At 64.9% G+C, this 56,570-nt stretch carries 49 protein-coding genes, 3 pseudogenes and 1 riboswitch; of the genes and pseudogenes, 24 read left to right on the forward strand and 28 right to left on the reverse strand.

Going from position 1 to position 56,570, the window contains the following annotated elements; translation table 11 throughout:
- The 9 genes and pseudogenes from B3H47_RS10540 to fliN form a co-directional block, all read left to right on the forward strand.
- Positions 1-225 (forward strand): annotated as a pseudogene (locus B3H47_RS10540) (flagellar basal body M-ring protein FliF); the annotation flags it as partial.
- Positions 215-1,231: a flagellar motor switch protein FliG gene (fliG, locus tag B3H47_RS10545; protein WP_286986966.1), complete on the forward strand. Its 1,017-nt coding sequence runs from the start codon at positions 215-217 to the stop codon at positions 1,229-1,231. The pseudogene B3H47_RS10540 and the gene fliG, both read left to right, overlap by 11 nt.
- A 35-nt stretch (positions 1,232-1,266) precedes the next feature.
- A complete protein-coding gene (locus tag B3H47_RS10550) occupies positions 1,267-2,001 on the forward strand; it encodes a flagellar assembly protein FliH (protein ID WP_286986967.1) in 735 nt (244 codons plus the stop codon).
- A 26-nt stretch (positions 2,002-2,027) separates the two neighbouring features.
- The gene (locus tag B3H47_RS10555) at positions 2,028-3,374 is read left to right on the forward strand and encodes a FliI/YscN family ATPase (RefSeq protein ID WP_286986968.1); all 1,347 of its coding nucleotides are present in this window, start codon (positions 2,028-2,030) and stop codon (positions 3,372-3,374) included.
- Positions 3,375-3,466: 92 nt separating this feature from the next.
- On the forward strand, positions 3,467-3,958 hold the full coding sequence (locus B3H47_RS10560; RefSeq protein WP_013105560.1) for a flagellar export protein FliJ: 492 nt from the start codon (positions 3,467-3,469) through the stop codon (positions 3,956-3,958).
- A gap of 88 nt (positions 3,959-4,046) precedes the next feature.
- Complete coding sequence (locus tag B3H47_RS10565; RefSeq protein WP_286986969.1) at positions 4,047-5,354, forward strand: flagellar hook-length control protein FliK; 1,308 nt, start codon at positions 4,047-4,049, stop codon at positions 5,352-5,354.
- A 167-nt stretch (positions 5,355-5,521) separates the two neighbouring features.
- Positions 5,522-6,091 carry a flagellar basal body-associated FliL family protein gene (locus tag B3H47_RS10570; protein ID WP_286986970.1) on the forward strand — a complete coding sequence of 190 codons (570 nt, stop codon included), beginning with the start codon at positions 5,522-5,524 and terminating at the stop codon, positions 6,089-6,091.
- A gap of 83 nt (positions 6,092-6,174) precedes the next feature.
- Positions 6,175-7,185, forward strand: a complete 1,011-nt coding sequence (gene fliM / locus B3H47_RS10575) for a flagellar motor switch protein FliM (protein ID WP_013105563.1) — start codon at positions 6,175-6,177, stop codon at positions 7,183-7,185.
- A 29-nt stretch (positions 7,186-7,214) separates the two neighbouring features.
- Positions 7,215-7,649, forward strand: coding sequence for a flagellar motor switch protein FliN (fliN, locus tag B3H47_RS10580; protein WP_276708567.1), 435 nt, complete (start codon positions 7,215-7,217; stop codon positions 7,647-7,649).
- A gap of 21 nt (positions 7,650-7,670) precedes the next feature.
- Here the strand turns inward: fliN and B3H47_RS10585 are convergent, their stop codons facing one another.
- From B3H47_RS10585 to mutL, 18 genes and pseudogenes are all read right to left on the reverse strand, one after another.
- Positions 7,671-9,170: a methyl-accepting chemotaxis protein gene (locus B3H47_RS10585; protein WP_286986971.1), complete on the reverse strand. Its 1,500-nt coding sequence runs from the start codon at positions 9,168-9,170 to the stop codon at positions 7,671-7,673.
- Between the two features lie 97 nt (positions 9,171-9,267).
- Positions 9,268-10,350, reverse strand: coding sequence for a protein-glutamate methylesterase/protein-glutamine glutaminase (locus B3H47_RS10590; protein ID WP_286986972.1), 1,083 nt, complete (start codon positions 10,348-10,350; stop codon positions 9,268-9,270).
- 35 nt (positions 10,351-10,385) lie between these two features.
- Entirely contained in the window at positions 10,386-10,937 is a 552-nt protein-coding gene (locus B3H47_RS10595) for a chemotaxis protein CheD (RefSeq protein ID WP_286986973.1), read from the reverse strand.
- Positions 10,934-11,731, reverse strand: a complete 798-nt coding sequence (locus B3H47_RS10600; RefSeq protein WP_156052797.1) for a CheR family methyltransferase — start codon at positions 11,729-11,731, stop codon at positions 10,934-10,936. The genes B3H47_RS10595 and B3H47_RS10600 overlap by 4 nt, the downstream gene beginning before the upstream one ends.
- A gap of 7 nt (positions 11,732-11,738) precedes the next feature.
- A complete protein-coding gene (locus B3H47_RS10605; protein WP_286986974.1) occupies positions 11,739-14,987 on the reverse strand; it encodes a sensor domain-containing protein in 3,249 nt (1,082 codons plus the stop codon).
- 28 nt (positions 14,988-15,015) lie between these two features.
- Positions 15,016-16,929 (reverse strand): methyl-accepting chemotaxis protein, encoded by a 1,914-nt coding sequence (locus B3H47_RS10610; RefSeq protein WP_286986975.1) that lies wholly within the window; start codon positions 16,927-16,929, stop codon positions 15,016-15,018.
- A gap of 51 nt (positions 16,930-16,980) precedes the next feature.
- Entirely contained in the window at positions 16,981-17,520 is a 540-nt protein-coding gene (locus B3H47_RS10615; RefSeq protein WP_286986976.1) for a chemotaxis protein CheW, read from the reverse strand.
- A 26-nt stretch (positions 17,521-17,546) separates the two neighbouring features.
- Positions 17,547-19,256, reverse strand: coding sequence for a methyl-accepting chemotaxis protein (locus B3H47_RS10620; RefSeq protein ID WP_286986977.1), 1,710 nt, complete (start codon positions 19,254-19,256; stop codon positions 17,547-17,549).
- 50 nt (positions 19,257-19,306) lie between these two features.
- Positions 19,307-20,920, reverse strand: coding sequence for a methyl-accepting chemotaxis protein (locus B3H47_RS10625; RefSeq protein ID WP_286986978.1), 1,614 nt, complete (start codon positions 20,918-20,920; stop codon positions 19,307-19,309).
- 34 nt (positions 20,921-20,954) lie between these two features.
- On the reverse strand, positions 20,955-23,195 hold the full coding sequence (locus B3H47_RS10630) for a chemotaxis protein CheA (RefSeq protein WP_286986979.1): 2,241 nt from the start codon (positions 23,193-23,195) through the stop codon (positions 20,955-20,957).
- Positions 23,192-23,533, reverse strand: a complete 342-nt coding sequence (locus B3H47_RS10635) for an STAS domain-containing protein (RefSeq protein ID WP_286986980.1) — start codon at positions 23,531-23,533, stop codon at positions 23,192-23,194. Before B3H47_RS10635 ends, B3H47_RS10630 begins: the two co-directional genes overlap by 4 nt.
- A 20-nt stretch (positions 23,534-23,553) precedes the next feature.
- Positions 23,554-23,922 (reverse strand): response regulator, encoded by a 369-nt coding sequence (locus B3H47_RS10640; RefSeq protein ID WP_013105568.1) that lies wholly within the window; start codon positions 23,920-23,922, stop codon positions 23,554-23,556.
- 47 nt (positions 23,923-23,969) lie between these two features.
- Positions 23,970-24,569: pseudogene (locus B3H47_RS15335) on the reverse strand (methyl-accepting chemotaxis protein); the annotation flags it as partial.
- A gap of 444 nt (positions 24,570-25,013) precedes the next feature.
- Positions 25,014-25,391, reverse strand: a complete 378-nt coding sequence (locus B3H47_RS10650; RefSeq protein WP_286986982.1) for a response regulator — start codon at positions 25,389-25,391, stop codon at positions 25,014-25,016.
- A 140-nt stretch (positions 25,392-25,531) separates the two neighbouring features.
- A complete protein-coding gene (locus tag B3H47_RS10655; protein ID WP_013122909.1) occupies positions 25,532-26,167 on the reverse strand; it encodes a response regulator in 636 nt (211 codons plus the stop codon).
- Positions 26,168-26,180: 13 nt separating this feature from the next.
- Positions 26,181-27,281 carry a histidine kinase gene (locus tag B3H47_RS10660; RefSeq protein WP_232054155.1) on the reverse strand — a complete coding sequence of 367 codons (1,101 nt, stop codon included), beginning with the start codon at positions 27,279-27,281 and terminating at the stop codon, positions 26,181-26,183.
- A gap of 47 nt (positions 27,282-27,328) precedes the next feature.
- Positions 27,329-28,258: a tRNA (adenosine(37)-N6)-dimethylallyltransferase MiaA gene (miaA, locus tag B3H47_RS10665; protein WP_286986983.1), complete on the reverse strand. Its 930-nt coding sequence runs from the start codon at positions 28,256-28,258 to the stop codon at positions 27,329-27,331.
- A gap of 16 nt (positions 28,259-28,274) precedes the next feature.
- Positions 28,275-30,113, reverse strand: a complete 1,839-nt coding sequence (gene mutL / locus B3H47_RS10670) for a DNA mismatch repair endonuclease MutL (protein WP_286987055.1) — start codon at positions 30,111-30,113, stop codon at positions 28,275-28,277.
- 237 nt (positions 30,114-30,350) lie between these two features.
- Between mutL and B3H47_RS10675 the strand changes: the two genes are divergently transcribed.
- Entirely contained in the window at positions 30,351-30,995 is a 645-nt protein-coding gene (locus B3H47_RS10675) for a DedA family protein (protein WP_013105575.1), read from the forward strand.
- 50 nt (positions 30,996-31,045) lie between these two features.
- Here the strand turns inward: B3H47_RS10675 and lexA are convergent, their stop codons facing one another.
- Positions 31,046-31,765 (reverse strand): transcriptional repressor LexA, encoded by a 720-nt coding sequence (gene lexA / locus B3H47_RS10680; protein ID WP_286730191.1) that lies wholly within the window; start codon positions 31,763-31,765, stop codon positions 31,046-31,048.
- Between the two features lie 199 nt (positions 31,766-31,964).
- Between lexA and B3H47_RS10685 the strand changes: the two genes are divergently transcribed.
- Entirely contained in the window at positions 31,965-32,927 is a 963-nt protein-coding gene (locus tag B3H47_RS10685) for an asparaginase (protein ID WP_286986984.1), read from the forward strand.
- Positions 32,928-33,198: 271 nt separating this feature from the next.
- Here the strand turns inward: B3H47_RS10685 and B3H47_RS10690 are convergent, their stop codons facing one another.
- The 3 genes from B3H47_RS10690 to B3H47_RS10700 all read right to left on the reverse strand — a co-directional run bounded on the left by B3H47_RS10690 (position 33,199) and on the right by B3H47_RS10700 (position 35,429).
- Complete coding sequence (locus B3H47_RS10690) at positions 33,199-33,987, reverse strand: BPSS1780 family membrane protein (protein WP_286986985.1); 789 nt, start codon at positions 33,985-33,987, stop codon at positions 33,199-33,201.
- Between the two features lie 78 nt (positions 33,988-34,065).
- Complete coding sequence (locus tag B3H47_RS10695; RefSeq protein ID WP_286986986.1) at positions 34,066-35,007, reverse strand: homoserine kinase; 942 nt, start codon at positions 35,005-35,007, stop codon at positions 34,066-34,068.
- Positions 35,008-35,081: 74 nt separating this feature from the next.
- Positions 35,082-35,429, reverse strand: coding sequence for a hypothetical protein (locus B3H47_RS10700; protein ID WP_286986987.1), 348 nt, complete (start codon positions 35,427-35,429; stop codon positions 35,082-35,084).
- A 34-nt stretch (positions 35,430-35,463) separates the two neighbouring features.
- Here B3H47_RS10700 and polA point away from each other — a divergent pair, with 34 nt between their 5' ends.
- Entirely contained in the window at positions 35,464-38,232 is a 2,769-nt protein-coding gene (gene polA / locus B3H47_RS10705; protein ID WP_286986988.1) for a DNA polymerase I, read from the forward strand.
- A 46-nt stretch (positions 38,233-38,278) separates the two neighbouring features.
- On the opposite strand, the gene B3H47_RS10710 is transcribed toward polA, so the two are convergent.
- A complete protein-coding gene (locus B3H47_RS10710) occupies positions 38,279-38,983 on the reverse strand; it encodes a fumarylacetoacetate hydrolase family protein (RefSeq protein ID WP_286986989.1) in 705 nt (234 codons plus the stop codon).
- 221 nt (positions 38,984-39,204) lie between these two features.
- On the opposite strand from B3H47_RS10710, the gene B3H47_RS10715 reads away from it, so the two are divergent.
- The 4 genes from B3H47_RS10715 to B3H47_RS10730 all read left to right on the forward strand — a co-directional run bounded on the left by B3H47_RS10715 (position 39,205) and on the right by B3H47_RS10730 (position 43,221).
- On the forward strand, positions 39,205-39,495 hold the full coding sequence (locus B3H47_RS10715) for a FeoA family protein (RefSeq protein ID WP_156052779.1): 291 nt from the start codon (positions 39,205-39,207) through the stop codon (positions 39,493-39,495).
- Positions 39,492-41,843, forward strand: coding sequence for a Fe(2+) transporter permease subunit FeoB (gene feoB, locus B3H47_RS10720; RefSeq protein WP_286986990.1), 2,352 nt, complete (start codon positions 39,492-39,494; stop codon positions 41,841-41,843). The genes B3H47_RS10715 and feoB overlap by 4 nt, the downstream gene beginning before the upstream one ends.
- A complete protein-coding gene (locus tag B3H47_RS10725) occupies positions 41,840-42,142 on the forward strand; it encodes a FeoC-like transcriptional regulator (protein ID WP_286986991.1) in 303 nt (100 codons plus the stop codon). Before feoB ends, B3H47_RS10725 begins: the two co-directional genes overlap by 4 nt.
- Positions 42,143-42,231: 89 nt before the next feature.
- Positions 42,232-43,221, forward strand: coding sequence for a potassium channel beta subunit family protein (locus tag B3H47_RS10730; RefSeq protein ID WP_286987056.1), 990 nt, complete (start codon positions 42,232-42,234; stop codon positions 43,219-43,221).
- A 26-nt stretch (positions 43,222-43,247) separates the two neighbouring features.
- Here B3H47_RS10730 and B3H47_RS10735 read toward each other — a convergent pair whose 3' ends face one another.
- Together B3H47_RS10735 and wrbA are read right to left on the reverse strand one after the other, a co-directional pair.
- Entirely contained in the window at positions 43,248-43,526 is a 279-nt protein-coding gene (locus B3H47_RS10735) for a YkgJ family cysteine cluster protein (RefSeq protein ID WP_286986992.1), read from the reverse strand.
- On the reverse strand, positions 43,526-44,128 hold the full coding sequence (gene wrbA / locus B3H47_RS10740) for an NAD(P)H:quinone oxidoreductase (RefSeq protein ID WP_286986993.1): 603 nt from the start codon (positions 44,126-44,128) through the stop codon (positions 43,526-43,528). The genes B3H47_RS10735 and wrbA overlap by 1 nt, the downstream gene beginning before the upstream one ends.
- A 200-nt stretch (positions 44,129-44,328) precedes the next feature.
- On the opposite strand from wrbA, the gene B3H47_RS10745 reads away from it, so the two are divergent.
- Together B3H47_RS10745 and B3H47_RS10750 are read left to right on the forward strand one after the other, a co-directional pair.
- Positions 44,329-46,152, forward strand: coding sequence for a bifunctional diguanylate cyclase/phosphodiesterase (locus B3H47_RS10745; protein ID WP_286986994.1), 1,824 nt, complete (start codon positions 44,329-44,331; stop codon positions 46,150-46,152).
- 2 nt (positions 46,153-46,154) lie between these two features.
- Positions 46,155-47,117, forward strand: a complete 963-nt coding sequence (locus tag B3H47_RS10750) for a fatty acid desaturase (RefSeq protein ID WP_286986995.1) — start codon at positions 46,155-46,157, stop codon at positions 47,115-47,117.
- A gap of 141 nt (positions 47,118-47,258) precedes the next feature.
- Here B3H47_RS10750 and B3H47_RS10755 read toward each other — a convergent pair whose 3' ends face one another.
- The gene (locus tag B3H47_RS10755; RefSeq protein WP_286986996.1) at positions 47,259-48,176 is read right to left on the reverse strand and encodes a LysR family transcriptional regulator; all 918 of its coding nucleotides are present in this window, start codon (positions 48,174-48,176) and stop codon (positions 47,259-47,261) included.
- A gap of 118 nt (positions 48,177-48,294) precedes the next feature.
- On the opposite strand from B3H47_RS10755, the gene B3H47_RS10760 reads away from it, so the two are divergent.
- The 6 genes and pseudogenes from B3H47_RS10760 to B3H47_RS10785 all read left to right on the forward strand — a co-directional run bounded on the left by B3H47_RS10760 (position 48,295) and on the right by B3H47_RS10785 (position 54,136).
- Positions 48,295-49,161, forward strand: a complete 867-nt coding sequence (locus B3H47_RS10760) for a pirin family protein (protein WP_286986997.1) — start codon at positions 48,295-48,297, stop codon at positions 49,159-49,161.
- A 35-nt stretch (positions 49,162-49,196) separates the two neighbouring features.
- Positions 49,197-49,329: riboswitch (TPP riboswitch) on the forward strand.
- Between the two features lie 31 nt (positions 49,330-49,360).
- Complete coding sequence (gene thiC, locus B3H47_RS10765) at positions 49,361-51,370, forward strand: phosphomethylpyrimidine synthase ThiC (protein WP_286986998.1); 2,010 nt, start codon at positions 49,361-49,363, stop codon at positions 51,368-51,370.
- 4 nt (positions 51,371-51,374) lie between these two features.
- Positions 51,375-52,472, forward strand: a complete 1,098-nt coding sequence (gene thiO / locus B3H47_RS10770) for a glycine oxidase ThiO (RefSeq protein WP_286986999.1) — start codon at positions 51,375-51,377, stop codon at positions 52,470-52,472.
- Positions 52,469-52,702: a sulfur carrier protein ThiS gene (thiS, locus tag B3H47_RS10775; RefSeq protein WP_286987000.1), complete on the forward strand. Its 234-nt coding sequence runs from the start codon at positions 52,469-52,471 to the stop codon at positions 52,700-52,702. The genes thiO and thiS overlap by 4 nt, the downstream gene beginning before the upstream one ends.
- Before the next feature lies 1 nt (position 52,703).
- Entirely contained in the window at positions 52,704-53,558 is an 855-nt protein-coding gene (locus B3H47_RS10780; protein ID WP_286987001.1) for a thiazole synthase, read from the forward strand.
- 4 nt (positions 53,559-53,562) lie between these two features.
- Positions 53,563-54,136, forward strand: a pseudogene (locus B3H47_RS10785) (TMEM175 family protein).
- Positions 54,137-54,139: 3 nt separating this feature from the next.
- Here B3H47_RS10785 and B3H47_RS10790 read toward each other — a convergent pair.
- On the reverse strand, positions 54,140-55,810 hold the full coding sequence (locus tag B3H47_RS10790) for an ArnT family glycosyltransferase (RefSeq protein WP_286987002.1): 1,671 nt from the start codon (positions 55,808-55,810) through the stop codon (positions 54,140-54,142).
- Between the two features lie 345 nt (positions 55,811-56,155).
- Entirely contained in the window at positions 56,156-56,500 is a 345-nt protein-coding gene (locus B3H47_RS10795; RefSeq protein WP_013122936.1) for a hypothetical protein, read from the reverse strand.
- Between the last annotated feature and the right edge of the window lie 70 nt (positions 56,501-56,570).

Genomic DNA, 56,570 nt, shown 5'->3' on the forward strand with positions numbered 1-56,570 from the left:
GAGGCCGCGCGAGCCGCTACGGCGACTGGCGGCACGCAGGCGTCATCCGCCCCGGGTGCGGGCGCCGACCAGTTGGCGGGCGGTATGCCCGGCGCGCTGGCGCCGGATACCGTGCATTTGAGCAATACCCTGGAGTCGGATGCGGCGATCTCGCGCGAACTGGTCAAGCAAGACCCGCGGCGGGCGGCGCAAGTGGTGAAGGAGTGGCTGTCCGATGGCCAGTGAACAAGCCGAATTCAGCGGACTCGACCGTGCGGCCGTGCTGCTGCTGAGTCTGGGAGAAGACCAGGCCGCGGAGATCATGCGCCATCTCGGGCCGCGCGAAGTGCAGCGTCTGGGCGTGGCCATGTCCAAACTCAGCCGGGTGAGTGCCGATCAGGCGCATGCGGTCATGCGCGAATTCCGCGAAAAAATCGAGCAGCAGACGGCACTCGGCCTGGGGGCCAACGAATTTCTGCGCGGTGCGCTGACCAAGGCGCTGGGCGGCGAGCGCGCCAATTCGCTGATCGAGCGCATTCTGCACGGCGGCGAATCGAACGGGCTGGAGAACCTCAAGTGGCTGGAGCCGCGCGCCATTGCCGAGCTGATCAAGCTGGAGCATCCGCAGGTGGTGGCGCTGGTGCTGGCCAATATCGAGCCCGAGCAGGCCGGCGAGGTCTTGCACTTTCTCACCGAGCGCCAGGCCGGCGAAGCCATGCTGCGGCTGGCCGCGCTCGACGGCCTGCAGCCCAGCGCGCTGCGCGAGCTCAACGAAGTGCTCGAAGAACAGCTCTCGGGTGATTCGCAAAGCGTGCAGGTCAGCGCCGTGGGCGGGCCGAAGGTCACCGCCGAGATTCTCAACCGGGTGGAAACCGCGCTGTCGTCGAGCATCATGGAGCATCTGCGCTCGCAGGACGAAGAACTGGCGACCAAGGTGCAGGACCAGATGTTCGTTTTCGACGACCTGATCAATGTGGACGACCGCAGTCTGCAAACCATGATGCGCGAAATTTCGTCGGAAACGCTTATTCTGGCGCTCAAGGGCACGAACAACGCGCTCAAAGAGAAATTTCTCAGCAACATGTCCAAGCGCGCCTCTGAAATGCTGCGCGACGACATGGAGGCCAAGGGGCCGGTCAAGCTCTCCGAGGTGGAGGGGGCGCAGAAGGAAATTCTGCAAATCGCCTCGCGCCTGGAAGCGGCGGGCCAGATTCAGCTGGGCAGCGGCGGCGGCGAACAACTCGTCGGCTGATGCCTGGCGACCCGTAACCGGTTCTCACCGAAGCCATGAGCGGCATCATTCCCAAGGAAGACGCGCAGGCCGCACGGCGCTGGCAGCCGCCGGAAATGGACCCTGCGGCGCGCACCGCCGTGCAGACTCCGCGCCAAACCGCTGGCGGCCCGCCGACCGCGCAGCAGTTCGAGGCGGTGTACGCGCAGGCTGAGGCGCAGGGCCGCGAAGACGGCCGAGAGGCGGGCCTGGAACAAGGCCATCGCGAAGGCTACGCCGCCGGGCACGCCGAGGGCTTGGCCGCCGGGCGGGCGCAGGCGCAGCAGGAACGTGAGACGCTGCAGGCGCTGCTCTCCCGCGTCACCCAACCCGTGGCCGCGCTCGACGCCGAGGCCGAGACGGCGCTGGTCGCGCTGGCGCTGGAACTGGCGCGGCAGGTCATCCTGCATGAGCTGCGCACTCAGCCCGAAGCGCTGCTGCCCATTGTGCGCAAGGCCCTGGCGGCTTTTCCGGCGCAGGCGGGGGCGCCTTCGGTGCGGCTTCATCCCCTTGATCTGGACGTGTTGCGCAACGCCGCGCCCGATCTCGAAACCAGTGGCGTGACCCTGCTGGCGGACGACACTTTGCAGCGCGGCGATCTGATCGTGGCCGCTGCCGCGCCGGGGCAGACCGCCACGCCCGACCGCCGCTGGCGCACGCGCTCGCGCGAGGCAGTGAGCGAACTCGATCTGCGCGTTGAAGAGCGCTGGCGGCAGATCATGACCCGGCTGTTCGAGGAGGGTCTGCAATGATGGGTCTCTGCAATGAGGAGGCTGCAATGAGTCTGGCCCGGGTATCGCGCCATCTGCAGACTTTGCAACTTCGTCTGCAATCGGGCGGGCCTTTGCCCCTGGTCTATAGCGGCAGCCTGGTGCGGGTGCGGGGGCTGATTCTTGAAGCGCAGGGGCTGGAGGCGAGTCTGGGCGAGCGTTGCCGCATCAGCACCGAGCAGAACCGTGTCATCGACGCCGAAGTGGTGGGTTTCAACGGCGATCATGTGCAGCTTATGGCGTTGGGCGAAGTGCAGGGCCTCACACCGGGGGCGCGGGTGCATCCCGTGCCGGGCGATATTCGCATTCCCGTCGGGCCCGAACTGCTCGGGCGCGTGCTCGACGGCAACGGGCGCCCGCTCGACGGCGACGGCGCGCTGCTGGCCTCACACTACACCACCTTATCCACCCAGCAGATCAACCCGCTGGCCCGGGCGCTGGTGCGCCAGCCACTCGACGTGGGCGTGCGCGCGATCAATGCGCTGTTCACCGTGGGCCGTGGCGCGCGCATGGGGCTGTTCGCGGGCAGCGGCGTGGGCAAGAGCGTGCTGCTGGGCATGATGGCGCGCAACACCAATGCCGACGTCATCGTGGTGGGTCTCATCGGCGAGCGGGGCCGCGAGGTCAAAGAGTTCATCGAAGACATTCTGGGCGAGCAAGGGCGCAGCAGGGCCGTCGTGGTGGCCGCCCCGGCCGACGCCCCGGCGCTGACCCGCATTCGCGGCGCGCGTCTGGCCACCGCGATGGCCGAGTATTACCGCGACCAGGGGCTGAACGTGCTGCTGCTGATGGATTCGGTCACCCGCTACGCCCTGGCGCTGCGCGAAGTGGCGCTGGCCGCAGGAGAGCCCCCGGCGGCGCGCGGTTTTCCGCCCTCGGTGTTCGCCAAGCTGCCGGCGCTGGTGGAGCGCGCGGGCAACGGGCCGGAGGGCGGCGGCAGCATCACCGCGTTCTACACCGTGCTGATGGAAGGCGACGACCAGCAAGACCCGGTCGCCGACAACGTGCGCGCCATTCTCGACGGCCATATCGTGCTCAGTCGCCGTCTGGCCGAGCAGGGGCACTTTCCGGCCATCGACCTGCAGGCGTCGATCAGCCGCGTGATGCCGGCCATCGCAACCCCGCTGGAACTTCGGCGCATGCAGAAGCTCAAGGAAATGCAATCGCGCTACGCCAGCCAGCAAGACCTCATTGCCGTGGGCGCCTACACCCCGGGCGCCGACCTGCAACTCGACCAGGCGGTGCAGGCGCACGCCGGCATCCGCGAGTTTTTGATTCAGGACATGCACGCCGCTGTCGGCCTGACACGGAGCCGACAAGAACTGGCCGATCTGATGACGCCCTACCTTGTTTGAAATGTCGGGTTTTTGACGATTTCGACAGGGAAGTTTGGGCCTGCCGGGTGCAAGGTTTACACTTTGCCTGAATCAAATTCGGCCCCCAACGCATGACCTACAACAATACCCTCAGCCCGCAACGGCTGGAGACCCTTCAGGCTTTGCATGCGCAAGCCGTAGAGGCCAGTCAGAATGCGGGTCAACTCGTGGGTAAACAGCAGGACATTCTTCGAACCGCGCAGGCGAAGCTTGCACAGCTTGAAAGTTATGCCGCGCAATATCGTGAACAGATCCAGACTCTGGGCACTGCCGGCACCGCCTGGAGTCAGGTGCGCGACCTGCGCGGTTTTGTCGATCGTATCGAATCGGCCATCACCGCGCAGAAAGTCGAACTCAACCGCCAGCAGCTCATCCTGACCGAACTCATGGGGCAATGGACGGCAGCGCGCCAGCGCGAAAAGGCGTTCGAGGTGCTGATCGACCAGCATCAGGCGCAAAAACGCCAGGGACAAAAGGCCAGCGCGCTGAAAAACCTGCAGGAATGGGCGGTACGGCGAGCGTCGCAATTCCTGCCCAGCTCGCAGCAGCGGTCTGATTTCTGAAGTCGCAAGATCAGTCAGGCTGCAGTCAGTCAGTCAGGCTGGCGCAGGTTTTGCTTAGAACGGGTATCTACTCGTTTGAGCCGCCATCATGCCGCTGATCGTTCCTGTCGTGTCCACTCCTGCTGCGCCACCTGCCGAATCGTCGTCGGCCGGGGCTGCAACGTCTCAGAACGAGACCGGGCCAAGCTTTTCCGACGCGCTTTCGCGTGCGGGCAAGGCGGCGCCTTCGTCGTCGGCGTCCTCAGATTCGGCAAAAGCGCAGAAACCGAGCGAGGCTTCATCTTCAGACGCCAAAGCGACAGCGCAGGTGCGGGGCAAGGCCGATTCGCCGCAGATGCAGTCATCCGCGCCATCACAAGATTCTGCAGCGGCGAATGCGAGCGCATCGGCGCTGGCCCCGCAGACCAGCGGGGCGCTCGAAGCGGCAATGGCGGCAGCGCAAAGCGGCAAAACCTTGCCGCTGGACGACCGCAAGACTGCGCCGAAGGATGCCAGCCCAGCAGCAGGACCTGGCCCCGTGCTCGCCGCCATGCTGCAGGCGCCGGTTGTCACCTCGGTTGCCGCGCCCATTGCCACCCCGACGGCTGAGGCCCAAGACGTCAAAACTCTGCCGACCTCTGCACTGCTGGCCGGACCGCAGAATGACCCGCTGACAGACCGGCAGGCGAACTTCGGGCGCGCGGGAGCGCCAGCAGGCGTCACGACGGGCGGCACAACCAAAGCCGCCGAGAGCCTGCCCGCGTGGATGCAGAACCTGGCGGGCAGCGCTGCAGACGCCGCACAGCCCAGCCGATTCGCGGCCCTGCATCAGTCCCTCACCACGGCTTTAGACCTTTCGGCCCTGCAGACCGCATCGAGCCATGCCGACTCAACTCCGTCTGTTGTCTCGCCAAACCAGATCGGGCAGGCTTTGACTCTGGGTATGCCACAGGCCAACCAAGTATCGCAGACGGTCTGGGCGGCTACCGTGCCCGCCCATATGGGGTCGCCCGACTGGGGGCAGGCGATGAATCAGCAGGTCTTGCTGGCGGCACAGGGGCAGCAGCAATTCGCCACGCTGCATCTCAATCCGCCGCAACTCGGGCCGCTCGAAGTCCATCTGCAGATGCACGATGGCCAGATTCAGGCGCAGTTTGTCTCTGCGCATGCCGTGGTGCGGCAGGCGGTCGAGGCGGCGCTGCCGCAACTGCGCGATGTGTTTGCCGGGGCCGGGCTGTCGCTCGGCCAGACTTCCGTCGGCACCCAAGGCGGGCAGGGCGATCGCCAGCAGGCACGCTCGCAACGCGGCGCGTCGGGATCGAACGCGATTGCCGACATCGCCGCAGGCGGCGCACCGGGCGCTTCTGCCGCGCAGGTCTTGCGCTGGCAGCAGGGACTGGTGAACACCTATGTGTGAGAACCTGGGAGTCTTTCATGCTGCAGTCGGTGTGCTGCACGAAGCCACGCCCCTTCAAAAACCCCGCCCTTGTGTCGTTAAACCCTGCAGTGAAAACGCATTGATCGTCCTTCACGCGCAAAGGGTGCGCAGCGTGCGCGCCCCAATCAGCACATCGGGAGTGGGGTATGGCGGAACAAGAGGCCAAGGCCAAGGAAAAGGGCGGCGGCAAGACCAAGTTGATCATCATCATTCTGGTGGCGGTGATCGTGCTCATGGCCGGGGGCGGCGCGGCGGCATTTTTTCTGATGAAGCCCAAGGCGGCGCCCACCGCGGCCGAGCTGGCTGCGGAGGCTGCGGCCGAGAAGGTGAAGAACATGCGTTTCATCAGCATGGAGCCGTTTGTCACCAATCTGCAGAGTACCGACGGCACGGTGCATTACCTGCAGGTCAAGATCGATCTCAAGACTTACGATCCTTCGGTTGAAGGCAAGGTCAAGCTCATGACGCCCGAACTCCGCAACAACATTCTGCGCATCCTCGCGGCCCAGTCGATCGACAAGGTCGATTCGGTGGAAGGGCGCGATCACCTGCGCGAAGACATCCTGCATTCGGTGAACAAGGTGCTCGAAGGCGCGCCTGCGGTGGCCGCTGCAGGTGGGGAACATGGCGGCGGGGGCGGCGCGGCTGCCGCTGCGCATGGGCATGACGGGGCGCCGATCGACGGCGTGTTTTTTACCGCTTTCGTGGTGCAGTGAAATGAAACAGCCCCGACGCTCGATTTGCTCGCTGCTCCGCGAGGGCAGTGCCTTCTTCCTCGTAACGTCTGTGCGGAACTGACATGGTTCAAGACGTCCTCTCCCAAGACGAAGTCGACGCGCTGTTCGGCGGCATTTCAGGCGAAGAGCCGGTGGCCGAACCGGAGGCGGCGGATGAAGGGGGCGTGCGTCCTTACGACCTGGCCAGTCAGGACCGCATCGTGCGCGGGCGCATGCCCACGCTGGAAGTCATCAACGAGCGCTTCGCCCGGCTGTGGCGGGTGAGTCTGTTCAACTTTCTGCGGCGCGCCTCTGAAATCTCGGTGTCGTCGGTGAAGCTGACCAAGTACAACGAGTTCATTCGCGGCCTGGTCGTGCCCAGCAATCTCAATCTGGTGCAGATGAAACCTTTGCGCGGAACCGCGCTGTTCATCTTCGACCCGCGGCTGATTTTCAGCGTGATCGACAACTTTTTCGGGGGAGATGGCCGCTTTCACGCCCGCATCGAGGGCCGCGACTTTACCCCGCTGGAGCAGCGCATCATCAAGCGCATGCTCGACATGGTGTTCAAGGAATACAAAACCGCCTGGGCGCCCGTGCTGCCGCTGGAGCCCGAGCTCACGCGCTCCGAAGTCAACCCGCAGTTCGTCAACATCGCCACCCCGACCGAGGTGGTCATCGTCTCCACCTTCGATGTCGAGATCGAGGGCGGCGGCGGTAGCCTGCACGTGTGCATCCCGTACAGCATGGTCGAACCCATCCGCGACCAGCTCACCACCGGCATGACCACCGACCGCAGCGAGGTCGACCACCGCTGGGTCAAGGCCTTGCAGACTGAAATGCGCGAGGCCGAAGTGGAAATGCGCGTCGAACTGCTGCAACGGCAAATTCTGGTGCGCGAACTGCTGAATCTGCGGGTCGGCGATGTCCTGCCGGTGGACATGCCCGAAACCGTGATTGCCCGCGTGGACGGCATTCCCGTGCTGCTTGGCGAGTATGGGCGGCACGAAGACAAGATGGCGCTCAAGATTCGCCAGCAGCTTTTCCCGGAGGTGCCCGAGAAGGCGCAACTCCTGGCGCACGGCGCGCACTGATTCCGATCCCTTATTCCGCAGGACATTCCATGGCAGAAGACACCCCCACCGACACCGCAGCCGCCGACGATCTGGCAGCCTGGGGCGAAGCCATGGCGGAGCAGGGCGTTGCCGCCGAGCCAGTGGCCGCTGCGGCAGAGCCGCCCAAGGTGCAACCCGCTCCCTTCGCCGAACTTCGTGCCGATCAGGGCGGCGGCGCGCCCAACAACCAGCTCGATCTGGTGATGGACATCCCCGTCACGCTCTCGGTGGAGCTGGGCCGCACCAAAATCCAGATTCGCGAACTGCTGCAACTGGCGCAAGGCTCAGTGGTCGATCTCGACCGGCTCGCCGGCGAACCGATGGATGTGCTGGTCAACGGCTTTCTCATCGCGCGCGGCGAAGTCGTGCTGGTGAATGACAAGTTCGGCATTCGCCTGACCGACATCGTCAGTCCGACCGAGCGCGCCCGGCGTCTGGCTTGAGGTGCTAGAAAAGCCGACGGCTCAAGCCAATTTGAACTGCAGCATGCTTTCCTGCAAAGCCTGCGCCTGCGCATTCATCTCTTCTGCAGTGGCCGCGAGTTGTTCCGAAGCCGAGGCGTTCTGTTGAGTGACGGCTGAGAGCTGCGCCACCGCCTGATTGATCTGCTGCATGCCCGTGGACTGCTCCTCCGACGCTGCTGTGATCTCCTGCACCAGATCCGAAGTCTTCGAGATATGGGGTGCCATCTGTGCAATCAGGCTGCCCGCCGCATCCGCCTGCTTCACCGTCGAAGTCGCCAGATCGCCAATCTCCTTGGCCGCCACCTGAGAGCGCTCAGCCAGCTTGCGCACCTCCGCGGCCACCACCGCAAAGCCCTTGCCATGCTCCCCAGCCCGGGCCGCTTCAATCGCCGCATTCAAAGCCAGCATATTGGTCTGATACGCAATGTCATCGATGATCGAGATGCGTTCGGCAATACTCTGCATCGCCGAGACCGTGCCCTGAACCGCCGCACCCCCTTCACGCGCTTGGCCTGCCGCCTGCTGCGCCATCGAATCCGTCAGACGCGCGTTATCCGCGTTCTGGCGAATGGAGGCGGTCGCCTGCTCCAGCGTGGCCGAGGTTTCCTCCACCGACGCCGCCTGCTCTGAGGACGACTGCGACAGACTTTGCGAAGTGGCCGACACCTGCGTGGACGCTGAGAGCAACTGCTCGGCGGAAGATCGCACCGAGCCGATGACCGAAGTCAGCCGCCCGACCATCTCGCCCAAAGCAGCGAGCAACTGCCCGGTTTCATCCTTCGAGGTGGAAGCCACCCGCACCGACAGATCGCCTTCGGCCACGCGCTGGGCGACAGAAACGGCTTCGGCCAGGGGGCGGGTGATGGAGCGGGTGATCCAGAAGCCGCCCACCATTGCTGCGAGGATGAAGCCGATGGTGATCCACAGCGCCTGGCGAACCGCACTTGCATAGGCGGCCTGGCTTTGCGTATACGCCGCCTGCATCTGCGCTTTCTGATGGGCGATCAACGCACTGATGTGCTGGTGCATGGCGAGCACGATGGGCGAGGCTAGCTGGGTGTAGATGGTGCTGGCCTGCGGATAGAGCCCTTGCTGCATCAGAGCGATGACTTGCTGCTGCACGCCCCGGTTCTTCGCCATCAAGCTGTGAATTTCAGCGAGCTGCGAGTTGACCTCGGCATCCGGCGGCAAGGCTTGCAAGTCTTTGAACACTTGGGCCGTGCTTTCGCGGTTTTCGGCGAGCTGTTTTTTCAGGGCTTGCTGCGCCTCGTCATGCGCCGGGTTCAGCAGGGTTTGATACAGCGCGGCCGTGGTGCCCTGGAAGTTGGTGAAAAAAGTGTTGAGCAGGGTAATGCGCTGGCTTTGCACATGCACGATGGCGTCGAGCCGGGCGTTTGACTGTGCCAATTGCTGCTGTGCCAACGCGGCATTGAGCACGATGACGGCCAGCATCCCGAGCAGACCCAGGGTCATGCGGGTGCGAATGCGAAGGTTGTTCATCAGGATAGTGAGAGAGGTTTTGTTTGATGCCTATGCAACGACACACGGCCAGTGCCGCTGCATAGGGGAAGACCCCGTGTGAAGCGCGACTTTCGGGTCAACCGCGGCCGTATTCCACCATCGCCGCGCCGATGTCGCCCAGGGCCAGGCTGCGGTCGGCGGCGCCAAGTTTCACCGCCTCCTTGGGCATGCCGTAGACCACGCTGGTGGCCTCGTCCTGCGCCACGGTGCGGGCGCCGGCGTCGTGCATCTCCTTGAGGCCGCGCGCGCCGTCGTCACCCATGCCGGTGAGGATGATGCCCAACGCGTTGCGCCCGGCGCATTGCGCCACTGAGCGGAACAGCACATCGACCGAAGGCCGGTGGCGGTTGATCGGCGGGCCATCGCGTACTTCGACGTGGTACTGCGCGCCGCTGCGCCGCACCTGCATGTGGCGGCCGCCCGGCGCGATGAGCACCAGCCCGGGAATCAGCCGGTCGCCGTCACGCGCCTCGCGCACTTCGAGGGCGCAGACGGAATTCAGGCGCTCGGCAAAAGTCGCGGTGAACTTCTCCGGCATGTGCTGCACCACGGCGATGCCCGGCAGGGTGCGGGGCAGGGTGGTGAGCACGCGCTCGAGCGCCACGGTGCCGCCGGTGGACATGCCCATGGCGATGATCTTCTCGGTGGTGTCGGTCAGCACATGCGCGCTGGGGGTGAACGTGGGCGGCGCGGGGGCCTTGGCCACGCTGACCACGGGCCGCGACAAGGCGCGCAGACTACCGGTGTTGGCGCGGGCTGCGGCCTTGATGGTCTGCGTCAGCTCGGTGGTTTGCTCCACCAGAAAGTCCTTCAGGCCCACGCGCGGTTTGGTCACCACGCTGACGGCCCCGGCCGCCAGAGCATCGAGCGTGATCTGCGCGCCTTTTTCGGTGAGTGTGGAACAGATCACCACCGGCAGCGGATGCTCGACCATGAGCTTCTTGAGGAAGGTGATGCCGTCCATGCGGGGCATCTCGACGTCGAGCACCAGCACGTCGGGCCACTGGCCTAGCTGCATGCGCTGCAGGGCAAACAGCGGGTCGGGTGCGACACCGATGACCTCGATGCCCGGATCGCGCAGCAGCACGGCCTGCAGCACCTGCCGCACCACGGCGGAATCGTCGACGATGAACACCTTGACCTTGTCGGTCCGAATCATGAAAGCGTCTCCAGTAGGAAGGGTTTTGATGGGACTCAGCCCATGCTTTGCTGCGCGTTCTGGCCCCAGAATTTCAGATAGGCGTCGCCGCTCCAGATCTCGAACAGCACATTGCGGTGGCCTTCGCCGCCCAGATGTTCGGCCTTGAGGCGCAGGCCATGTTGACGCACGAGTTCGCGTCCGCGCAGTACGTTTTTGCACGGCACGTCCACGCAGCCGTGCTGCACATGCGGGGGCTTTTCTTGCGTGAACATGCGCCCGCCGCCGAACAGCTTGGCCTCGTATTCATCGGGGCGGGTGCCCGCCGCCCGCATATCGCGCAGGAATAGCAGCATGGCTTCGTCGGCATAGCGGCCGTCGAGCGCACGGTGAGCACCATGATGCGCGCCGCGGCCCGGCAGCATGTAATGGCATAGCCCGCCGATCTTCAGTTGCGGGTGCCACACCGCAATGGCCACGCACGAGCCCAGCAGGGTGCGCACGCGCGTGCGTCCTTCGCCGAAATACAGCTCGCCGGGCTGCAGAAAAATTTCCAGCGGTTCTTCCTGCGCCGCTTCGGCAGGTGCTGGGTACGGCGCGGTTTTCATTGCGGCTTGAGATAGACGGCGGGCTGAAGGCTGCGCAGCGGCAGATCCAGACCGTTCAGGCTTTCGGAATGACCGATGAACAGATGCCCGCCGGGCCGCAGCACATCCAGCAGCCGACGGCACACCGCGCGCTTGGTTTCGGCGTCGAAATAGATCATCACATTGCGCAGCACCACTAGGTCGAACTGGCCGATGTCGGGCAGGGCGGTGTTGAGATTGATGACCTGAAAGCGCACCCGCTCGCGGATGCTGGGCTGCAGCGCAAAACTACCCTCATGCGCCCCCGTTCCCTTCAGACAAAAGGCCTTGAGGTAGGGCTGGGGAATTTTTTCGGCGCGCTCCATCGGGTAGATGGCGCGACGCGCCTGCTCGATCACCCGGGTGGAAATGTCGGAGGCCACGATCTCCCACGGCCGTTGTCCCATGCGCTCGGCCAGCACCATGGCGATGCTGTAGGGCTCTTCGCCGCTGGAGCAGGCCGCACTCCACACCCGGAATGGGCGCGAGGTATCCGCATGCGGAATGATTTGCTCCGACAGATAGGCGAAGTGCCGCGGCTCGCGAAAGAAATAGGTTTCGTTGGTGGTGAGCAGGTCGATGGCCTGCTGGCGCTCGGCGGCGTCTTGCCGCAGATGGTGCAGGTAATCGGTGAAAGTCGCCAGCCCGAGCGCGTGCAGCCGTTTGGAAAGACGCCCTTCGACCAGCGCTTTTTTCGACGGCGCCAGGGTGATGCCAGCGGCTTCGAACATGAGGCGGGAAAAGCCGCTGAGTTCGGTATCGGTGAGCGTTTGCATGGTTTTTTCAGCCAGGTGTGTGGGTCTTGGCATCGGCCAGATATTGAGCAAAGCGCTTGGGCGCGACCGCCTGGCTGAACAGCCAGCCCTGGTAGGCCTCGCACCCGAGTTGCTGCAGAAAATCAGCTTGCTCCTGCGTTTCGACGCCTTCGGCGATGACGATCAGGTGCAGGGCCTTAGCCATCGAAATCACCGCACGCGTAATGGCCGCGTCGTCGGCATCGTTGGGCAGGTCTTTGACAAAAGCGCGGTCGAGTTTGATTGTGGTGACGGGCAGGCGCTTGAGCGAGGCCAGCGAGGAGTAGCCCGTGCCGAAATCGTCGATGGAGGTGTTCACGCCAAGTTCGCGCAATTGCACGATCAGCCCGCTGACATGCTCGGGATCGCGCAGCATCATGCTTTCGGTGATTTCCAGCTCCAGCAGGTTGGGCGCGATGCCCGAGTGCTCCAGGGCCGAAGAGACCTGGCGCAAAATCAGATCGCCCTGCAATTGCCGCATCGAGCAGTTCACGGCGATGGGCAACGGCGTCTTGCCCTGCTGCTCCCATTCTTGAAGCTGCTTGCACACGGCGTTCAGCACCCATTGCCCCACGGGCACGATCAGGCCGGTTTCTTCGAGCAGCGGAATGAACGTGGCCGGAGAAACCAGGCCATGTTGCGGGTGCTGCCAGCGCAGCAAGGCCTCCGCCCCAATCACCTGACGGGTCTGCAGGCAGACCTTGGGTTGGTAGAGCACAAAAAACTGCTCCAAGGCGAGAGCGTGGCGCAGGTCGGTCTCCATCTCGATGAGTTCGCGCCCGCGCTGGCTCATGTCGGCGGTGTAGAGCAGCGCCCGGCCCGGGGTGTTGGCCTTGCAGCGGTACATGGCCACATCGGCACGGCTGAACAGTTGCGTGGCTGAACGCCCATCGCGCGGCGCACGCGCAATGCCCAGGCTGGCGGTGATGAAAATGGTCTGGCCGTCGAGAACGAAAGGCTCGGTCAGGCTGTTGAGCAGTTGCTCGGCGTGATCGAGCAGGGCCTGCTGGTCGGCGGTGCAAGGATGCAGCACCGCGAAGGCATTGCCGCCCCAGCGTGCCAGAAAATCGTCTGGAGCAAGCGCGACCTTCAGCCGCGCCGCGGTTTCGATCAACAGGTCATCGCCCAGGGCGTGACCAAAGCTGTCGTTGATCTGGCGGAAGCGGTCGATGTCGAGCAAGTAAACGGCCAGTTGGCGGCTCTCGTCCCGGCTGGTCTCGGCTTCGAGCCAGCGCTCTAGCGATTCGATGACCAGGGTCTGATTGGGCAGTTCGGTCAGCTCGTCGTGATCGATCAGCCACTTGAGGCGCCGGTCTACGGCACGGATTTCCGTGACGTCGTGCGCGACCGCTGCGGCGCCGAGAGGCGTGCCGGTGGAATCCAGCAGTCGGCGGGCCGTGATTTCATAGTGCCGCCACTGGCCTTCCAGGCTCTCTATCAGAAAGTTCTCTGCCTCCTTGGGTTCACCGCGCAAGGCCGATCCCAGCGGCAGTTGCTCCAGTGGAACCGGCTTGTGGTCAGTGGTGTGAACAGGCGTGACCAACTCCAATTCACGCAACGACACCCCCATTTTTGTCGGCAAACCCGCCCGAATGGCTGCCGCGTTCACATAGCTCAGCAAGCCGTTTTCGTCGCAGGCGTAGACCACGTCGCGCATATTGTCGAGCACCGCATTCAGAAACGCGGTCTGCCGGATCGCAGCGTCCCTGCGGGCGAGTTCGTCAGTCACGTCGAGGGCGTAACACACGATGGAGGTCACAGCGCCGTCCTCGTTCTTCACCGGGGAGACATGCCACTGCAGCATGCGGTACTGACCATTCTTGTGACGATAGCGCCGGTGCGCGCAATAGGCGCCCACCTCTGTGTCTGCCATGCCACCGAGTTGGGCGGCCACGGCGCCCTGGTCGTCCGGATGCAGAAAATCGTCGACGACATGGGGCTGGCGCAGCTCTGCCGGCGTGTAGCCCAGCATCTCGCTGAAGGCCGGATTGAAGTCGAGAATGTCGCCTTGCCCGTTCACCATCAAAATGCCGATACCAGAATAGTCAAAAGCGTTCTGTACCCGCGCGTTCGCCTGATGCAGCCTCTGGGTCAGTGGGCGCAGTTGCCAGCCCAGCACGAGCAGCCCCAGCAGCACCAGACCCGGCACGAACAGCAGCCCGGTTTCGAGCGTATCGACGACCGGGGCATAGAGTTCGGCCGTGGGCACCTCCACCGCCAGGGCCAGCCCGGTCGTGCCGAGCGGCGTGGAGCTGATCAGCCATCGCTGGCCGTCGATTTCCTCAATCGTCGTAGCCGCTTTGCCCTGTGCCCAGCGCACCTCTGCGGGCAGACGCTTGGATGTAAGTAGCGTCGTCTGTTCGCTTTCGCCGGTCTGGCTGGGCAGACAGGTCCAGAGGTCATTGGAGAGGCTGCAGATCTTGATGACGGTGTGTTTCGCGCGACGCGTCAGCTCATGCGCGATGCGGCTTGACGCGGGCAGGGGCAGCGAGGCGCTGAAGTGGCCGATGGTCTGCTCGCCCTTGCGAATCGGGAGTTGCGCGTGCAGAAAAAAATTGAGCGTTTCCGGATCGCGCTGCAGCATGAACTGGCTGGCTGGTGGCATGGCCGGCGCCAGGCTGGGCAGCCCCGGGTGGTGCGCTGTGGAGGCTGCGCTCGACAGCACGGTTTCGCCCCAGAGATTGGTGATGCTGTATTCGTGAGGGGCCAACAGCGCCATCATGGTGCGCAAGTCGGCGAGTTGGCTTTGCAGTTCGGCAGATGGATGCGCGGGACTGCCTTCTTTGCCGGTTTGAAGCGTTTGCAGGGTGCGTAAGAGCAATGGGTTGTGGGAAAACCGCGCCAGCTCCTTGCCGCGAACCTCCATCGCCATGAGCAGACCGCGGCTGAGTGCGTCGCGGTCGTTCTCCATGCTGAGCGTCAGCCGATTCCGTTCGTGGTCGGCCATCACCAGGGCGGTGAACAGCGCGGTGAGCGAGCTGGCCAGCAACAGAATCACCGCCGCCGTCAGCATGAGTTTGCGGTCTGGCCGCTGCCGGTACGCCGCGCGCATCCAGGGAAAGCGATTGCGCACGGCCGTGGCGATGCCAGCGGAAAACAGCAGCGCCGCAGGCTGGTAGGCGCTGCTCGTCCCGGTTCCCCACAGTTGCTGGAGCAGCTTCCAGGCGAGCATCAGCACGCCGGCCATCGCAAGGGCGACGATGCCGAGATCGATGAGTAGTGGGGTGATCAGGTGCATCAGCGTGTTGAGGAGTTAGTCAGTCCCTTCAGAACCGCACGAACTCCGGCTGTGATTGCGTGAGCACCGGCAGACTGTCCTCGGTAGCCGCCCGGGCCTTGCTTGCGGCAGGCCGTGTTGCCGGTTTAGCCGCCGTGACCTGCGCTTCCTGGCTGAGCCGGAAGCCCGCCATGCTTTCCTGCAAAGCCTGCGCCTGCGCGTTCATCTCTTCGGCAGTCGCCGCGAGTTGTTCCGAAGCCGAGGCGTTCTGTTGAGTGACGGCTGAGAGCTGCGCCACCGCCTGATTGATCTGCTGCATCCCCGTGGACTGTTCTTCCGACGCCGCCGTGATCTCCTGCACCAGATCCGAGGTCTTGGAGATATTGGGTGCCATCTGCGCAATCAAGCTACCCGCCGCATCCGCCTGCTTCACCGTCGAAGTCGCCAGATCGCCAATCTCCTTGGCCGCCACCTGAGAACGCTCCGCCAGCTTGCGCACCTCCGCGGCCACCACCGCAAAGCCCTTGCCATGCTCCCCAGCCCGGGCCGCTTCAATCGCCGCATTCAAAGCCAGCATATTGGTCTGATACGCAATGTCATCGATGATCGAGATGCGCTCCGCGATGGCTTGCATCGCCGAGACCGTGCCCTGCACCGCCGCACCCCCTTCACGCGCTTGGCCTGCCGCCTGCTGCGCCATCGAATCCGTCAGACGCGCGTTATCCGCATTCTGGCGAATCGAAGCGGTTGCCTGCTCCAGCGTGGCCGAGGTTTCCTCCACCGACGCCGCCTGCTCCGAAGACGACTGCGACAGACTCTGCGAAGTGGCCGACACCTGCGTGGACGCCGAGAGCAACTGCTCGGCCGACGAGCGCACTGAGCCGATGACCGAAGTCAGCCGCCCGACCATCTCCCCCAAAGCCGAGAGCAACTGGCCGGTTTCATCCTTAGACGTGGAAGCCACCCGCACCGACAGATCGCCTTCGGCGACGCGCTGGGCGACGGAAACGGCTTCGGCCAGAGGGCGAATCACCAGGCGGCGAAGAAGAAAGGCGGTGACGCCGAGTATCAGCAGAACCATGATCGACCCACCCATCAGAATGGGTAGAACCCGCTCCCAGGTGTGGCTGGCAACGACGGATTTCGCGTAACGGGTGGTGACGGTGAAGCCCCAACCGGGTATGGCTTTCGATGACGTGATCCAGTCGTCCGGGTTGATCTGGGCTGGCATATTGGACGTGGCGAAAATCACTTTGCCGGACTTGTCGGTCACGTCCAGATTGCCGCCATACAGCAGTTGCAGCTTGCTGACTTCGTTTTTGATGGCGTCGATCTGCGCCTTGTAGCCGACGTACCAGATGCCGATGATTTTGCCGCTGGCGTCGCGCATGGGCTCATAGCCGGTGATGTAGGGATTGCCCAGAATCTGCACCACGCCATAAAACGCTTTGCCATCGCGGATGTCGGCAATCACCTTGCCTTTGGGGTCGAGCAGGGTGCCGATGGCGCGGGTGCCGTCCGGCTTTTTGACATTGGTGCTTACGCGCACAAAGTCGTCACCGCTGCGCACGAACAGGGTGGCGGTGCCGCCAAACAGCTTGGTTACGCCGTCCACCAGGCCGAACTGGTTGACCTCGCTGGTCTTGCCAAACTGCAGATCGGGCAGCATTTTTCCGCCCAGCTCCACTGGCGCGCCCAGCGAAGGCGCGCCGAGCTGCGCGCCACGCTCGGTCAGCAGGCGCATGGAGCCATGCACCTGCTCGTTGAGCAGGTTCTTGGTGATGTCGAGCGTGCGCACGATTTCGCCCATCTGCTGCTGCGATTCACGTTGAATCTCCACGCCGACGTTGTGTTGCGCGTTGCGCACCATCAGAAACGAGCCGGTGGCGACCACGACGATCACCAGCAAGGCGATCGGCGCAAGGATGCGGAACTGAAGACGTTGATGCAAAGCGAGGGTCATGGCGTGCTCTGGTCGATGAAAAGAGGAGAGAAAAATCGGTTAAAAAAGAAATCAGGCGGCCATATGCGAGGCGCTGGCCAGACCGGCCATGTCTTCGACCGACAGCACACGGCCCACATCGAGCAGGATGATGAAACCGGCTTCGGTGCGGGCCATGCCGCGGATGAACTCTTGCCGCAGGCCGGTGCCGAAGCTCGGCGCTGGTTCGATCTGGCCGGCTTCCATGTCGAGCACGGCGTTGACCGCATCGACCAGCACGCCGATGGCCAGCGGTCCGTCTTCGCCCTCGATTTCAACGATGACGATGCAGGTGCGGGCCTGCAAGGCGGTGGGCGCGCGGCCGAAGCGCTGCGCCAGATCGATCACCGGCACCACGTTGCCGCGCAGGTTGATCACACCGTGCACAAAAGCCGGCATCATCGGCACTGTGGTCGGGCGGGTGTATTCCAGAATTTCCCGTACCCGCAGAATGTCCAGACCATAGATCTCGTCCTGCAAGGTGAAGGTCAGGTACTGGCCGCTGGTGGGCTGGGCGTTGCCCGCCAGTTGCAGGGCAGGGGTGGAAGACGGATGCGCGATGGCGGTCGTCATATGGGGCTCCTTGGAAAATAGGGTGATCAGAATTTGACGAAGTCGCCCGCACCGGCCGCAGCCAGGGTGGGGCGCGGCGTGGCAGCGGGTCGGCGCGCGGGGGCGCTCGGCGTGCGCGACTGGGCTACGGCTGGCGTCGCTTGGGCGTCGGTTTTGAACTGGCTGATGAGGTCTTGCAGACCGCTGGCCTGCGCGTTCATCTCTTCGGCCGTCGCCGCGAGTTCTTCCGAAGCCGAAGCGTTCTGCTGAGTGACCGCTGAGAGCTGCGCCACCGCCTGATTGATCTGCTGCATGCCGGTGGCCTGCTCCGTGGACGCCGCAGCGATCTCCTGGACGAGACCGTAGTTCTTCGTCTTCAGAGTGACCAATTCAGAAATCAGGTGAGTGGCGTGATCGGCGTGCTTGACCGTTGTGGAGGCCAGATCGCCGATTTCCTTGGCTGCGGATTGACTTTTCTCGGCCAGCTTGCGCACCTCGGCGGCTACCACCGCAAAGCCCTTGCCATGTTCTCCGGCGCGGGCCGCTTCGATCGCCGCATTCAAAGCCAGCATATTGGTCTGATAGGCGATGTCATCGATCAGCGAAATGCGATCCGCGATGGTTTGCATGGCGGTGGAAGCTTGCCCAACGGCGGATTTACTGCTGTCGGCATGTTGCAGCACCTGTTGGGCGAGCGCATCGGCCGCAGAGGCGTTGTCCGCGTTCTGGCGTATCGAGGCAGCGGCCTGCTCGACGGTCGCCGAGGTTTGTTCCACCGAAGCGGCCTGTTCCGAAGACGACTGCGACAGGCTTTGCGAAGTGGCCGACACCTGCGTGGACGCCGATAGCAGTTGCTCGGCCGACGAACGCACCGAGCCGATGGTCTGGGTAAAACGGTCGATCATCTTTTGTGCGGAGGCCATGACCTGACCGATTTCGTCGTTGCTGCGGCGGTCCATGCGCACCGTCAAGTCACCCTGCTCAAGCCGTGCAAACACAGCGAAGGCGTTGCGCATCGAAGCGTTGGTGCGGCGGGTGATGAACAGCGCCAGCGCCAGCAGCAGGGCAATCCCGATGACCGAGATCATGAGGCCTTGCGTGCTGTAAGCCCAGGCGGCTGCGCTCACGTCATCGACATACACCCCGGTGCCGATCACCCAGTGCCAAGGCGCGAAATTGATCGCGTAGGCCACTTTCGGGAAGGCCTCTTGGGTGGCGCCGCCGCCCGCAACGGGCTTGGGAAAGCGGTACTCGAAAATGCCGCCATCGGGATTTTTTGCCGCGAGGTTCTGCGCGGTGTAGAGGTTCATCTTGCCGTCGGTATCAACCGGCTTGGCCTCCAGCCCGGGGCGGTAGCCGGTGGCGTTGTCGAACTTGGGCAGATCGAGCACCTTGCCGATGAGCGCGGGCACCGTGGGGTGCATCAGCATGGTTGGCACCGGGGTGGTGTCGGTGGTGATCCAGAAGTAGCCGTCTTTCTTCGCGCCGTAGCGCATGTCCTTGACGGCGGCCATCGCCTGGGTTTGGGCCTGCTGCGTGGTCAGCTTGCCGGCCTGCGCCTGCTGGTAGTAATACTGAATCACGCCCTCAGCGGTTTGCGTGGCGTTGCGCAGCATGAATTCGCGCTCGGTCAGAATGGACGACTGCAAGCGGCTCACATTGAGCAGGGTGATGCCGATCATTCCGAGAATGAACAGCGCGGAAAGCAGCAACAGGCTGCGGCGAATGTCGAGCTTGAAGCCCTGTCTGGATCGCATGAGAGTTCCTTGTGAACGGAAGGTGAGTGGGTGAATGGGTGTGTTGAGGTTCAGAACCGCACGAACTCCGGTTGCAGTTGCGTGAGCACCGGCAGACTGTCCTCGGTAGCCGCCCGGGCCTTGCTTGCGGCAGGCCGTGCGGCCGGTTTAGCCGCCGTGACCCGCGCTTCTTGGCTAAGCCGGAAACCCGCCATGCTTTCCTGCAAAGCCTGCGCCTGCGCGTTCATCTCTTCGGCAGTCGCCGCGAGTTGTTCCGAAGCCGAAGCGTTCTGCTGAGTGACGGCAGAGAGCTGCGCCACCGCCTGATTGATCTGCTGCATGCCCGTGGACTGTTCTTCCGATGCCGCTGTGATCTCCTGCACCAGATCGGAGGTCTTCGAGATATTGGGTGCCATCTGCGCAATCAAGCTACCCGCCGCATCCGCCTGCTTCACCGTGGTGGCGGCCAGATCGCCGATCTCCTTGGCCGCCACCTGAGAGCGCTCGGCCAGCTTGCGCACCTCCGCGGCCACCACCGCAAAGCCCTTGCCATGTTCTCCGGCGCGGGCCGCTTCGATCGCCGCATTCAAAGCCAGCATATTGGTCTGATACGCAATGTCATCGATGATCGAGATGCGCTCCGCTATTGCTTGCATCGCCGAGACCGTGCCCTGCACCGCAGCCCCGCCTTCGCGCGCTTGGCCTGCCGCCTGCTGCGCCATCGAATCCGTCAGACGCGCGTTATCTGCATTCTGGCGAATGGAGGCGGTCGCCTGCTCCAGCGTGGCCGAGGTTTCTTCGACTGACGCCGCCTGCTCCGAAGACGACTGCGACAAGCTTTGTGAAGTCGCCGACACCTGCGTGGATGCCGAGAGCAGTTGCTCGGCAGAAGACCGCACCGAGCCGATGACCGAAGTCAGCCGCCCGACCATCTCGCCCAAAGCAGCGAGCAGCTGCCCGGTTTCATCCTTCGACGTGGAAAGCACCCGCACCGATAGATCGCCTTCGGCCACGCGCTGCGCGACAGAAACGGCTTCGGCCAGAGGACGGGTGATGGAGCGGGTGATGAGCCAGGCAGCGGCGATGGCCAGCAGCAGAGCGAGCACCGCCAGGCCGATGCTGGCATTGCGGGCAGCGGCGAAATCGACCTCGCTCTGTGCGTAAAGCGCATCGGTCTGACCCCGCAACATCGTCTCGATCGCCGCGGTTTCCTGGCGAACCTCGCGTGACACGATCAAGCCGGATTTGAGGTAATCGGCCGCGGCGGTGCCGAAGTTGCTTCGCTGCATTTCAGGAATCGCGGTCTGTTGCGCCGCACGTCCTTTGGCGATGATGGCGCGCAGGTTGTCGAGCCGGGTCTGCAGCTGCGGGGAGGGTTGCAGAGATTCCAAAGTCTTGAACGCAGCTTCGGTGGCTGTGCGCTGTTCAGTGATGACAGCAAGATCCGCATCGCTGAACTGCTGCGACAGCAGGCTGCGCAGCATGGTGCGTGTGGTGTTCTGGCTGCTGTTGGCAATGATGGTGACGGCTCGCTCCTTGGCGAGACGGTTTTGCACCACGAGTTGCATGTGATCCTGAATGCGAGAGGCTTCGTACAGCCCGAACGCCGCGTTGACAAGCAGAAGAATGATCAGCAGGCCGAAGGCGAGGCTGAGGCGTGTGCCGATGCGAAGGTTGTTGAACATGAAAGGCTCACTTTGTGTGGATGTTGACGGCGGTTCAGTTGCTCAGCGCCGGGGCCTGGCGGCCCTGCGCGCTGCGGCTGGCGCGGCTGATCAGGGGGGCGGCGTCGAGGATGAGCGCCACTTCGCCGTTGCCCAGAATGGTCGAGCCGCTGATGCCTTGCAGGTGAGCGAACAGCGCGCCCAGAGGTTTGATGACGGTCTGATATTCGCCAAGCAGGGCATCGACGACGATGCCCGCACGGTGCCCGGCGATTTGCGCGACCACCACATTGCTGCGGCTGTTCGGCGATTCAGCGGCAGAGTCGGTCAGGCCGAGCTGTTCGCGCAGATGCAATAGGGGCAACACTTCGCCGCGCAGGTTGATATAGCCCTGCTGCGGCTGGGTGGGCGCAAACTCCATGCACTCGATCACGGCGTCGAGCGGCAGCACGAAGGTGCGCCCGGCGGCCTGTACCAGAAAGCCGTCGATGATGGCGAGCGTCAAGGGCAGGCGCAGGTGCATCTGCGTGCCCACACCGGCGCTGCTCTGAATGTCGATGCTGCCGCGAATGGCTTCGATATTGCGCTTGACCACGTCCATGCCCACGCCGCGGCCCGACAGATCGGTGACGGCATCGGCGGTGGAGAAGCCGGGCTCGAAAATCAGCGCCCACACCTCGGCGTCGGGCAGGGCGGCGGCGGCCTCAGTCGAAATCAGCCCGCGCTCGACGGCTTTGGCAAGAATGCGCTCGCGGTTCAGCCCGCCGCCGTCGTCTGAAACCGTGATGAGAATGCTGCCCGAGTCGTGACGGGCGGCGAGTTTGAGGGTGCCCTGGGCGGGTTTGCCGCGGGCGGTGCGCACTTCGGGCGACTCGATGCCGTGATCGATCGAGTTGCGCACCAGGTGCATCAGCGGATCGGCGATGCGCTCGACCAGGGTTTTATCCATCTCGGTGTCGGCGCCTTCGATGACCAGGGCGATGTCTTTGCCCAGCTCACGCGATACGTCGCGCACCACGCGCTGAAAGCGCGCGAAGGTTTCACCGATCTCGACCATGCGCAGCTTGAGCGCCCGCTCGCGGATGTCTTCGACCAGCCGGGTGATCTGCGCGGCGGCTTCGATCTGGCTGGCGTTCTGCGCGTGCAGCGCATTGCCGGCGCTGGCAATCACCAGTTCGCCCACGAGGTTGATGAGGGCGTCGAGCTTGTCGGCGGCCACGCGCAGCATCTGGTTGTCACGGCTGCGTTTGTCTTTGATCTGCTTCTGTTTGTCGAGCGCGGCCTGCACGATGGGCTGGTGCGTGGCGCCTTCGCGCACCAGAATTTCGCCCAAGGGGGCGGCCGGTGCGCCGGTGGCCTGCGCGTCGTGTTGCGCGTTGAGCGCGTCGCTCAATTCTTTCTGTGTCAGCGTGCCGATCTGTACCAGAATGTCGCCCAGCCGCAGGTCGTCTTCGGGCAGGCTGCGAATGAGTTGCACATAGTCGGCAATGCGGCTGTGCGCGGGCAGGATTCGGATGGTGCTGTCTTCCTGCACGAACTCGAACACGGCGGCGATTTCTTCCTTGCTGGCCTCGCTCTTGAAGTTGATCTCGAAGCCGAGATAGCTGGTCTCGGCGTCCATCGCGTCGAGCGGGGGCAGGGCGTCGGTCAGGGTGACGAGACCGACGATCTCGCCCAGCCCGCGCAGATAGCGTATGAAGGCCAGCGGGTCCATGCCGTTGCGCAGGCTGTCGGCGCCGAAGCGCAGCGACAGGTGCCACGACGGCGTCAGCGCCGATCCGTGCGCGACCACGGTGACGGGGACGGCTTCTTCCGAGGCGGGGCCTCGTGCGATGGGGCTTTGCTGGGCCACGACCAGCGCACCGCCTGCGGGCTGCTGAGCGGCCTGCAGCCGGGCGACCAGCGCCTGTTCTTCCGGGGTGTCGGCGATGCAGACGCCTTGGCTGTCGATCTGGTCGATCAGTTGCGCGAGGTGATCGCGCCCTTGCAGCAACAGCGCCACGAGTTCGCTGCTGACGGCGAGTTTGCCTGCGCGCATCTGGTCAAGCACGCTCTCCAGATGGTGGGTGAAACGCACGATGCCGTCGAGGCCGAACAGCCCAGCCGAGCCTTTGATGGTGTGGGCCGCGCGGAACAGGGCGTTGATGTGCTCGCCATCCAGGGCGTCATCATTGGCATCATCCGCGCCGCCTTGGGGTTCGAGCTCCATCAGCCCGCGTTCCATGCCTTCGAGCAGATCTTGCGCTTCGACGATGAAGGAGCGCATGGCCTGCTGCATTTGTTGTTCGAAGCTCATGCGTGCTCCTTGGGGGACGTGGTGTGGCCAAACTCGACCACCGGGTCGCCGAAGTAGGCGAGCAGGCCGCAGAGTTCGAGGGCGTCGATGACGGCGGGGCTGTGCCCGCTGAGCTTGAGGCTGTGCTCCAGATTGCTGGCCTGCTGCTTGGCGGCCAGCAGAATCTGCACGCCCGAGGCGTCGATCTCGTCAACGGCGGCCAATTGCAGTTCGACCAGCGGATGCTGGCCGATCAGTTCGGCCAGCCGGGTGCGCACCTCGGCGGCGGCGTAGATGTCGAGCGCGCCTTGCAGCGTCACGCTGCAAGCCGGGCCGGCTTGATGAGGGGTGATGTCCACAGCGTCTCCTCTGGCGGGGTTCAGGGTGCGATGAGTTTGGAGACCGCAGCCAGCATCTGCGCCGGCTGGAAGGGCTTGACCACCCAGGCACGGGCGCCTGCGGCCTGGCCTTGCGCCTTCATGTCATCCTGGCTCTCGGTGGTGAGCATGATGATGGGGGTGAACTTGTAGTCGGCCTTCTGCTTGATCTCTTTCACCAGAGTGATGCCGTCCATATTGGGCATGTTCACGTCGCTGATGATGAGGTGGATCTTGCGGCCGTCGAGCTTGGTCAGCGCGTCCACGCCGTCAACGGCTTCAATGACTTCGTAGCCCGCGCTGGCTAGGGCGATATTGACCACCTGACGCAGTGAGGCGGAGTCGTCGACGATGAGAATGGTTTTGGCCATGGCAATGTGCTTTTGAAAGAGGGGATCGAAACAAGGGTTTGCTGGAGTCAGAAAAAAGTGATGTCGCCGCCGTCCTGCGCGTCCACCGTGGACTGGCCGCCGTGGTTGAGGCGCTGCTCCTGCGTGGTGTAGCCGCCCGCGATGCGCTGCATGAAGGCGGAGGCGTCGAGCGCGGCTTCAGGGTTGCTGGCGCGGCGCGACTGATAGCTCTGCAGTTCGACCACCAGGGCGTCGAGGCTGTCGCGGCTGTGGGTGAGAATCTGGCTGACCCGATCCTGGAACTGCAGCGACACCAGCACATCGCCGATCTCTTCGCGGATACCGCTGCTTTCGCGCTGCAGCAGGTCGGATGAATCGGACAGCCCCGTAGCCACATCGCGCAGGCGGGCGAGCACCTGATCGATGGACGATTCGGATTGGGTGAGGAACTGCTGCTCCTCGATTTGCGATTGCCCGGCCGAGCGGGTGAGGGTCTGGATGGCGCCGGTGATGATCTTCACCTGCTCGCCCATCTTGCGCCCGGTATCGCGCGATTGCGCCGAGAGCTTGCGCACTTCGTCGGCCACCACTGCGAAGCCGCGGCCGTTTTCGCCAGCCCGCGCGGCTTCGATGGCCGCATTGAGCGCGAGCAGATTGGTCTTGGCCGCCAGCGCCGCCACTTCAATCGCCATCTTCTCCAGCGCCTCGGTGTAGCGCGACATGCCCAGCACTTCGCTGACCATGGCGGCGCGTTTGTCCAGCGCGGTGCGCAACTGCTCGAGCACGGCGCCGAGTTCGCCTTCGCTGCGGCGGAATACCGCCACCACGCCTTCGCCGCCATCCATGCCCGCGGCGGCATGCTGCGACGCCTTCACAGCGCTTTCCAGGCGGTTGTGCAGGCTGGAGAAGCGCTGGCTCAAGGCCAGAATGGCGGTCTCCATCTGCGCGCGTCCAGCGTCGATCTGCTGACCGAGCACGGGTAAGGCCTGAGCGCAGAGGGCGTCGATCTGCTGCGCGGCATCGCTGTGTTGCAGGGCGGGAGGGGAGGTTGTGGCGTCTTGGGTCATGGCGGAGTCAACGCGGGTGGCGGGGAGGTTGGGTTGTAGGGGGGGTCAATGGGGCCGCGCGGCCAGTTGGCGCACCAGGGTTTCGAGCCGATCGATGTCGGAACTCTTGTCGAAGAAAAAATCGGCGCCTCCATCGAGGCTGCGTGCGCGGTGCTGCGAGTTGGCGTGCTGGGTGAACATCGCCACGCAGATATCGCCCCGGCTGGACTTGATGCGCTGCAAGACTTGCAGCCCGCTCTCACCCGGCATTTCGATATCGAGCACGATGAAGCGCACCGCGCCTGCGGTGTCTTGCTCCAACAGCTCCATCGCCTGCTGCCCGCAATCGGCCTGCAGCACGGCTTGCACCCCATCAATGCCGCAGAGCAGGCCGGCCAGGCGCTCGCGCACCATTGCAGAATCGTCGACCACCATCAGTTGCATGACTCAGCTTTCAGAGAATTCAGGATGTATGGGGACATTGTTGGCCTGCGGTCGCGCGGCGAACATCGGCCGCCAGCGGTTTGAAGACTGAGACAAGGGCGCGTTGATTTGTAGGAAATTTCTGACCCGCGTGGATCTGTTCATGCCAATTCATGGTCGAGGACGTAGCGCACCAGATCGGCGTCGCGCTCGAGGTGCATCTTTTGCATCAGGCGGGTTTTGTGAGTGCTGACGGTTTTGACGCTCAAGTGCAGTTCCCGCGCCACTTCGCCCACGGTGCGCCCGGCACCGATGCGCAGCAGCACCTGCAGTTCGCGGTCGCTCAGGGTTTGATGCGCGGGGGCGTCGGCGGCGGCGCCCTCTTGAAAGTGATGCGCCAACTGCTCGGCGACGGTGGCGGTGAGGTAGCGCTTGCCCTGGGTGGCCGCGCGGATGGCGTCGAGCAGCACATCGGGCGCGCTGTCTTTGGTGAGATAGCCGGCCGCGCCGCCGCGCAGGGCGCGCAGGGCGAACAAATGCTCGGCATGCATGCTGAGCATGAGCACGGGCAGGCGGGGGTGCGTGGCCTTGATGCGTTTGAGCAGATCGAGGCCGTCGCCGCCGGGCAGAGACACGTCTAGCAGCACCACCTGCCAGGCGGCATCGCGCAGGGCGTCGAGCGCTGCGGCGGTGTCGCCGCACCAGTGCGGCTGCAGCCCCTCGGCTTCGAGCATGCGAACGAGCCCGGCGCCCACAAGGGCGTGGTCGTCAACGATGAGCACGCGGGCGGCGTCCATTTGCGGCCTCGCTTCAGGCGGAGATCGGTTTGCCGGAAGTCGGCGCGTCGGCAGGTGTGCCGCGTTCGATGCAGGGCACGCGCACGCGCAGGGTGGTGCCGTGGTTGGGCACGCTGGCGCAATCGAGCGTGCCGCCGAGCAGATGGGCGCGCTCGCGCATGCCGCGCAAACCAAAGGATTTTTCGCTGGTCTGCGTGGCCGGGGTGAAACCCAGCCCGTCATCGACGATGTCGAGCGCGATCAGCCCGGGTGTGCGGGCCAGGGCGAGGCGAACGGATTTGACCTGCGCGTGACGGGCGATATTGGTGAAGGCTTCCTGCGCGATGCGGAAGATCTGGATGGCGGTGAGGTCGTCCAGCTCACCGGCGCCCTCGATCTGGTGCGAAACGGGAATGCCGTAGCGCTGGCTGAACTCCTCGGCCAGCCAGAGCAGCCCGTCGCTCAGCCCGAGATCGAGCACGGCGGGCCGGAGCTGGGCTGCCACGCGACGGCCGGCGGCGGTGGCGGCATCCACCAGCTGGGTCATGCTGTTGAGCTGCGCGTCGTCGGGCCCGAGGCGCCGGCGCAGCAGGCTGATGTCCATTTTCAGCGCGGTGAGCAACTGGCCGAGTTCGTCGTGCATGTCGCGGGCGAGGCGGGCACGTTCCTGCTCGCGTGCGCGCTCCATGTGCGCGGCCATGTCGCGCAAATCGGACTCGCGGCGGCGGGCATGGCTGATGTTGATCATGATGCCGTTCCACTGCACTTGGGTGGCATCGAGCCGCTTCACTGCGGCGCGGATGTTGATCCACTTGATCTCGCCCTCGGTGAGGATGCGGCCCTCCCAGTTCCACGGTTCGCCGTGCAGCGCGCTGGCTTGCAGCGAGGCGTGGAAATCGGCCTGATCGGCGGCATGAATTCGCCCGACAAAGGCCGTGCTCGAACGCAGCAGCGCCTGCGCGTTCAGGCCGCAGACCATTTGCGCCGATTCACTGGCCTGGGTGAACTGCAACTGCCCGGCGCGCTGGCTGAGCTGGAACACCAGACCGAAGCCAGAGAGCGGATGCGCGGCCCAGGGCGTATCGTCCGAAGACAGATCTTGAACGGGTGGAGGAGGGCTTTGGAACGGGGGCACGGAGGGCAGCCAGGAGTGGAATTTACATTCCACTTAACGGCGCGCCCTCAGAAAACTTGAATTCTCAGCGGATCGAGACAGTCGTAAATCTGCCGCTGGGGCATGGAGCGCAGCCAGGTGAGCTGGCGTTTGGCGAGCTGGCGGGTGGCGGCGATGGCCTGCTCGCGGAACTGCTCGGCGCTGATGTCGCCGTCCAGATAATGCCAGGCCTGGCGGTAGCCCACGGCGCGGATCGAGGGCAGCGCGGGGCTGAGGTCGCCGCGCTGGCGCAGTGCGCGCACTTCGTCAAGAAACCCGGCGGCCAGCATCTGCTCGAAGCGTTGGGCGATGCGCGCGTGCAGCACGCTGCGATCAGAAGGTTCCAGCGAGAGGATGCGCAGGGGCAGGTGGCCGTCATCCGCGCGCCCGGCAGCCAGATGCGCCGATAGAGGCCGACCGCTGAGTTGCCACACTTCCAGCGCGCGCTGGATGCGCTGGGCGTCGCCCGGAGCAAGGCGGGCGGCGGTGAGCGGATCGACTGCGGCTAGCCGGGCGTGCAGCGCGGGCCAGCCGAGCCGGGCGGCCTCGGCGTCGAGTTCGGCGCGCACGGCAGGGTCGGCCTGCGGCAGTTCGGACAGGCCGGATTGCAGCGCCTTGAGGTAGAGCAGGGTGCCGCCGACGATCAGGGGCTGGGCACCGCGCTGGCGGATTTCCTGGATAAGCCGGCGCGCGTCCGCAGCGAATTGCGCCGCGCTGTAGCTTTGCGACGGGTCGAGGATGTCGAGCAAGTGGTGCACGGCCTGGACGCGCTCCTCAAGACCGGGCTTGGCGGTGCCGATATCCATGCCGCGATAGACCAGCGCCGAGTCCATACTGATGAGTTCCACGGTTTCGCCGCGCAGCCGGGCCTGCTGGACGAGTTGCAAAGCCGCGGCGGTTTTGCCGCTGGCGGTCGGGCCGACGAGGCAGAGAACAGGCTGGGCAGTTTGCTGCGTCACGGCTTGAATCGGGGCTTCAACGCCCGCGCAGGAATAGGGCGTCGAGGTCGGCCAGGCCGATCTGCCGCCAGGTGGGGCGGCCGTGGTTGCACTGGTCGGCGCGTTCGGTGCGCTCCATATCGCGCAGCAGGCCGTTCATTTCTGCGAGCGTGAGCTGTCGGTTGGCGCGCACCGCGCCGTGGCAGGCCATGCTGGAGAGCAGGGCGTTGCGCCGCTCCTGAAGGCGGCTGCTGGTGCCTTGCGAAATGAGATCGGCCAGCAAACCGCGAGCCAGGCGAATGGGGTCGGCGTGCGCCAGCAGCGTGGGCGTGGCGCGCACCACCAGGCTGCTGGGGCCGGCCCGGTCGAGCTCGACGCCGAGCGACCGCAGGGCATCGGCATGATCTTCCGCCGCGCCCATTTCGGCATCGCTCGCGGCGAATGCAGCCGGGATCAGCAAGGGTTGCACCGCCACCGGCACATCGGCCTGTTCCGCAGCTTTCAGCCGTTCGTACACGATGCGCTCGTGCGCCGCGTGCATGTCCACGATCACCAGCCCGTGGCGGTTCTGCGCCAGGATGTAAATGCCCAGAAGCTGCGCCAGGGCGAAGCCGAGGGGGAAGTCGTCAGGCTGGGCGGCGGCCAGGTCGGTGGCTTGCGCGTAGGGGCGAGGCGCGGCGCTGTCCTGTGCCTGCAAGGGCGGTGCGCCCGTCGTTGCCAAGGGGGCATAAGCGCGCGAGAGCGCATCCCAGGGGCTCGGGTTAGGGCTCGGCCTCGCCATGCCGAAGGGAAGCGTGGCAGTCGCGGGCAGGGCGGATGGCGGCCCTTCCCACGCGGTGGGCGGTGCGGCGGGATGCGAGGAAGACGCCTCACCGACCACCCGGGCCAGCACCTGCTCGACGGCATGACGCACGGCCTGATGCACTGCGGAGCTGTCGCGGAACCGGACTTCCGACTTGGCCGGATGCACATTCACATCGACCAGATCAGACGGCAGATCGAGCAGCAGGGCGTACTGCGGCTGCAAGGCGCCGTGCAGCACGTCGGCGTATGCGGCGCGCACGCCGTGGGCCACGGTGCGGTCGCGCACCCAGCGGTTGTTGACGATGATGTGCTGCACATCGGCACGGGCGCGAGCCGCGGTGGGCTCGCAGATCAGCCCGCGTACGGCGAGCGGACCGATCTGGGCGGAGACCGGCAGGGCGTGCGCGGTGAAGGCCTCTCCCAGCACGGCGGCGAGACGGTCGAGCCCGTGCGGCGAAGGGTCGCGCTCGAATTGCAGCTTGAGTTGCCCGTCATGCCAAAGCCGCAGGGCGATCTGGGGATGGGCGATGGCGGCGCGCTTGAACACGTCGGCGCACCAGGCATATTCCGTTTGCGGCGATTTGAGAAATTTGCGGCGCGCCGGCAGGTTGAAAAACAACTGCCGCAAGGTCACTCGCGTGCCCTGTTGCGCCGCTGTGGGTTGCACCGCGGAGACCTGACCTGCGCTGGCGTGAATGCGCGCCCCATCGGCCCCGGCGCGGCGGCTGATGATCTCGATTTCGGCCACGGCGGCCATGGCTGCGAGCGCCTCGCCGCGGAAGCCGAGATGCGCGGCGTGGTGCAATTCGTCGAGATCGGCGATTTTGCTGGTGGCGTGGCGCAGCAGCGCCAGGGGCAACTCTTCGGCCGGAATGCCGCAACCATCATCTTCGACCTGCACGCTGCCCAGCCCACCCTGTTCGAGGCGCACGGTGAGAGCGCTGGCGCCCGAATCGATGGCGTTGTCGAGCAGTTCGCGCAGGGCCGAAGCCGGGCGTTCGATAACTTCGCCGGCGGCAATCTGGCTGATGAGCACGTCCGGCAGCGGACGAATCGGGCGTTGGGGTTGCAGCAAGGCAGGGATACGGAAAGGGTGGCGAGGCCGCAGCGTGGCGGCGACCGTCCCCTCGTTGAGGGGCTTGGAGACGGGATCAACGAGAGGAGAAACGACAAGTTGGCTCAGTATACTTTTCAGGCTGTGCATAGGCCCATAGCGCTCGGTGGCGCTCAGCCCCGGCTCAGTTTTCCGGCGCAGCATCTGCGTCTTCGGCCTTTCATAGGCTCTCTTCCGGCTTTCAGCCCAAACCGCATGGATCCCCACGCTCTCATCGACCTCATTCTGCACTTCGACGTGCATCTGGCGCAGTTCATCGCGGCGTACGGCCCCTGGGTGTACGGGCTGCTCTTCGGCATTGTGTTCGTCGAAACCGGGCTGGTGATCATGCCGTTTCTGCCGGGCGACTCGATGTTGTTCGTGGTGGGTGCGTTTGCGGCCACCGGGGCGCTCAGCCTGCCGGGGGTGATCGCCGTGCTCTGGCTAGGCGCCGTGCTGGGCGACAGCCTGAACTACCAGATCGGCAAGGCCATCGGCCATAAGGTTTTTTCGTGGCCGGACTCACGCTGGTTCAACCGGCGCGCCTTTGAAAAGGCGCACGCCTTTTACGAAAAATATGGCGGCATCACCATCGTGGCCGCGCGGTTCATGCCCTTCATTCGAACCTTCGCCCCGTTTGTGGCGGGCGTGGCCGAGATGTCGTATGGCAAGTTTCTGGCCTACAACATGCTGGGCGCCACACTCTGGACGGGGCTGCTGGTCATGGCGGGTTATCTGTTCGGCAACATTCCGTGGATCAAACACAATTTGGGTGTCATGACCATTGCCATCATCGTGCTGTCGCTGCTACCCGCGGTGTGGGGTTGGTGGAAATCACGTCGGCAGGTGTCGGCGGTCTGAAGCGGCGGTCTGACGCAAACGCCTGCTGCTAGTTGTGCGCGCTGTGAACTTCATTGCAGCGAGCCGCGCAGCAGGCCGACGGCGAGTCCCTCAATGGCGAAGGGCTGGCTGGCATCGACGCGGATGGGGGCGAACTCGGGGTTGGCCGGTAGAAGCTCGATGTGATCGGCTTGCAGGCGAAGGCGCTTGACCGTGACCTCGTCGCCGATGCGGGCCACCACGATCTGTCCGCTTTGCGCCGTCTGGCTGCTTTTGACGGCCAGCATGTCGCCGTCGAGAATGCCGGCATCGCGCATGCTCATGCCGCGAACCTTGAGCAGATAGTCAGGGCGCACCGAGAAGGCGCCGGGATCGACGTTGAGCGTCTGCTCGATATGCTCTTGCGCGAGGATGGGATGCCCCGCAGCGACGCGACCGACCAGCGGCAGGCAGAGCTGCTCGGCGCCAGGCAGCGCGAGTTGCAGCCCATGAGAGAGATCCGCACGCAACCCACTCGCACGCCCCCCCATGGCGCCGGAGGTTTTCCCGGACGTTGTCATCGACGGCGAGGCGCGCTGCGATTCGGTGATGCGAATGCCGCGCGACGCTCCGGGCGTGAGCTCGATCACGCCCTTGCGCGCGAGCGCCTGCAAATGATCTTCTGCCGCATTGGCCGAGCGGAATCCCAGCTTTGCGGCGATTTCGGCCCGGGTGGGCGGGTAGCCCAGTTCGCGCACGGAGGCGGTGATGAGATCGAGAATTTCCTGCTGGCGAGGGGTGAGTTTCGAGATGAGACGGCGCATGCGTGGGCTCCGGCAGTTGCACAATAAGTCAGCTTGATGGGCGAGGCCGATGGGCAAGGCTGATGAACGAGTTCGCCATGCGAGCCATGTCATCTTTTGGCCATGAAGACGCCCTGATCAGGCTTCCAGCTTGATGATTTTCACAGCACTGTAAATCAAAACAGTCTTTCTGCAAAGAGATTCACACATGACCGATTCTTTTTCTCGCGCGGCCTTGCCGCAGATTGTGGTGTTGGGAACAGGGGGCACGATCGCGGGCGCCGCGACGGGCGACCCCAGTCTGCCGGGTTACACCGCCGGGGTTTTGGGGGTCGACGCGTTGCTGCAAAGCGTGCCGGCGCTCGGCCGCCTGGCGCAAATCCACACCGACCAGGTGGCCAATCTCGACAGTAAGGACATGACCTTCGCGGTCTGGACGCAGTTGGCCGAACGCGTGGCCTACTGGCTGGCGCAGCCGCAAATTCAGGCCTGCGTCATCACCCACGGCACCGACACGCTGGAAGAAACCGCCTACTTTCTGCGTTTGGTGCTGGATACCGACAAGCCGGTGATCCTGACTGCTGCCATGCGTCCTGCCACGGCGCTGAACGCCGACGGCCCGCAGAACCTGCTCGATGCCGTGCGGGTGGCCGTGCATCCGGCAGCGCGGGGGCTGGGCGTGGTCTGTGTGTTGCACGGCGTGGTGCATGCTGCTCGCGACGTGACCAAGGCGAATACGCACGCGGTGGAAGCGTTTTCATCCGGCGAGCGCGGCCCGCTGGGTGAAGTGGACGGTGAGGCCTTGCGGCTTTGGCGACAACCCGTGCCGGAGGCCGGGGCGCCGTTTCCCCTACCTGCTGCGGGGGGCTGGCCGCGGGTGGAGTTGCTTACCAATGCGGCGGGCAGCGATAGTGCGCTGGTGTGCTGCCTGATTTCGAGCACGGCGCTTCAGCCCCGATTGGGCGGACTGGTCGTGGCCGGCACCGGGGGCGGCACGGTGCACCGCGAACTCGAGGCCGCGCTGCGCTGGGCCGAACAACAGGGCGTGCGGGTGAGGGTGGCGTCACGCGTCGGCCCGGTACGCGGCGGCGCCGATGACGGCCTCAATGCGGTGAAGCTGCGGGTGCGGCTGCAGCTGGAACTGGCCGCCCAGAACCAAGCAGAGCGTTGAACCCAGAATGTTCTCTCGGCGGGGCCAATTGATCCCCACCGGGGGCAGAAAGCTTGGGCCGGTGGGGCGAAAGAGCGGGGGGCGATTCCTCACCCTCTGCGATTCAGCCGCTTTGCAGAGAACTTAGGGTTGATCGACCAAGGTAAGGTTGCGCCGCACCGGGTTTGGATACCGGGCTTGGATGCCTACAGCGCGCGCCTTCGTGCGTGAGAGCATGAGAGACAAAATTGTGCAAAACGCCCTGTAGTCAGGTGTGCGGTTGTCACCGACATTACTGCGCAAGAGTGCTGGCCTGGGTTTCGCCGACCAGCGATTCGTAGCTGGCATAGAACGACAAAATGTAGGCTAGGAAAATGGCGATGGCCACGGGCATGCTGAGCATGGCGGCCAGGGTTTCACTGGCGCCGAGCAGGCTGGCGACGAGCATGATGAGCGTGGGCAGGCTGAGAAAGAGCAGCAACCATTGCACCGCATAGAGCGCAAACGCCTTGATGTTGCGCACGCACAGCACGAAGCTGAAAAACAGCGCCTTGACCGGCGGCATGGCGTGCCAGGCCACCAGTGGCGGGGCGAGCCAGAAGGCGAGCGAGACGGGGATATACGCCAGAGTGGCGGCTATGGCGCCCAGGCGCAGGCTGCCGTCGGCGATGGCGCTGGCCGGCGGTTTGTCACCGAGCAGAAGCAGGCGCAGCATGGCGCCGCCGTCGAACAGGCTGCCGACTCCAAGCACCAGAATGACGGCGAGGGTGTAGAGCACGCCCAGCATCACCATGCTGCGCAGCGCCTGCGGGCCGCTGCGAAAACCGGTGAGCAGCACCGTGGGCCAAAGCGGCTGCTTTTGTGCGATCTGGCGGCTGGCTTGCATGAAGCCCAGGGTGCCGAACTGCACCACGAACAGCGGAAACACCAGACCGATGATGGGCAGCGCCGAGACGAATCCGGTGACGACGATATAGGCCACGATCATCAACAGCGCCGCCCAGGGCTGCAGCGCCAGACGGCGAAAGCCGCTTTGCACCCAGAGCAGGCCCTCGCGGGCAGAGACGGTACGCAGTTGCATGGCGAAAGACGATGAAAGGTGAAGAGCCGAAGAAAAGAGCCCAAGAAGGGAGCCGACATGGTATCGGCAGGCCCGGGCTCAGGCGGACGCGATGCGCTGGCGCAGCACGCGCTCGAAGTGGGTGGGGTCGTGGGGGGTGAGCAAGTGGGCGTCGCGCGGCAGGTGATAGTCGGCCAGACGCGAGGTCCAAAAACGCAGCGCGGCAGCGCGCAGGGCGTCGGGCAGCAAGCGGTGTTCGGCATCGCTCATGGAGCGTACGGCGAGGTAGGCGCTCAGCAAGGCGTCAAAGCGGGCCGCGTCAAACTCGCCTGTCTGCAGGTGAATGCACCAGTCGTTGAGCGCCACGGCCAGATCGAACAGCCAGGTATCGACCCCGGCGAAGTAAAAGTCGAACACGCCGGAGAGAGTATCCCCCTCGAACAGCACGTTGTCGCGAAACAGATCGGCGTGAACCGCGCTGCGCGGCAGCGCGGCATAAGCGGGCGATGCGGCGACCTCAGTCTGGTGCGCAAGCTCAGTGCTGATGAGAGCGTGTTGATCGGCGGTGAGATAGGGCAGGATGTCGGGGATGGTGCGGGTCTGCCAGGCGAGCCCGCGCAGATTGGGTAGCGTGCCCGCGTAGTCGCGTGCGGCCAGATGCATGCGTGCCAGCCAATGCCCCACTTGCGCGCAGTGCGCCGGCTCGGGCTGCAGCTGGCTGCGGCCTTGCAGGCGAGTGACCAGCGCGGCGGGTTTGCCTTTGAGGGTGTGCAAGGTCTGACCCTGCCGGTCGGGTATGGGGTCGGGTACGGGAATGCCATGCGCGGCCAGATGGTGCATCAGCCCGAGGTAGAACGGCAACTGCTCGGCCTGCAGGCGCTCGAACAAGGTGAGCACGAACCGGCCCCGCGTGGTGCTCAGGAAGTAGTTGGTGTTTTCGATCCCGCTGGCGATGCCTTGCAGGTCCGTGCGTGTGCCCAGATCGAAGCGGGCCAGCCAGGAGTCGACCTCTGCTGCGTCGAGCGGTGTGAAAACGGCCATGAACGGGATGGGGAAAGAAAAGGCAGGCTGGAAAAGCAGGTTGAGCGAGCAGGTTGAACGGTCAGCCCGTCGGTTTATTTGAAGGTGAACACCTTCCACTGCGCCTGCCCTTCCATATGGGCCGGGTCGGTGCTGGACGAGATTGAGGGCGGCACCACGTTGTAGGCCACGCCGCCGTGCAAAGGCTGCACCTGAATCGAGGTGGTGGCGCCGCGCACCTGCTGCTCCTGAATGCGCACCGCACGATCCTGGGTGACGTTTTCGCGCACCCGAGGTTCAGGGAATTTGGGCTTGGGCTGGGTATCTGTCAGCGGCGCCGCAGGCTTGGACTGCGCAAGGGCGCTTGGTCCCGGATACACGCTGGCGAGCAGCGTGAACAGGCCAAGGGCGGAGACGGTAAGGGCGTGGCGAAACATGTTCATGCGCCGATTTTACGGCGGCATTGATAATGCGCGGATGAATTCAGACGTGCAATCCGACTCCGCCCCCACCCTGCTGCTGGTGGATGGTTCCAGCTATCTCTACCGCGCCTTCCACGCCATGCCCGACCTGCGCGGGCCCGAAGGCCAGCCCACCGGGGCGCTCTACGGCATGGTGGCCATGCTGCGGCGCCTGCGCGAGCAATATCCGGTGGCCAAGGGCTATCGCTACGCGGCCTGCGTGTTCGACGCCAAGGGGCCGACATTCCGCAACGCCATGTACGACCAATACAAGGCGCAGCGTCCGCCGATGCCGCCCGACTTGGCCGCGCAGATCGAGCCGATTCACCAAGCTGTGCGGCTGATGGGCTGGCCGCTGCTGGAGGTGCCGGGAGTGGAGGCCGACGACGTGATCGGTACCCTGGCCGTGCGGGCGCACGCACAGGGCATACGCACCCTGGTTTCCACGGGCGACAAGGACATGGCCCAGCTCGTCAACGACCACATCACTCTGGTCAACACCATGAGCAACGAGGTGCTCGACCCCGCCGGGGTGCAGCAAAAGTTCGGCGTTCCCCCCGATCGCATCGTCGATTACCTCACCCTGGTAGGCGACGCGGTGGACAACGTGCCCGGCGTGGACAAGGTCGGCCCCAAGACGGCGGTCAAGTGGCTGACGGAGTACGGCTCGCTCGATGCGCTGATCGAGCAGGCCGAAACCGTGAGCGGCGCTGCGGGTAAAAACCTGCGTGCCGCGCTCGACTGGCTGCCCACGGCGCGCAAGCTGGTGACCATCCACACCGACTGCGATCTGGACGGCTACGCCCAAGCCTTCGATCCCGATCTGCGTCCGGCGCCGGAAGATGCGCAAGCGCTGCTGCCCTTCTTCACCCGCAACGGCATGCGCCGCTTCAGCGCCGAGATGAAGGCGCAGACGGTGAGCGAGGATGCCGCCCGGCAGGTGTCGCTGCTGGACGACGCGCCGCCGGCCGAAAAGAGCGCGCCAGGCACCTACGAGACCGTTCTCGACTGGGGACGGTTCGACGCCTGGCTGACCCGCATCGACGCGGCCGAGCTCACCGCCATCGACACCGAAACCGACTCGCTCGACCCGATGCGCGCACGGCTGGTCGGCATTTCGCTCAGCGTCGCGCCCGGCGAGGCCGCCTATCTGCCGCTGGCCCACGCCTACCCCGGCGCGCCCGAGCAGTTGCCCATGGCCGAGGTGCTCGAACGTCTGCGGCCCTGGCTGGAAAACGCCGACAAACCCAAGCTCGGGCAGAACGCCAAGTACGACCGCCATGTGTTCGCCAACGCGGGCGTGACGATTCGCGGCTATGCGCACGACACCTTGCTTGAGAGCTATGTGATCGAGGCGCACAAGCCGCACAGCCTCGACAGTCTGGTGAGCCGCCACCTGGGCCGCGACGACACCCTGAGCTACGAGCAAGTTTGCGGCAAGGGCGCCAAGGCCATCACCTTCGATCAGGTGGCGCTCGATGTGGCGACCCGCTATTCGGGCGAAGATGCCGATCTCACCCTGCAGGTACACCAGCGGCTGTGGCCGCAAGTCCAGGCCGATGCCGGGCTGACGCGCATTTACGCGCTGGAAATGCAGGTCAGTGAAGTGCTGCAGCGCATCGAGCGTACCGGCGTGCTGGTGGACGGCGATCTGCTGCGGGCGCAAAGCGGCGAGCTGGGCGCCAAAATGCAAACCCTGGAAGCGCAGGCATTCGAGCTGGCCGGCGGCGCTTTCAATCTGGGCAGCCCCAAGCAGATCGGCGAAATCCTGTTCGACCGCCTGCAACTGCCGGTGCAGAAAAAAACCGCCTCCGGCGCTCCGTCCACCGACGAGGAAGTGCTGGAAAAGCTGGCCGAAGATTACCCGCTGCCGCGCGTCATTCTCGACCACCGCAGTCTGTCCAAACTCAAGAGCACCTACACCGAGAAGCTGCCGCAAATGATCAACCCGGACACCGGCCGGGTGCATACCAACTACGCGCAGGCCGTGGCCGTGACCGGGCGGCTGGCCTCCAACGATCCCAATCTGCAGAACATTCCAGTACGCACGGCCGAGGGGCGGCGCATTCGCGAGGCGTTTATCGCGCCCAAGGGCTGGCTGATCGCGTCGAGCGACTACTCGCAGATCGAGCTGCGCATCATGGCGCACCTCTCGCAAGACGCCGGTCTGCTCGCTGCGTTCGCCGCCGGGGAAGACATTCACCGCGCGACCGCGGCTGAGATTTTTGGCGTCACGCCGCTGGAAGTCAGCAGCGATCAGCGCCGCATGGCCAAGGTCATCAACTTCGGGCTGATCTACGGCATGAGTGCCTTCGGCCTGGCACGCAACCTCGGCCTGGAGCGCAGCGCGGCGCAGCTCTACATCGACCGTTACTTCGCCCGTTATCCGGGTGTCGCGGCGTATATGGAGCGCACCCGCAAACAGGCGGCGGAACAGGGCTATGTCGAAACCGTGTTCGGGCGACGACTGTGGCTGCCCGATATCCACGCCAGCGGGCCGCGCCGTGCCGCGGCCGAGCGAGCCGCCATCAACGCGCCGATGCAGGGCACCGCGGCCGACCTCATCAAAATGGCGATGATCGCCGTCGATGCCGCGCTCGTGCGCGAAAAACTGCGCAGCCGGGTGGTGATGCAGGTGCACGACGAGCTGGTGCTCGAAGTGCCCGAGGAAGAAACGCACTGGGTGCGCGAACACATTCCCCGCCTGATGGCGGGCGTTGCCCAGCTCGACGTCCCGCTGCTGGCCGAAATGGGCCTGGGCGCCAACTGGGAGCTGGCGCACTGAGCGTGGTCACTGAGCGTGGCCGCTGAGCGCGGCAGGTCTGGGGCGGTCAGACGATGCGCACCTGCAGCGGCGTCAGGCCGTCTATCGTGCCGTGCAGTACCTGGCCGCGGGTGATGGCGCCGACGCCATCGGGCGTGCCGGTGAAAATCAGGTCGCCGGGTTTCAAGGTGAACAGGGTGGAGAGCCGGGCGATGGTTTCGTCCACCGACCAGATCATCTGCTCCAGCCGCCCTTGCTGACGCAGCGCGCCGTCGACCGTTAGCGCAATGGTGCCGGTGTTCAGCTCGGCGCCGGGTTGACGCGGCGTGATCGGGCCGATGGGGGCGGACTGGTCGAAGGCCTTGCCGATTTCCCACGGTCGACCCTGCGCCTTCATCTGCCCCTGCAGATCGCGGCGGGTCAGGTCGAGGCCGACGGCGTAGCCGTAGATGTGCGCGGCGGCCTGCCTCACGGGGATGTCGCGGCCCGCGGCGCCGATGGCGACGACCAGCTCGATTTCGTGATGCAGATCTTGCGTGACGGACGGGTAGGCGATGTCGCCGGTCTGCCCTGCGGCAACCGCAATCACTGCATCGGCATCGCCGGGCTTGCTGAAGAAAAACGGCGGCTCACGATTCGGGTCTGAGCCCATTTCGCGCGCATGGGCCGCGTAGTTGCGCCCGACGCAATACACGCGGCGAACGGGAAAGGCGAGATCGCTGCCCACGATGGGCAGCAGGGCGGGAGAGTGGGGTGGAAAGGCGGTGGGCATGACGGGTTCGGTCTTGGTTTGTTGATCGAGTGTAGGCAGAGAACAGGTCACTCGAGGCGAAATGTGGCGCGGATTCCACGTTGATTCACGCCCTGTTACAGATCGAGCCATCCCGCGTGGGGCAGGTCTTGATCTTCATCAGCCGCTGCGCATACGATATATGAAACGATAAACATTATCATTTGCGCATCATCACAAAGCAGCTTTTTTCAGGTCAGATCATGCACACCGACTCCGTAGTGGTTTCCCTCGCACAGCTTCCCTATGGGCAATGCGCCCAGGTGGTCGATTTCGATGGCGGACGCGCCATGGTGCAGCGCATGGTCATGCTCGGTATCCGCCGTGGCGTGCCGCTGTGCGTGGTGCACGGCCCCGGGCCGCGGGGCACGGTGGTGCAGGTGGGCGGTGCGCGCATTGCGCTGGGGCGGGGCGTGACCGACAAAATCCGCGTGATGCCTATCGTGGCTTCGGCGGCCGCGGCGTCTGCGGTGCATCAAAAGGCTGCGGCATGAGCGCGTGTCACGATCCAGATTGCGCAGTTTCCCCCGAAGCAGACTCCGGCCTGCCGGTGATCGCTCTGGCGGGCAACCCCAATTGCGGCAAGACCACCATTTTCAACCTGCTCACCGGGGCGCATCAGCATGTGGGCAACTGGCCCGGCGTCACGGTGGAGCAGCGCCGGGGAACGGCCTTAGCGGCGGGGCTGAAGCTTTCGGTGATCGATCTTCCGGGTGTGTACAGTCTGCTGGGCGGCGGCGGTGCCGACCAGGGCGTGGCGCGCAACTTTTTGCTCGATGAGCGGGTGGATCTCATCGTCAACATCGTCGATGCCTCCAACCTCGAACGCCATCTGGCGCTGACCTTTGAACTGCTCGAAACCGGCAAGCCGCTGATCCTCGCGCTCAATATGGTGGACGAGGCGCAGGCGCTGGGGCTGGAGCCGCAAGTGCTCGCGCTCTCAAAGCAACTTGGCGTGCCTGTGGTGCCGCTGGTGGCGCGAAAAGGCCGTGGCCGTGCAGAACTGCTCGACACCATACGGGCCGCCCTGCAACAAAAGCCCAGCGCCTCGATGCCGACCTACCCGCCCGAGGTCGAACAGGCGATCGACCAAGTCGGCGCGCAACTTGCCGTGCCCTCGACGCCACGGCGCCGCTTCGATGCGCTGCGGCTGCTCGAAGGGCTGGTGGTGTCGCCCTCGGCCGAGGTACAGGCCGGCGTGGCGGCGGCGCAGGCGCAGGTGCTCGCCCAAGCTGGCGAAGAAGTGGCCGATCTGGTTGCGGCCGCCCGCTTTGGCTGGGCGCACCAGCTTGCGGCCATTGCCATGCAGCGCACCGGCAAGATGGGGGTGCGCCACCGCGTGACCGATGTTCTCGACCGCGTGGTGCTCAATGAATGGCTGGGCGTGCCGGTGTTTCTGCTGGTGCTGTATCTGGTGTTCGTGGTGAGCTTCAGCGGCGGCAATATTTTTCTCGACTTTTTCGATCAGGCCTCGTCGGCGCTACTCATCGGCGGGGTGGGGCATGTGATGCTGCAGGCCGGGCTGCCCGACTGGATGGTGTCCATGGTCGCTGGCGGCGTGGGCGGCGGGCTCAACCTGGTCATCTCCTTCATCCCGCCCATCGGTCTCACCTTTCTGTTCCTCGCGTTTCTCGACGACTCGGGCTATATGGCGCGCGCCGCCTATGCGATGGATCGCTTCATGCGTCGCATGGGCCTGCCCGGCAACTCGCTGGTGCCCATGGTCATCGGCTTTGGCTGCAATGTGCCGGCCATCATGGGCTCGCGCATCATCGAAGACCCGCGCGGCCGCCTGCTTACGGTGCTGATGCAGCCCTTCATGTCGTGCTCGGCGCGGCTGACCATCTATATGGCGTTCGCCGTGGTGTTTTTCCGCAGCACCGGCGGGCAGGTGGTATTTCTGCTGTATGTGCTGGGCATCGTGGTGGCGCTGCTCACCGCGTGGATGCTGGGCAAGACGGCCATTCGGGGCGAGCCCATGCCCTTTGTCATGGAGCTGCCGCCCTATCGCCTGCCCAGCCTGCGCAGCGTTGGGCTGCAGGCCTGGCAGCGGTTGAAGGTGTTCATTTTCCGCGTCGGCAAGGTGATCGTGGTCATCGGGGTGGTGCTGTTCGTGCTGCCCGGCATAGGCTGGACGGACAAGGGCTTGCAGGCGACCGACATCGATCACTCTCTTCTCGCTCAGGGCAGCCGGGCCATTGCGCCGGTGTTCGAGCCCATGGGCATCACCCGGGAGAACTGGCCCGCGGTGTCGGGGCTGCTGGCGGGCGCGGCCGCCAAGGAGATCGTGATCGGCACGCTCAACGGCATTTATCAGCGGCAGCAGGCTTCCGACTCGATGGCGGCTTATCGCCAGCCTGATGTGGGCGCCAAGCTGTTGCAGGCTGCCAAGACCATTCCCGAAAACGCCGCGGCCTTTTTCAACAACTTCCTCGATCCGCTGGGCTTGCACGATCTGCAGTCCGCCGACAAGGCTGTGCAGGCCAGCGGCGCCAGCAACGAAACCCTCGCCGGGCTGGCGGCCGCGTTCACCCCGCTGTCGGCCTTTGCCTACCTGGTGTTCGTCTTGCTGTACGTGCCCTGCGCCAGCACCATGGGGGCGCTGCGTCGCGAGGTGGGTTGGGGCTGGATGGTGTTTTCCGTGCTTTACGGCATCGGCATCGCCTGGGCCGCGGCCACGGTGATCTATCAGATCGGTACGTTTGCGCAGCATCCCCCATCATCCGCCCTTTGGGTGGTCGCTTGCGTTGCCGCCTTTGTGCTGCTGGTGGTGGGCCTGCGGCAATACGGCGACCGCACCGAGCGCCGCGTGGCAACGCAGGGGCTGGAGAGTCTGGTATGAACCCGCTGTTCGCCGTGCGCGATTGCCTGCGCGACAAGCAGCTTGCCAGCGCCGCCGAGATTGCGGCCTGCGTGCAGGTTTCTGCGTCAGTGGTCGAAGACATGCTGGCGCACTGGGTGCAGCGCGGGCTGGTCGAGCGGATCGATGCGCAGGGCAGCGCCTGTGGCAGCGGCTCCTGCGGGAGTTGTGGCCAATGCGGCACCCGCAAAACCGCGGCAGCGCTCTACCAGTGGCGCGGTCTGCAGGCCGCCGCGGCATCCCCGGCAAAAGCCCCGGTGTTGATGCTGCGCTCTGCCTGAACTTGGGCGGTTTTGCAAGCACGGGGTTTTGGCGGGCGGCCTAAGCTAGCGTTCTTTACCTCACGGAGAAGAACGCCATGCACAACCCTATGCTTTATCGCCATCTTGGCCGCAGCGGCCTGCAAGTCAGCCTGTTTTCGCTCGGCTCCTGGGTGACGTTTCACAATCAGGTCGATGCTTCGGGCGTGCGCGAGATGATGGCCGCCGCGCGCGATGCGGGAATCAATTTTTTCGACAATGCCGAGGTCTATGCCAATGGCGAAAGCGAGCGACTGATGGGGCAGGCGCTGGCGCAGCTCAAGTGGCACCGGCTCGACTATGTGGTGTCGAGCAAGTTTTTCTGGGGGCTCGACGCGGGCACGGCCGAGAAACCGCGCATCAACGGCCGCAACACCCTGAACCGCAAGTATCTGTTGCAGGCGGTCGATGGCAGCCTCAAGCGCATGGGGCTGGATTTCATCGATCTGATCTTTTGTCACCGCCCCGATCCGCACACCCCCATCGAAGAAACCGTCTGGGCGCTGCACAACGTCATCGAGCAGGGCAAGGCGCTGTACTGGGGCACCAGCGAGTGGAGCGCCGACGAGATTCGCGCCGCCTACGAGGTGGCCGAGCGGCACCATCTGCACAAGCCGGTGATGGAGCAGCCGCAATATCACCTGTTCCACCGCAAGCGGGTGGAGCAGGAGTACGCCCGGCTCTACGACGATATCGGCCTGGGGCTCACGACCTGGAGCCCGCTGGCGTCTGGCCTGCTGACGGGCAAATATCGCCAGGGCATCCCCGCAGGCAGCCGGGGCGAGATGCAGAACGTGAGCTTTTTGCGCGACGGCCTGCTCGACGCGCGAAAGAATGCCGCAGTGGGCGAGCTCGAAGCCATCGCCCAGCAGCTCGACTGCAGCGTGGCGCAACTGGCTTTGGCCTGGGTGGCTCACAATCCGCGGGTGAGCTCAGTCATTCTGGGGGCTTCGAAGTTGTCGCAACTGCAGGAGAACCTGGGCACACTCAGCGTGCTGCCCAAGCTCACGCCAGAAGTGCTGGCGCAAATGGATGCCATTTCCGCACCGCTGGCGGTCTGATCGATTGGCTAATCGCCCCGCAGGTTTCAGGGTGCCGTTGCACACTCCAGTGCAGCTAACCAGTGCAGCGCCTGTTCGCGGCTGTCGCCGCACATCTCGGCGCTGGGCTGCAGTCCGCTGCAGCAGGACGGACGCTCGGGCCTGCCGAAAATGGCGCAGCGCAGATCAGCGGTGAGTTGCACGCAGGGCGTGCTCGCTGGTTTGCCCTGCGGCATTCCGGGAATCGGGCTGCTGATCGACGGCGCGATGCAGCAGGCCGCGCAGCCGGGGCGGCAGGCGTGGCCGGGCTCCGCGGCTGGTGGCATCAACCAAACAACTTCTTGGTGATTTCCGCGACATGCTTGCCCTGGTAGCGGGCAATGTCGAGCTCGTTGGCGCTGGGCTGGCGGCTGCCATCGCCTTTGCTCAGGGTGGTGGCGCCGTAAGGCGTGCCGCCGGAAACCTCGTCCATCTGGGTCAGGCCGGCACAGGCATAGGGCACGCCGACCACGATCATCCCGTGATGGAACAGGGTGGTGTGGAACGAAGTGAGGGTGGTTTCCTGCCCGCCGTGCTGCGTGGCGGTGCTGGCAAACACGCTGCCCACCTTGCCCACCAGCTTGCCTTGTTGCCACAGTGCGCCGGTCTGGTCGAGGAAGTTGCGCATCTGGCCGCACATATTGCCAAAGCGCGTGGGCGTGCCGAAGATCACCGCGTCATAGTCCGCCAGGTCGGCGGGCTGGGCAATGGGCGCGGCCTGATCGGTCTTGGCATGGATGGCAGCCGCGGTTTCCGCCGGCATGGTTTCGGGTACGCGCTTGATGTCCACGCTGCAGCCCGGCACGCTGCGCGCGCCTTCGGCCACCGCGTGCGCCATGGTTTCCACATGACCCCAGGTGCTGTAATACAAAACAAGAATCTTTGCCATTTTCGATGTCCTTTTAGATAACTTTCAGGTGAATCAGGGAGCAGGCCAAAGTGGCGCTGTGAGTCCTATTGTGGTTGAGTTGTCTCGTTTTTGCAGGACAGGGCTTTGTGTTGCGGCATGCCGACATGAAATCGCCATGACTGTCATCAAACTGTGATGTGGGTGCGATAAAACCGGGCATCTTTCCCGCACTTCGCCCCATGCTTTCTCTCGTACAACCCCAGATCGGCTATCTCGCCATCCTGCTCGACCGGCTGCTTTCGCATGGCGAGCTGCGTGTGGAGTTTCAGCCCGTGTTCGATCTGCGGGGTCATTCGATCCACGCCTTCGAGGCGCTGGCGCGCGGGCCGCAGGGCTCGCCGCTGGAGCGACCGGATGCGCTGTTTCAGACCGCGCGGGAGAACGGGCGCTTGTACGAGCTCGATGCCCTGTGCGTGCGCACGAGTTTAGAGACGTTCGCCCGGCTGAATTTGCCGGGGCAGTTGTTCATCAACGTCACGCAGACCTTGCTCGATTCGGGCTGGCTGGGCAGCTCGGCCGCGCTCGATTTGTTGCAAAGACTGGGCTTGCCGCCGTCGCGCGTCGTGTTCGAGTTGCTGGAAAGCGATGATCTGCTGAAAGACGGCGTGGGCATGGAGCAGGCCGAACATCTGCACCGCCTCGGTTTTACGCTGGCGCTGGACGACATGGGGCGGGGTTTCGGCCGCTTCGAAGCCTGGCAGCGCCTGCATCCGCGCTATCTCAAGATCGACCGGGCGTTCTGCGCCGGGCTGGCCGATGATGCGGTCAAGGCGGCGTTCGTGCGCTCGATGTTGCTCATGGCCGAGGCCAGCCGCTCTTGGGTGGTGGCCGAGGGCGTGGAGTCGGCCCGCGATCTGCGCGTGCTGCGCGAAATCGGCGTGCAGTTGGCGCAGGGCTTTGTGTTGGAGCGGCCGTCTGCCGCGCCGTCGCGTGAAATGCGCCCGGCGCAACGGGGCTTGATCGAGGCGGCTCAACCCGAGTTGTACCCGCTGGCTTCGCGCGGCAGCGTGGAACAATCGGCGCTCGGCCTGGCGCGCCCGATCGCTCCGGTCCAGCCGCAAGTACGGCTGGAAGAGGTGCTGCGCCGCTTCGACGCCCAGCCCGATCTGATGTCGATTCCCGTGGTCGATGCGAACGGGCGCGCCCTGGGTATTCTCAACCGCTATGTGCTGGCCGACCGGCTCTGGCGCCCGCATGTACGCGACCTGCTGGGCAACAAACCCTGCGCCCAGGTGATGAGCGCCGATGTGCTCAAGCTCGATGTGAGCAGCAGTCTGCACCAGGCCAGCCAGTTGATCGCCGATGCCAGCTTTCGCCACGCCACCGAGGGCGTGCTGGTCACCGAGCAGGGCGACTATCGCGGCCTGTTGCTGGTGGGCGATCTGCTGCGGCTGGTCAACGAGTTCCAGATCCAGACTGCGCGCTATGCTAACCCGCTGACGCTGCTGCCGGGCAATGTGCCCATCAACGAACAGATCGATCGCCTGCTGGCCTCGGGGCAGTCTTTCGTGGCGGCGTATGGCGATATCGATCACTTCAAGCCGTTCAACGATGTGTTTGGCTACCGGCTCGGCGACGAGGTCATTGTGCTGCTGGCCGATCTGCTGCGGGCGCGCTTTGCGCGGCCGGGCGATTTTGTCGGCCACATCGGCGGGGATGATTTCATCGTGGTGAGCGCCGAGCCCGATGCCGTCGAGCGTCTGCAGACCATTCCGCAGGAATTCGCCGCCGAGATGCCGCGCTTCTTCAATGCGGATCAACGTGAACGCGGCGGATACGAGGCCGTCAACCGCCGAGGCGAAGCGCAGTGGTTCGGATTTCCCACCGTGTCCTTCGGCGTGCTGACTTTGGCTTCGGGGCAGGTGGAATCGCACCGCGAAGTTTCGGCCCTTCTGGTCGAGCTGAAAAAAGTGGCCAAGGCGCAGGCCTACGACCGGGTGTTTATCGACCGGCGGCAGTACGGCCCGCAGGTCGGAGTGCAAGTGCCGCCCGCCTTGAGGTGAACATGAGCAGCGCGGCAACCGACCCTCGCAGCATTCCGGCGCGGCTCAATCTGTTGCTCGCGGTCTTGGCGCTGACGATGTCGGGCTGGCTGTGGATCGTTCTGCCGCTGCTGCTGCCCGCGCTGCCTGCTTTGGGCTGGAGTCTGCTGATCGTGGTGCTGGCGACCACTTTTTACTGGTCTTTGCTGCACGAAGGCATCCACGCCGTGCTGCTTCCCAACCGGCGCCTGAACGACGTGCTTTCGCGCCTGCTGGCCATCGGCTTTCCGGCGCCGTTTGCGGTGCTGCGGTTCGGGCATCTCAAGCACCACCAGTTCAACCGCACCGCCATCGACCGCAGCGAAGTGTTCGATCCGGCCTTGACCACGCGCAGCGCGGCCGCCTGGCGTTACTACCCGCAACTGCTCATCGGCCTGTATGCCAGCGAAGTGGTCGCACTGCTGCTGGTGTGGTTGCCGCCGGCCTGGCTGCTGCGGCTGGCGCAGCGTCTGCCGGCCGAGCCCGGTCTGCCGTCGCTGGCGCAGAGTCTGGAGCGGCAACTGCTCAAGCCCGACACCCTGCGCGCTATGCGTCTGGACAGCCTGGCGTCACTGGCGCTGGTGACGTGCAGCGTTTGGCTCTACGGCGCGCATGTCTGGATGCTGCTGCTGGCGCTGCTGGGCCGGGGGCTGCTGATTTCGCTCACCGACAACGCCTATCACTATGCGACCCCGCTGCACGCCCCCGGCGATGATGTGCGACAGGCGCGCCAGCTCGATCTGCCGCGCTGGGCCTCGGCGCTGATTCTGCACTTCAACTATCACGCCACCCATCATCGCCACCCGGCGCTGCCCTGGAGCAAATTGCCCGCGGCGGAGAGTGCGCAAGACCGGCAGTTTGCCCAGCCCTATGCGCGTGCGCTGCTGCGCCAGTTGCGTGGCCCGATTGCGCTCAAGGAAACGCCGGGCCGCCCCAAGTTTCCTTGACCACCTCGCAGCTTGCAAGCTGCTCGGATTCGGCTCCGTCCAAGCTGCCGCAGGGCAGCTTGGAGCTGCGGGCCTCATCCCCCACGGGGGTCGGCGAGCCGACCCTGGGGGCGCTGAGCAGGCGTTGCCGCGAAACCGCGTTCACACGCCCTGATCTCCCGGCTCTACGCTGAATTGCTCGGCCAGAAAGTCGAGCAGCGCCCGCACCGCGGGCAGCAGACCGCGGCGCGATGCGAACACGGCGTGAATGATCTCGGGCCGCGGCGCCCAGCCGGGCAGCACATGCGTGAGTTGGCCACTGGCAAGCTGCGCCTGCACCATCATCAGCGGCAGCTGCACGATGCCCGCCCCCGCCACCGCCGCGTCGCACAGCGCGGGCATGCTCGACGACACCAGGCGCGGTTGATGCCGAACCGCGGCCTGCGCGCCTTCAGGGCCGTGCAGCTCCCAGGTCTGTGTGATGCCGAGCTGGCTGCCCAGAGCCAGGCTGGGCAGCCCGGACAGGCTGGCCGGGGTCTGCGGCATCTGCGTGCGGGCGAGCAGGGCGGGGCTGGCCACCAGTACCTGCACCCGCTCGGCAAGTGTTCGCAGCACAAGATCGCTGTCGTCGAGCGGCGGGGGGCGAACGCGCAGGGCCACGTCGATGCCTTCAGCCACCACGTCCACGCGCCGGTTGGTGGCGTCAAGCTGCAACTGCACCTGCGGATAGCGCACCAGGAAGGCCGCGACCATGCCCCCGACTTGCGCATCGAGCAGGGCGACCGGGCAGGTCATGCGCACGGCGCCGCAGGGCTCGGCATGGGTACGGGCTATGGCTTCTTCGGCCGCATCGGCTTCGACCAGCATAGCCTTGCAATGGGTGTAGTAAGTCTGCCCGAGTTCGGTGACCACGAAGCTGCGGGTCGAGCGTTGGATCAGCCTTGCGCCCAGTTGCGTCTCCAGTCGCGCCAAGCGGCGGCTCAGTTTCGATTTCGGCAGGCCGAGCGCACGTCCGGCGGGTGCGAAACCCCCGTATTCCACCACTTGGACAAAGTAATACAGATCATTCAAGTCGCGCATCGGTTTATTGTTCCATTTATAGAACGATCAAGGCAAATTTTGCGACTACCGAACGTATCGTTCCACCCATATTCTTTAGCCATCGCGGGGCTGGGCCCCGGCTTACAGGAGAAACAGCGTGAAAACCCTTCAAGGCATTTACAGCAACCCGCGCCAACATTGGGTTGGCGACGGCTTTCCGGTGCGTTCGCTGTTTAGTTACAGCAGCCATGGCGTGCAGCTCAGCCCCTTCCTGCTGCTCGACTACGCCGGGCCGACGCAGTTCGCGCCCGGCAAGCAGCCGCGCGGCGTGGGCGAACACCCGCATCGAGGTTTCGAGACGGTGACCATCGTCTATCAGGGCGAGGTGGATCATCGCGACTCGACCGGGGCCGGCGGGCATATCGGCCCGGGCGACGTGCAGTGGATGACGGCCGCAGGCGGCATCCTGCATGACGAGTTCCACTCGCAGGCGTTCACCGAGCGAGGCGGCACGCTGGAGATGGTGCAGCTCTGGGTCAACCTGCCCGCCAAGGACAAGATGTCGCCGCCCGGCTATCAGACCTTGTTGAACGCCGCCATTCCCGACGTGGCCTTGCCCGACGCGGCAGGGCGGGTGCGTGTGATCGCCGGGACGTATGCCGACCACCGCGGCCCCGCACGCACCTTCACGCCGATGGACGTGTGGGACGTGCGGCTCAACGCGGGCGCACAGACCCGCTTCGACATCGCCGCGGGGCGCACGCTGGCGCTGGTGGTGCTGCACGGCGCGGTGAAGGTGAACGGCGATGCGGTGGTGCGCTCGGCACAGTTCGGCTTGCTCAGCCGTGAAGGCGACGGCGTGCTGGTCGAGGCCGAGGACGACGCCACGCTGCTGTTGCTCAGCGGCGAGCCGATCGACGAGCCCATCGTCGGCTACGGTCCGTTTGTGATGAACACGCAAGCCGAGATTCATCAGGCGATGCAAGACTTCAACAGCGGCCGTTTCGGCCAGATTGCGGCGTAAGCGATCGAGTTGGCGGGGCTACGCCTATACTGCGCCTGAGCTTGTCGGAGCGCCGGGCGAAATTCCCGGCTGAGACTGCGTAACGCAGAATCCGCTGAACCTGATCGGGCTAGGAAGTGCGCCGCAAGTGCACTTCCAACCTGCGGAGGGAACAAGGCGCCGGTGCAACGGCAGGCATTCATCCATCCCCGGAGGAACCATGTCTGCACTGCCCGAATCCCGCTACAAGGTCGATGCCCCTGAGCTGACCGAGCGCATCACCCGTACCCCCTTCGCCGCGTCCAGCAAGATTTATGTGCAGGGCAGCCGTGCCGACCTTCGCGTGCCCATGCGCGAGATCAGGCTGGCCGATACCCCAGCGGTATTTGGCGTGGAAAAAAATCCGCCCTTCGCGGTCTATGACACCTCCGGGCCCTACACCGATCCGCAGGTGAGCATCGACCTGGCGCGCGGCCTGCCCGGGCTGCGCTTGCCGTGGATTGCCGAGCGCGGTGATACCGAGCGACTGCCCGCCTTCAGCTCCGACACCACGCGCCGCCACAACGCCGATGCGGGTCTGGATGCGGTGCGCTTTCCGCAGTTGCCGCTGCCGCGACGTGCCAAGGCCGGCGCCAACGTCAGCCAGATGCACTACGCGCGCAAGGGCATCATCACGCCCGAGATGGAGTTCATCGCCATTCGGGAGAATCAGCGGCAGGAAGAAATGCTCGATGCCGGACGGCTGAAGCAGCACCCCGGCCAGCATTTTGGCGCGAACATCCAATCGCGCATCACGCCGGAATTCGTGCGCGATGAAGTGGCGCGCGGCCGTGCCATCATCCCCAACAACATCAATCACCCGGAAAGCGAACCGATGATCATCGGCCGCAACTTCCTGGTGAAGATCAACGCCAATATCGGCAACTCGGCCACCACGTCGAGCATTGCCGAAGAGGTGGAAAAAATGGTCTGGTCCATCCGCTGGGGCGCCGACACGGTGATGGATCTGAGCACGGGCAAACACATCCACGAAACCCGTGAGTGGATCCTGCGCAACTCGCCCGTGCCCATTGGCACCGTGCCCATTTATCAGGCGCTGGAGAAGGTGGGCGGCGTGGCCGAAGACCTCACCTGGGAGCTGTTCCGCGACACCCTCATCGAGCAGGCCGAGCAGGGCGTGGACTACTTCACCATCCACGCCGGGGTGCGTCTGCCCTTCATTCCGCTGAGCGCCAAACGTGTCACCGGCATCGTTTCGCGCGGCGGCTCGATCATGGCCAAGTGGTGCCTGGCGCATCACAAGGAGAGCTTTCTGTACGAACACTTCGAGGATATCTGCGACATCATGAAGGCCTACGACGTGGCGTTCTCGCTGGGTGACGGCCTGCGTCCTGGCAGTATTGCCGATGCCAACGACGAAGCGCAGTTCGCCGAGCTCGACACCCTGGGCGAACTCACGCAGATCGCCTGGAAGCACGACGTGCAGACCATGATCGAAGGCCCTGGCCATGTGCCCATGCAGCTCATCAAGGAGAACATGGACCGGCAGTTGGAGAAGTGCGGCGAGGCGCCGTTCTACACCCTCGGCCCGCTGACCACCGACATCGCGCCCGGCTACGACCACATCACCAGCGCCATCGGCGCAGCGATGATCGGCTGGTACGGCACCGCCATGCTCTGCTACGTCACGCCCAAGGAGCACCTCGGCCTGCCCGACAAACAGGACGTGCGCGACGGCATCGTCACCTACAAGATCGCCGCGCACGCGGCCGATCTGGCCAAAGGCCATCCCGGCGCGCAGGCGCGCGACAACGCGCTCTCCAAGGCGCGCTTCGAGTTCCGCTGGGACGACCAGTTCAACCTCGGCCTCGATCCGGAAAAGGCCAAGGAGTTTCACGACGAAACCCTACCGAAAGACGCCTTCAAGACCGCGCATTTCTGCTCAATGTGCGGGCCGAAGTTCTGCTCCATGAAAATCACGCAGGAAGTGCGCGAGTACGCCGCCAAACAGGGCGTGGATGCAGAGCAGGCCGTCGAGGTGGGCATGGCGGAAATGTCGGCCGAGTTCCGCGCGGGAGGCAGCGAGGTCTATGTGCACGCCCCGCTGCCGGGCCGCACCAAGGCGGGGCGTGCCCCCTCGGGGGGCGGCGAAGGCGGAGCCGCAGCAGTGGGGGCTTTGACTCCGCTGCCGGGTTCGCGGGCTCCTGCGCCGCAACAGCAGGAGAACTGAAGACATGACGCGGACTGCTGAAGTGGTGATCGCGGGAGCCGGGCTTGCTGGTCGCCTGCTGGCGTGGCGTCTGCTCAGTGCAGGCGTGCCGGTCACCCTGGTCGATGCCCGTGGCCGCGATGATCGCGACCATGCGGCCGGGGTGGCTGCCGCGATGCTGGCGCCCTATGCCGAGCTGGTGGTGGGCGATGCCGATCTGTTCGCGCTCGGCGAGCAATCTTTGGCGATCTGGCCGCAATGGCTGGCCACGCTGCAGGCGCAGACCGGGCAGGCGGTGGACTTTCACCACGAAGGCTCGCTGGTGGTCGCGCACGCGCCCGACTACCCCGGTCTGGCGCACTATGCCGACCTCATCCGCTACCGCTTGCCTGCCGACAAACGCGACGCGGTGCAAAGCCTGGACGGGCCGGGCATCGCCGCGCTGGAGCCCGAATTCGCTGGACGTTTCAGCCGCGGTCTTTGGCTGCCGCTCGAAGGCCAACTCGACAACGGGCAATTGCTGCAAGCCCTGCAAGCCGCCATCGAGCAGGCCATGGCGCGCGTGGGCGGGCAGTGGCTCGAGCGCACCACTGTGCAAAGCGTGCAGGCCCGCTCGGTACACACCACCGACGGCGCGCTGATCGAGGCCGATGCGGTGGTGGACTGCCGCGGCGTGAACGCGGCCTGGCCGGGCGTGCGCGGCGTGCGCGGCGAAGTGCTCACCGTGACCTGCCCGGCGGTGAACCTGCGCCGCCCGGTGCGGCTGATCCATCCGCGCTACATGCTCTACATCGTGCCGCGCAGCGAAGGGCGCTTCATCATCGGCGCGACCGAACTGGAGTCGCAGGACACCGGGCCGATCACCGTGCGCTCCATGCTCGAACTCGCCAGCGCGCTCTACAGCGTGCATCCAGCGTTTGGCGAAGCGCGCATCACCCGCGTGGCCACCAGCCTGCGCCCCGCAACCGATGACCATCAACCCGTGTGGGCACAGCGCGAGGGCGTCTGGCACTTGAATGGCTTCTATCGTCACGGCTATCTCGTGGCTCCGGCAATGGTGCAGCGGGCCGAGCGCGATCTGTTGGCCCTGCTGCGCTCGCAGACCGTGGAGACTCTTGGATGAGCACCCCCAATCTTCAAATCGCAAAGGCTCTGTCGGTGCAAATCAACGGCGAGCCCGTGCAAACTTCCAGCGCCACGCTGGCCGACCTGCTCACCGAGCGCGGCTACGACGCCACGCAGGCTTTGGCTTGCGCGGTGAATCGGCATTTCGTGCCGCGCACCCTTTGGGCTCAACAGGTCTTGCAGCCGGGCGATGCCATCGAAGTGGTCAGCCCCGTGGTGGGAGGATGAAATGGATCTCGCCAACATGAATCAGACGGCTTCTCCCGTGCAACCCCACTGCGCCGTGCTGCGCCAGCCCGACCCCTTGCAGGTTGGCGGCGTCAGCCTGAACAGCCGCCTGTTTCTGGGCACCGCGCGTTATCCGGCGCCCAGCGTGCTCGCCGGGGCCGTGCAGGCCGCGCAGGTGGAGGTGCTCACCGTGTCGTTGCGCCGCTTAGCTCCAGAAAGTCAGTCCGGGCAGGCGTGGTGGCAGCGCATCCGTGAGATGGGGCGGCATCTGCTGCCCAACACCGCCGGTTGTCACTCTGCGGAAGAAGCCATCACCCTGGCGCAGATGGCGCGCGAAATTTTCGGCACCCACTGGATCAAGCTCGAAGTCATCGGCGACGACTACACCCTGCAGCCCGATCCCTGGGGCACCGTCTCCGCCGCGCAAACTCTGGTGCGTGAAGGCTTCGCCGTGTTCGCCTACACCACCGACGATCTGGTGACCGCGCTCAAGCTGCGCGATGCCGGTGTCGCCGCCATCATGCCCTGGGCCGCGCCCATCGGCACCGGCGCCGGGCCGCGCAACCTGCCCGCGCTGCGCACCCTGCGCGAGCGCTTGCCAGACAACGTGCTGGTGGTCGATGCCGGCATCGGCGCGCCCCACCACGCCGCGCAGGTGATGGAACTGGGTTATGACGCCGTGCTGGTGAACACCGCAGTGGCCGAGGCTGGCGACCCGGTGGCGATGGCCCGCGCTTTTACACTGAGTGTGCAGGCCGGCCGTCTGGCCCACCGCGCGCTGCCCATGCGCACGCGCGAAGTGGCTCAAGCCTCCACGCCCATGGTGGGCGTGCCGTTCTGGCATCAGGGGAGTTGAGCGCGTGAAAAAAGGACGTCTGGAAGCCTTCAGCGATGGCGTGTTCGCCATCATCATCACCATCATGGTGCTGGAATTGAAAGTGCCGCACGGCGAGCATCTCGACGCTCTGCTGCCGCTGTGGCCGGTCTTTCTCAGCTATGTGCTCAGCTTTGTCTATGTGGGCATTTACTGGAACAACCACCATCATCTGTTCCAGGCGTGCGACCGGGTTTCGGGCGCGGTCTTGTGGGCCAACCTGCACCTGCTGTTCTGGCTCTCGCTATTCCCTTTCGTCACCGGCTGGCTGGGGGGAAAACCACTTTGCCGCGCTGCCTGCTGCGGTGTACGGCATCGTGCTGCTGATGGCTGCGATGGCCTATTGGATTCTGCAAAACACGCTGATCGCCGCGGAAGGCGAGCGATCGGTGCTGCGGCGCGCCTTGGGCCAGGACTGGAAGGGCAAGCTCTCGCCAGTGCTCTACCTTGCAGGCATCGTGGTCAGTTTTTGGCAGGCCGGGGCGGCGCTTGCGTTTTATGTAGGGGTGGCGCTGCTCTGGCTGGTTCCTGACCGGCGGATTGAAAAAACGCTGCGCTAAGGTTTAGCGTTTAGCGCCGCGGCTGTAAAACACCACGCTGTCCTTGAAAGCCGTGCTGTGCAACCCTTGGGCGAGCCCGCTGGCCAGCCAGCTTTGCAGCCGCTTGCGCGACACCCACACAGCGAAGGGCTTGCCCTCGGCCCGGGCCTTCTGCAGCGCGTTTTCGTTCACGCAAGTGTTCTGCCGCCTGTCGTCCCGGCAGCCGAACCAAAGGTCTTCGCTGGCGCTGTCGATCACGAACAAGTGGGGGACGCCGTAGAACAAAAGCGATGCGTCGTGATCCTCGAAGGTTTGCCAGGAGAACCATACGGTGTCTGCGGGCAAGAGTCGATGCATGACCCCAGCGACCTGTTTCTGCGAGATCTCGGCCGTTTTAGCGACAGCGAGCTGAGCGGAGAAATCCACCATGATCACCGCGCTCAGGCTGAAGACCGCCAGACCGAGGGCCAGCCTGCGCGACCACAGCAGCGCGCCGCCGATGAACGCCGCCAGCGCAACCCCGATGACCAGCGCGGGCAGCCAGCCGAATTGCGCTGCGGGCAGGCCAGAGCGCAGCAATTCGGCCTGCAGCGGCGGCGTGAATGTCAATCCCCAGAGGCCCAGCGCGGCCATGCCGAACAGCAGCGCCCCCAGCCCAAGCCGACGGGGCAAGGCGGCGCCGTCGTCACCGGCACATAGGGCCGCCTGCAGCCGCACACCTAGCCACCAGGCGACCAAGGGCACCACGGGCAGGAGGTAATACGCTCCCTTGTCGCTCGCAGCGCTAAAGAAAACGGTGAGGATGATTGCGGTGTTGCGCGCCCAGCGCGCTGACGCGGTGGCCGTATCGTCGCCGTGCAAGCGGGGCGCAAACGCGGCGAGCACGGCGAGCAGCGGCGTCCACTGAAAAAAGCCGATCAGCAGCTTGGGGCCGTAGTACCACCAAGGACCATGGTGAAAATCATCTGGAATGCGGGTGCCCAGGAACCGGCCGATGGTTTCGTTGACAAAGAAAAACCAGCCAAAACCCGGCAGGATGCGCAGCGCGGCCAGATGCCAGGGGGCCGCAACCAGTACGAAAAGGGCGATGGCCCAAGGATCGAGATAGAACTTCAGCAGTTCGCGGCGCTTCCATGCGCCGGGGGCCGCCAGCAGTTGCACCAGGGCGACCAGGCCGAGCAACAGCAGAGCCTCCGGGCCTTTGGTCAGCGTGGCGAGCGCCACCGCAACAGCGGCGGCACGCAGCCAGGCCCGCTGCCGGCGCTCCACCGCAAGCACCAGCAGAGCCAGGGCGGCCAGCCAGAAAAACACCATCAGCGGATCGAACAAGATGTTGCGGGCGACCAGCACATAGCCCAATGCCGTGCCGGTGACCAGCGCAGCGAACCGGCCCGCAAGCGGCGCGGACACCGCCCGGCCCAACACGATGCACCCGAGCACCGTCAGCCACGCGGCCAGGGCGTCGGGCAGCCGCGCCTGCCAGGCCCCGGCGCCGAAGGCCTTGAAGCTCAACGCCATCAACCAATAAAGCAACGGCGGCTTTTCGATGTAGGGAACGCCGTCGAGATGGGGGATGATCCACGATCCGCCATGCGCCATCGCCAGGGCAATGCTGGCGTAAAGCGCCTCGTTGGTGTCGCGGATGGGGGCGGCACCCAGACGCCAGAACAGGCTCGCCGATGCAATCAGCAACACAAGGCCATCGAGCAGAAGACTGGTTCGCCACCGCGCATCGGCCAGCGCCGCGATCCGCCCTGGCTTGTGAGCAGGCGTTGCTGCGGCTTGTGGGGTTGAGCAATGCAGGGAGGTGCTGTGACGCATGAAAAGCGAATTGCGAATGGAGTTTGGCAAAGAGTTTGGCAAATTGGCCTATAACCGCCAGGAGCCTGTCGGGCGTGCAAGCGCCACATTTTCGTGAAGACATGCGCTCGTGAAAATGAAAAGCGGATGACGATTTCGTCATCCGCATTGCCCCCCGGAGGGAGCGAGCTGTGAACGCCCACAGAGCGATGGCAGGCGCTGCCCGGGTGCGCGCTCGTCTCAGTCGCCGCCGCGGTCGTCTTCTCCATGGTGACGATCCCAATGCCTGTGATCGCGCCTTTCTCCGCGGTATTGGGGTCCGGGGGCGTAATAGGGCGGCGGTGCGGCGTAATAGACCGGAGCCGGGACATATTGCACCGGTGGCGCCACATAGACCGGCTGCGGCGCCACCGGGTAGGCGTTGCCGACGTTGGCGATCAGCCCCGGCACGCCGATGGCCAGTGACCAGAGTGGAGAGTCATCCGCATGCGCGGCGGGAAGCGCGACGACAGTGCTCAGCGCGATTGCCGCCAAGGTTTTTGCGAACAAATGAGGCAAGCGGGGGTGGGAGTTGGTGGTTTGCATGATGGGATGAACGGTTCGGGTTGGAAACGGGTTGACGGGCAGATGGATATTTCGAGTGAAGGCGCGGTGG

The sequence above is a fragment of the Thiomonas sp. UBA7699 genome, from assembly GCF_002482605.1.
GTDB classification, from domain to species: domain Bacteria; phylum Pseudomonadota; class Gammaproteobacteria; order Burkholderiales; family Burkholderiaceae_C; genus Thiomonas; species Thiomonas arsenitoxydans.

What these genes read in the sequence shown, in the direction of transcription:
- thiS (WP_286987000.1), top strand. Translation starts at nt 52,469, where the DNA reads ATGAGCACCCCCAATCTTCAAATCGCAAAGGCTCTGTCGGTGCAAATC.
- B3H47_RS10640 (WP_013105568.1), bottom strand. Translation starts at nt 23,922, where the DNA reads ATGGCCAAAACCATTCTCATCGTCGACGACTCCGCCTCACTGCGTCAG.
- fliN (WP_276708567.1), top strand. Translation starts at nt 7,215, where the DNA reads ATGGCAGAAGACACCCCCACCGACACCGCAGCCGCCGACGATCTGGCA.
- B3H47_RS10745 (WP_286986994.1), top strand. Translation starts at nt 44,329, where the DNA reads ATGCTTTCTCTCGTACAACCCCAGATCGGCTATCTCGCCATCCTGCTC.
- B3H47_RS10695 (WP_286986986.1), bottom strand. Translation starts at nt 35,007, where the DNA reads ATGGCCGTTTTCACACCGCTCGACGCAGCAGAGGTCGACTCCTGGCTG.
- wrbA (WP_286986993.1), bottom strand. Translation starts at nt 44,128, where the DNA reads ATGGCAAAGATTCTTGTTTTGTATTACAGCACCTGGGGTCATGTGGAA.
- B3H47_RS10675 (WP_013105575.1), top strand. Translation starts at nt 30,351, where the DNA reads ATGGATCCCCACGCTCTCATCGACCTCATTCTGCACTTCGACGTGCAT.
- B3H47_RS10715 (WP_156052779.1), top strand. Translation starts at nt 39,205, where the DNA reads ATGCACACCGACTCCGTAGTGGTTTCCCTCGCACAGCTTCCCTATGGG.
- B3H47_RS10700 (WP_286986987.1), bottom strand. Translation starts at nt 35,429, where the DNA reads ATGAACATGTTTCGCCACGCCCTTACCGTCTCCGCCCTTGGCCTGTTC.
- B3H47_RS10560 (WP_013105560.1), top strand. Translation starts at nt 3,467, where the DNA reads ATGACCTACAACAATACCCTCAGCCCGCAACGGCTGGAGACCCTTCAG.
- B3H47_RS10755 (WP_286986996.1), bottom strand. Translation starts at nt 48,176, where the DNA reads ATGCGCGACTTGAATGATCTGTATTACTTTGTCCAAGTGGTGGAATAC.
- B3H47_RS10710 (WP_286986989.1), bottom strand. Translation starts at nt 38,983, where the DNA reads ATGCCCACCGCCTTTCCACCCCACTCTCCCGCCCTGCTGCCCATCGTG.
- B3H47_RS10650 (WP_286986982.1), bottom strand. Translation starts at nt 25,391, where the DNA reads ATGCAACTGATGGTGGTCGACGATTCTGCAATGGTGCGCGAGCGCCTG.
- polA (WP_286986988.1), top strand. Translation starts at nt 35,464, where the DNA reads ATGAATTCAGACGTGCAATCCGACTCCGCCCCCACCCTGCTGCTGGTG.
- B3H47_RS10735 (WP_286986992.1), bottom strand. Translation starts at nt 43,526, where the DNA reads ATGCCACCAGCCGCGGAGCCCGGCCACGCCTGCCGCCCCGGCTGCGCG.
- thiC (WP_286986998.1), top strand. Translation starts at nt 49,361, where the DNA reads ATGTCTGCACTGCCCGAATCCCGCTACAAGGTCGATGCCCCTGAGCTG.
- B3H47_RS10590 (WP_286986972.1), bottom strand. Translation starts at nt 10,350, where the DNA reads ATGATTCGGACCGACAAGGTCAAGGTGTTCATCGTCGACGATTCCGCC.
- B3H47_RS10585 (WP_286986971.1), bottom strand. Translation starts at nt 9,170, where the DNA reads ATGAACAACCTTCGCATTCGCACCCGCATGACCCTGGGTCTGCTCGGG.
- B3H47_RS10625 (WP_286986978.1), bottom strand. Translation starts at nt 20,920, where the DNA reads ATGTTCAACAACCTTCGCATCGGCACACGCCTCAGCCTCGCCTTCGGC.
- B3H47_RS10730 (WP_286987056.1), top strand. Translation starts at nt 42,232, where the DNA reads ATGCTTTATCGCCATCTTGGCCGCAGCGGCCTGCAAGTCAGCCTGTTT.
- B3H47_RS10750 (WP_286986995.1), top strand. Translation starts at nt 46,155, where the DNA reads ATGAGCAGCGCGGCAACCGACCCTCGCAGCATTCCGGCGCGGCTCAAT.
- B3H47_RS10620 (WP_286986977.1), bottom strand. Translation starts at nt 19,256, where the DNA reads ATGCGATCCAGACAGGGCTTCAAGCTCGACATTCGCCGCAGCCTGTTG.
- B3H47_RS10615 (WP_286986976.1), bottom strand. Translation starts at nt 17,520, where the DNA reads ATGACGACCGCCATCGCGCATCCGTCTTCCACCCCTGCCCTGCAACTG.
- B3H47_RS10565 (WP_286986969.1), top strand. Translation starts at nt 4,047, where the DNA reads ATGCCGCTGATCGTTCCTGTCGTGTCCACTCCTGCTGCGCCACCTGCC.
- thiO (WP_286986999.1), top strand. Translation starts at nt 51,375, where the DNA reads ATGACGCGGACTGCTGAAGTGGTGATCGCGGGAGCCGGGCTTGCTGGT.
- fliG (WP_286986966.1), top strand. Translation starts at nt 215, where the DNA reads ATGGCCAGTGAACAAGCCGAATTCAGCGGACTCGACCGTGCGGCCGTG.
- B3H47_RS10655 (WP_013122909.1), bottom strand. Translation starts at nt 26,167, where the DNA reads ATGGACGCCGCCCGCGTGCTCATCGTTGACGACCACGCCCTTGTGGGC.
- B3H47_RS10610 (WP_286986975.1), bottom strand. Translation starts at nt 16,929, where the DNA reads ATGACCCTCGCTTTGCATCAACGTCTTCAGTTCCGCATCCTTGCGCCG.
- B3H47_RS10725 (WP_286986991.1), top strand. Translation starts at nt 41,840, where the DNA reads ATGAACCCGCTGTTCGCCGTGCGCGATTGCCTGCGCGACAAGCAGCTT.
- B3H47_RS10630 (WP_286986979.1), bottom strand. Translation starts at nt 23,195, where the DNA reads ATGAGCTTCGAACAACAAATGCAGCAGGCCATGCGCTCCTTCATCGTC.
- B3H47_RS10570 (WP_286986970.1), top strand. Translation starts at nt 5,522, where the DNA reads ATGGCGGAACAAGAGGCCAAGGCCAAGGAAAAGGGCGGCGGCAAGACC.
- B3H47_RS10600 (WP_156052797.1), bottom strand. Translation starts at nt 11,731, where the DNA reads ATGCAAACGCTCACCGATACCGAACTCAGCGGCTTTTCCCGCCTCATG.
- B3H47_RS10605 (WP_286986974.1), bottom strand. Translation starts at nt 14,987, where the DNA reads ATGCACCTGATCACCCCACTACTCATCGATCTCGGCATCGTCGCCCTT.
- B3H47_RS10690 (WP_286986985.1), bottom strand. Translation starts at nt 33,987, where the DNA reads ATGCAACTGCGTACCGTCTCTGCCCGCGAGGGCCTGCTCTGGGTGCAA.
- B3H47_RS10595 (WP_286986973.1), bottom strand. Translation starts at nt 10,937, where the DNA reads ATGAAAACCGCGCCGTACCCAGCACCTGCCGAAGCGGCGCAGGAAGAA.
- B3H47_RS10795 (WP_013122936.1), bottom strand. Translation starts at nt 56,500, where the DNA reads ATGCAAACCACCAACTCCCACCCCCGCTTGCCTCATTTGTTCGCAAAA.
- B3H47_RS10685 (WP_286986984.1), top strand. Translation starts at nt 31,965, where the DNA reads ATGACCGATTCTTTTTCTCGCGCGGCCTTGCCGCAGATTGTGGTGTTG.
- B3H47_RS10550 (WP_286986967.1), top strand. Translation starts at nt 1,267, where the DNA reads ATGAGCGGCATCATTCCCAAGGAAGACGCGCAGGCCGCACGGCGCTGG.
- B3H47_RS10555 (WP_286986968.1), top strand. Translation starts at nt 2,028, where the DNA reads ATGAGTCTGGCCCGGGTATCGCGCCATCTGCAGACTTTGCAACTTCGT.
- fliM (WP_013105563.1), top strand. Translation starts at nt 6,175, where the DNA reads ATGGTTCAAGACGTCCTCTCCCAAGACGAAGTCGACGCGCTGTTCGGC.
- B3H47_RS10780 (WP_286987001.1), top strand. Translation starts at nt 52,704, where the DNA reads ATGGATCTCGCCAACATGAATCAGACGGCTTCTCCCGTGCAACCCCAC.
- feoB (WP_286986990.1), top strand. Translation starts at nt 39,492, where the DNA reads ATGAGCGCGTGTCACGATCCAGATTGCGCAGTTTCCCCCGAAGCAGAC.